Origin of the sequence: Streptomyces sp. NPDC101151 (assembly GCF_044768335.1) — a bacterium.
In the GTDB taxonomy this organism is placed as follows: Bacteria; Actinomycetota; Actinomycetes; order Streptomycetales; family Streptomycetaceae; genus Streptomyces.
The window spans coordinates 1-55,763 of record NZ_JBIWPP010000016.1 but is presented as its reverse complement, the minus strand read 5'-3'; the positions used below and the strand labels follow the sequence as shown (position 1 = coordinate 55,763).

Sequence of the window (55,763 nt, the reverse complement as noted above, 5' to 3'; positions counted from 1 at the left end):
GGAAGCCGTTCTGCGCGAGGACCGAGGTGAAGTCCTTGAACCAGGTGTCGGCCTCAGTGGGCAGTGCCTCCGACACGCCCAGCAGCACCTTGGAGTTGCGGACCTCCTTGCCCAGCGTCGGCAGCGTCGTCTGGGCGAGGGCTGAGCCGATCAGCCAGGCGACGAGCAGCATCGCCACGACGTTGACCAGGGCGCCGCCGGTGGCGTCCAGGGCGCGGGCCGGGGACCAGGTGATGTAGCGGCGCAGCTTGTTGCCGAGGTGGGTGGTCAGCGCCTGGCCGATGGAGGCGCAGACGATGACGACGACCACGGCGACGACGGCGGCGGTGGTGCCGACTTCCGCGTTGTCGGTCACGGCGTCCCAGATGACGGGCAGTGTGTACACGGCGACGAGACCGCCGCCGAGGAACCCGATCACCGACAGGATGCCGACGACGAAGCCCTGGCGGTAGCCGACGACCGCGAACCACACGGCCGCGACCAGCAACAGGATGTCCAGCACGTTCACTGCTTCAGGCCTCGCCTATTCACTCCGGTCCCAGCAGCGCGGCCGGGGGTCCGGGGGCCCGGCCCCCGGAAAAACACAGCACGGACGACACCCTGTCATGACCGCCAGTCGAGCGGGACCTGCTTCTCTCTGTCCCAGGGGCGCTCCCAGCCCGCGAAATGCAGCAGCCGGTCGATCACTCCGGCCGTGAATCCCCAGACCAGGGCCGATTCGACCAGGAATGCCGGGCCCCGGTGACCGCTGGGGTGGACGGTGGTGGCGCGGTTGGCGGGGTCCGTGAGATCCGCCACGGGGACGGTGAAGACCCGGGCCGTCTCGTTCGGATCGACGACGCCGACCGGGCTGGGCTCGCGCCACCAGCCGAGCACGGGCGTGACGACGAAGCTGCTGACCGGGATGTAGAGGGCGGGCAGGACACCGAAGAGCTGGACACCGGCGGGGTCGAGGCCGGTCTCCTCCTCGGCCTCGCGCAGCGCGGCCCGCAACGGCCCCTCTCCCTGCGGATCACCGTCCTCCGGATCGAGGGCACCGCCGGGGAAGGACGGCTGGCCCGCGTGGGAGCGCAGGGAACCGGCCCGCTCCATGAGCAGCAGCTCGGGGCCGCCCTCGCCGTCACCGAACAGGATCAGCACGGCCGACTGCCGACCCGAGCCGTTCTCCGGCGGCAGGAAGCGGCTGAGCTGGAGCGGCTCGACCGTCTCCGCCGCCCGCACCACCGGGTCCAGCCAGCCCGGCAGGCCCTCCTTGCTCAGCGTCACCGGCTCCTTGTCCGTATCGTGTGTGTACGTCATCGCCACCCCCGTCCTGCCGTGTCCAACGCCCGAGCGCACCGAGATCGTTCCGTCATCCGGCCCCCAGCGGCGGCGCCGGCTTGCCGCCGGCGTCGAGATAGGCCTGCGGAGGCTTCAGGCGCTGGCCCGGGAATCCGCCCTTCTCGTACTTCAGGAGCTTCTTCGCCTTCTCCGGGTCGGTCTCGCCCTCGCCGAAGGCCGGGCAGAGCGGGGCGATGGGGCAGGCGCCGCAGGCGGGCTTGCGGGCGTGGCAGATGCGGCGGCCGTGCCAGATGACGTGGTGGGACAGGTCGGTCCAGTCGCCTTTGGGAAACAGCGCGCCGACGGCCGCCTCGATCTTGTCGGGGTCGGTCTCGGCGGTCCACTGCCAGCGCCGCACCAGCCGCTGGAAGTGCGTGTCGACGGTGATCCCGGGCCGTCCGAAGGCGTTGCCGAGGACGACGAAGGCGGTCTTGCGACCGACGCCGGGGAGCTTGACCAGGTCCTCCAGCTTTCCGGGCACCTCGCCGCCGTAGTCCTCGACGAGGGCCTTGGAGAGCCCTATGACCGACCTGGTCTTGGCCCGGAAGAAGCCGCAGGGGCGCAGGATCTCCTCGACGTCCTCCGGGTTGGCGGCCGCCAGGTCCTCGGGAGCGGGGTACCTGGCGAACAGCGCCGGGGTCGTCTGGTTGACCCGCAGGTCGGTGGTCTGGGCGGACAGCACCGTGGCGACCAGCAGCTGGAAGGGGCTCTCGAAGTCCAGCTCGGGGTGGGCGTACGGATACACCTCGGCGAGCTCGCGGTCGATCCGGCGGGCACGGCGGACCAGAGCGGTGCGCGACTCGTTGGCAGCCGGCTTTTTGCGGGGTACCTTTTGACCTGATTTAACGGTTCTACTACTACCGCCGGGGCCTTGTTCGCCCACAGCGGAATCCCGACGTACAACCACCCGCGCAGCCCCCTTGGCCTGTGCTCTCACCGGCGTTTTGGACACCCGGCCAGCCTAAAGCCCGGCACCGACATCCGCCCCGGACCCGGAAGATCAGCCCCCGATTGGACCCCTGCCGCTTACCTTGGGACACCTGTGCGGCATCCTTGTGACAGATCACACTGTTTGGATCGTCCGGCAAGATGGGGAGCACGGTCCCCTGGTACCAAGGGGGAGCAAGATCCCCTGAGCAGGTCGACAAGGAGAGAACTCGTGGACGACGTTCTGCGGCGCAACCCGCTCTTCGCGGCTCTCGACGACGAGCAGTCCGCGGAGCTGCGCGCCTCCATGAGTGAGGTGACCCTCGCACGTGGCGACTCCCTGTTCCACGAGGGCGACCCGGGTGACCGGCTCTACGTCGTCACCGAGGGCAAGGTCAAGCTTCACCGCACCTCGCCCGACGGCCGCGAGAACATGCTGGCCGTGGTCGGCCCCGGCGAGCTCATCGGCGAGCTGTCCCTCTTCGACCCCGGCCCGCGCACGGCGACCGCCACCGCGCTGACCGAGGTCAAGCTGCTGGGCCTGGGCCACGGCGACCTCCAGCCCTGGCTGAACGCCCGCCCCGAGGTGGCGACCGCGCTGCTGCGCGCCGTCGCCCGTCGGCTGCGCAAGACCAACGACGCCATGTCGGACCTGGTCTTCTCCGACGTACCCGGCCGTGTGGCGCGGGCCCTGCTGGACCTCTCCCGCCGTTTCGGCGTGCAGTCCGAGGAGGGCATCCACGTCGTCCACGACCTCACGCAGGAGGAGCTGGCCCAGCTGGTCGGCGCCTCGCGCGAGACGGTGAACAAGGCGCTGGCGGACTTCGCCCAGCGCGGATGGCTCCGCCTGGAGGCGCGAGCCGTGATCCTGCTGGACGTCGAGAGGCTGGCCAAGCGGTCGCGCTGAGGTCCCCGGGGACTGAAGAGCGTCGTGGCCTCGCCGGAAAATACCGGCTGCGGCCCGCCCGGCCAGGCACAGTGAGCGCATGGCCGAACCTCCAGTCCCCCACGGTCTCGACGCGCAGGGCTGCATCGCCCGCGAAGGCTCCCTCGCGCTCGTGCCGCACGCGTTCCGCCCGGTCGTGGTCGCCGCGCGCGACCGACTGCTGGACACTCTCGGGGCGCGGCTGCACAGCGCCTACCTCTACGGGTCGGTCCCGCGCGGTACCGCGCGCGTGGGACGCAGCGATCTGGACCTGCTGGTCGCCCTGCGCGAGGAGCCGGCCGACGCCGACCGGGAGGCGGTCCGTGCCCTCGGCGAGGCGCTCGACAAGGAGTTCGCGCAGATCGACGGCGTGGGCACACTGCTGTACGGCCGGACGCGGCTGCTGAGCGAGCCGGAGACGTACGACCTGGGCTGGTTCCTGGCCTGCCTGTGCACCCCGCTGCTCGGGGACGACCTCGCCGAGTACCTGCCCCGCTACCGCCCGGACTCCCTGCTCGCCCGTGAGACCAACGGCGACCTGGCGCGTCTCCTGCCCCGCTGGCGGGAACGGATCGACGCCGCCGGGGACTCCGAGGAGGCTCTCCGTCCCCTGGTGCGGTTCATGTCCCGGCACCTCGTACGCACCGGCTTCACTCTCGTCATGCCCCGCTGGAGCGGCTGGACCAGCGATCTGCGGGAGATGGCCGAGGTGTTCGGCGCGTACTACCCCCAGCGGGCCGCGCAGCTGCTCAGGGCGGCCGAGTACGGCCACGAGCCCGCCGGCGACGCGGACGTCCTGCGTTCGTACACGGACGACCTCGGTCCCTGGCTCGCCGGGGAGTACGCGCGCGTGCACGGCGTGAAGGCTCCCCGGCCCGACTGAGCCGTACCGGGCCGGACCGCGCCGGGACCAGACCGGACTGGGCCGGGACTAGATGAGCCCGTGCTCGCCGAGATACTCCAGCTGGGCCCGCACCGACAGCTCGGCCGCCGGCCACAGGGAGCGGTTCACATCGGCGTACACATGGGCGACGACCTCGGCGGGGGTGCGGTAGCCGTCCTCGACCGCCGTCTCGACCTGGGCGAGGCGGTGCGCGCGGTGGGCGAGGTAGAACTCGACCGCGCCCTGGGCGTCCTCCAGGACCGGCCCATGGCCCGGCAGCACCGTGTGCACGCCGTCGTCCACGGTCAGCGACCGCAGGCGGCGCAGGGAGTCGAGATAGTCACCCAGGCGGCCGTCCGGGTGCGCCACGACGGTCGTGCCGCGCCCGAGGATGGTGTCGCCGGTCAGCACCGCCTGGTCGGCCGGAAGGTGGAAGCACAGGGAGTCCGCGGTGTGCCCCGGGGTCGGTACGACCCGCAGCTCAAGGCCACCGACAGCGATCACGTCCCCGGCGGCCAGGCCCTCTTCCCCGAGCCGCAGCGCCGGGTCGAGGGCACGCACGCGCGTGCCGCTCAGCTCGGCGAACCGGGCGGCACCCTCGGCGTGGTCGGGGTGGCCGTGGGTGAGCAGGGTGAGGGCGACCCGCTTGCCGGCCCGCTCGGCCGTGTCGACGACGTTGCGCAGGTGGCCGTCGTCCAGAGGGCCCGGGTCGATCACCACCGCCAGGTCGGAGTCGGGCTCGGCCACGATCCAGGTGTTGGTGCCGTCCAGGGTCATCGCGGAGGCGTTGGGCGCCAGCACGTTGACGGCCCGTCGGGTCGCCGGTCCCGACAGAACGCCGCCCCGGGGCTGGCCGGGCAGGGCTGCTGCGTCGGTCATGCGGGGCCTCCACCGGGGCTCGGAGCGGTCGGTATGTGCTTGGTGAACTCGTCGTGCCCCGGCCAGGACAGCACGATCTCGCCGTCCTCCAGACGGGCACGCGCCAGCACCGGGGTCATGTCCCGCGCGGGCGCGTCGGCGAGCGCCTCGGCGGCGGTGCCGTACGGAAGCAGCTGGCGCAGGGTGGCGATGGTGGGCGGCATCATCAGCAGCTCGCCCTTGTCGTACCCGGCGGCGGCCTCCGCGGGGCGGATCCACACCGTGCGGTCGGCCTCCGTGGAGGCGTTGCGGGTGCGCTGGCCCTCGGGGAGTACGGCGGCGAAGAACCAGGTGTCGTAGCGGCGGGCCTCGAACTCCGGGGTGATCCAGCGGGTCCAGGCACCCAGCAGGTCGGAGCGCAGCACCAGGCCGCGGCGGTCCAGGAACTCGGCGAAGGACAGCTCGCGCGCGACCAGGGCCGCACGGTCGGCCTCCCAGTCGTCCCCGGTGGTGTCACCGACGACGGAGTCCGGGTCGGGTCCGGCGAGCAGGACGCCCGCCTCCTCGTACGTCTCGCGGACGGCCGCGCAGACGATCGCCTGGGCGCCGGACTCGTCGACGCCGAGCCGGTTGGCCCACCACGCGCGCGTGGGGCCCGCCCAGCGGACCTGGCGGTCGTCGTCGCGCGGGTCTACGCCGCCACCGGGATATGCGTACGCGCCTCCGGCGAAGGCCATGGAGGCGCGTCTGCGCAGCATGTGGACGACCGGGCCGGCCGTGGTGTCCTTCAGGAGCAGGACCGTGGCCGCGCGCCTGGGGGACACCGGTGTGAGGGTGCCCTCCGCGAGCGCGCGGATGCGGTCGGGCCACTCCGGGGGGTACCACTGCCCATTCGCCATGGCCGGAGGCTATCCCGTATAGGGCGAATGTTCGAGAGGTGCCCGAGGTCAGAGGGGCTGCGGCGAACGGCGAGCCGGGTTACGGCACCAGCTCGACCTGGATCTCGACCTCCACCGGCGCGTCCAGCGGCAGCACCGCGACGCCCACCGCGCTGCGGGCGTGCACGCCCTTGTCGCCGAGGACCTCGCCCAGCAGCTCGCTGGCGCCGTTGAGGACAGCGGGCTGCCCGGTGAAGTCGGAGGCCGAGGCGACGAAGCCGACGACCTTCACCACGCGCTTGATGCGGTCCAGGTCGCCGGTCACGGACTTCACGGCGGCCAGCGCGTTCAGCGCGCAGGTACGGGCCAGATCCTTGGCCTCCTCCGGCGTGACCTCGGCGCCCACCTTGCCGGTGATGGGCAGCTTGCCCTGCACCATCGGCAGCTGGCCGGCGGTGTACACGTACACGCCGGACTGCACGGCCGGCTGGTACGCGGCCAGCGGCGGTACGACCTCCGGCAGGGTCAGGCCCAGTTCGGCCAGCTTGGCCTCGACCGCGCTCACGCCTGCTTCTCCCGCTTCAGGTAGGCCACGAGCTGTTCGGGGTTGTTGGGCCCGGGCACGACCTGGACGAGCTCCCAGCCGTCCTCGCCCCAGGTGTCCAGAATCTGCTTCGTGGCATGGACGAGCAGCGGCACGGTTGCGTATTCCCACTTGGTCATGGGGCCGACTGTAGCCGCTGTTATCCACAGCCTCCCGCGTGCCTGTCGGCCGGACTGGTTAGTCTCGAAGACGTGAGCAGGCTCCAGGTCGTCAGCGGCAAGGGCGGGACCGGAAAGACGACGGTCGCCGCCGCACTCGCGCTGGCCCTCGCGACCGAGGGGAAGCGGACGCTTCTCGTGGAGGTCGAGGGCCGGCAGGGCATCGCACAGCTCTTCGAGACAGAAGCGCTGCCCTATGAGGAGCGGAAGATCGCGGTCGCTCCGGGCGGCGGGGAGGTGTATGCCCTCGCCATCGATCCCGAACTGGCCCTTCTGGACTATCTCCAGATGTTCTACAAGCTCGGCGGCGCCGGCCGGGCCCTGAAGAAGCTCGGCGCGATCGACTTCGCCACCACCGTCGCGCCGGGTCTCAGGGACGTCCTCCTCACCGGCAAGGCGTGCGAGGCGGTGCGCCGCAAGGACAAGTCCGGCAGGTTCGCCTATGACTACGTCGTCATGGACGCCCCGCCCACCGGCCGCATCACCCGCTTCCTCAACGTCAACGACGAGGTCGCCGGGCTCGCGAAGATCGGCCCGATACACAATCAGGCGCAGGCGGTGATGCGGGTGCTGAAGTCGCCCGAGACGGCGGTGCACCTGGTGACGCTGTTGGAGGAGATGCCCGTCCAGGAGACCGCCGACGGCATCGCCGAACTCCGTGCGGCCCGGCTGCCGGTGGGCAGGGTCATCGTGAACATGGTCCGGCCCCAGGCGCTGGACGCGACCGACCTGGAACTCGTACGGACCGTGCCGCGTTCTTCCCTTGCGCGCGCCTTGTCGGCCGCCGGGCTCGGCGGGGCGCGGCGGGGCGGGCACGCCGAGCGGCTGGTGGACCCGCTGCTGGCGCAGGCCGCGGAGTACGCCGAGCGGTACGCGCTGGAGGAGGAGCAGCGCGCGGTCCTCGGCGAGCTGGGCCTGCCGCTGCACGAGCTGCCACTGCTCGCCGAGGGCATGGACCTCGCGGGCCTGTACGAACTAGCCACCGAACTGCGGAAGCAGGGGTTGTCATGAATCCCGACCCGGCCGACGCCCAGGAAGCCGTCCGCCCTCGTCTGTCCCCCACGCGCGTGCTCGAGATCGATCCGCTGCTGGACGACCCGCAGACCCGGATCGTGGTGTGCTGCGGCTCGGGCGGGGTCGGCAAGACGACGACCGCGGCGGCACTGGGCCTGAGGGCGGCCGAGCGGGGCCGCAAGGTGGTCGTCCTCACCATCGACCCGGCCAGGCGGCTCGCCCAGTCGATGGGCATCGACTCCCTGGACAACGTGCCCCGGCGGGTGAAGGGCACCGAGGATCACGCAGGGGCATCGGGCAGCGATTCGGTTGAGGGTGGCGGTGAGCTGCACGCCATGATGCTCGACATGAAGCGCACCTTCGACGAGGTCGTCGAGGCGCACGCGGACCCGGAGCGGGCGGCCGCGATCCTGGCCAACCCGTTCTACCAGTCGCTCTCGGCGGGCTTCGCGGGCACGCAGGAGTACATGGCGATGGAGAAGCTGGGCCAGCTGCGGGCCAGGGACGAGTGGGACCTGATCGTGGTGGACACCCCGCCGTCCCGCTCGGCGCTGGACTTCCTGGACGCGCCCAAGCGGCTCGGCTCCTTCCTGGACGGCCGTCTGATCCGCCTGCTGACCGCCCCGGCGAAGCTCGGTGGCCGCGCGGGGATGGCCTTCCTCAATGTCGGCATGTCGATGATGACCGGCACGCTGGGCAAGCTGCTGGGCGGTCAGCTGCTGAAGGACGTCCAGACCTTCGTGGCCGCGATGGACACCACCTTCGGTGGGTTTCGTACGCGAGCGGACGCCACGTACAAGCTGCTCCAGGCGCCCGGTACGGCGTTCCTGGTGGTGGCGGCCCCGGAGCGGGACGCGCTGCGCGAGGCCGCGTACTTCGTGGAGCGGCTGGCCGCGGAAGACATGCCGCTGGTGGGTCTGGTCCTCAACCGGGTCCACGGCAGCGGCGCCGGCCGGCTGTCGGCCGAGCGGGCGCTCGCCGCCGCGGAAAATCTTGAGGAGCCCCGCATTGTGGATCAGGGGGGCGGGAAAGCTGGACTTCGTAACTCTCCCGACACGTACGACAGTTCAGAATCTCCCGCTTCCGCAACACCGGCTCCGGACGACGGCTCCCCCGCCGCAGACGACGGTTCCCCCGGTGCGGACACGGAGCGCTCCGTGGACCAGTTGACCGCAGGCCTGCTGAGGCTGCACGCCGAGCGTATGCAGCTGCTCTCGCGCGAGCAGCGCACGCGTGACCGCTTCACCGCCCGCCACCCGGAGGTGGCGGTCGTCGAGGTACCCGCACTGCCCGGTGACGTGCACGACCTCACGGGCCTGCGCACCATCGGGGACCGGCTGGCGGAGGGGCGGACGGATCTGTCGTAGCACTCGCCCCGGACGGCGGAGCACTCGTGGCCCCGGCCCGGTACGTGCGCACGCCCGACTGAGCTGCGGCCGTGATTGCGCCGACAGGGTGGCGCGCCGACGGTTCCCCGCTCGGGGCACGCCGGCCCAGCGGGCGGAAACCTCAGAGGCACGCCCCCGCACAGCGGATGTCCCCGCGCGTGTTCCGGCGCTTTCGCCAGCAGGTGTTGGCCCAAGACACACGTCCGACCGCTGCTTCCCATGCCTCATGGCCGGTCGGAGTGGCCCCAGACTATGCCGGGGGCGATGCCCTCAGCTCACCGCCGCGTAGTGCTCGTACACCTCGTCGCTGTCGAGAGGCACGATGCCCGTGCCGCGCTCGTACTCCGAGCGGGCGGTCTCCAGCAGCCTGCGCCAGGAGGTCACGGTGGGCCGCCGGCGCAGCAGTGCGCGGCGCTCGCGCTCCGTCATACCTCCCCACACACCGAACTCCACGCGGTTGTCCAGCGCGTCCGCCAGGCATTCAGTGCGTACCGGGCATCCGGTGCACACCGCCTTGGCCCTGTTCTGCGCTGCTCCCTGAACGAACAGTTCATCCGGATCGGTAGTGCGGCAGGCAGCCTGCGCACTCCAGTCGGTTACCCAGCCCATACCGGCGCCGTCCTCTCCCGAATCGAGGCTCCCCCACGGCGGCAGCGGCATATTCACCGCCGCCAGTTGAGGACGTTACGGAAGGCGGGGACAGCGCAACACCCCCTTCGGGCCCAATCTTGAATGGCCCGAACGGACTATGGGTAAGCGGCAGATCACCCGCGGGAGTGAGCTGACGACATGCGTGATCAACCCGGCAAACCGGGACAGCTATGGTGCGTCACATCGGGCACCAGGTAACACACGAGGCGGATTCGGGCACGTCCCCACCAGAAAATCGGGGTACTTCCGGAACGATTCGGGGTCGCCGGACGTATTGATACGTGGCCGCACTGCTGTGACAGTTGAGAGCAGCTTAGGCCAAGGCCTGAGCGTGTGTCCGGCGAATGAGAAGGTAGGCGTCCCGCTTTGCCGTGCTGTGACGCGCCCCTGCCATCGGCGTGCCCTGATGCCCCCGTACCGGACATCCCGGACGTCACGATCCGGCACCCGAACATCCCGAGAAGCCGTCGCTCCTTCGGAACGCTTATCAGTACGGCTTAGGCTGCCCCCATGCCAAAGAAGCGCTCGGGCGGTGGCCTGTCGGCAACGCAGCAGGCCGCCAAGTTCCTCGGAGTCAGTGTGCTCGCGGGAGCCGTGATGGCCGGCATCGCGCTGCCCGCGGCCGGCGCGCTCGGACTCGCGGCCAAAGGTTCCGTCAAGGGATTCGACGAGATCCCGGCCAACCTCAAGAGCCCCCAGCTCAGCCAGCGCACGACCATACTGGACAGCAAGGGCAACCAGCTCGCGACCGTGTACTCCCGCGACCGCACGGTGGTGGAGCTCAAGGACATCTCGCCGTACATCCAGAAGGCGATCGTCGCGATCGAGGACTCCCGTTTCTACAAGCACGGCGCGATCGACCTCAAGGGCGTGCTGCGCGCCCTGAACAAGAACGCGCAGAGCGGCGGGGTGTCCCAGGGCGCCTCGACGCTCACCCAGCAGCTGGTGAAGAACTACTTCATCGAGGAGGCCGGCGACGACCCGACCAAGGTCGCCGAGGCCACCCAGCAGACCCTCGGCCGCAAGGTCCGCGAGCTGAAGTACGCGATCCAGATCGAGGAGAAGCTCGGCAAGAAGCGGATCCTCGAGAACTACCTGAACATCACGTTCTTCGGCGAGCAGGCCTACGGCGTCGAAGCGGCCTCGCAGCGCTACTTCTCCAAGCACGCCAAGGACCTGAACCTGCAGGAATCGGCGCTGCTGGCCGGCATCGTCCAGTCCCCGAGCCGCTACGACCCGGTGAACGACGAGGCGGAGGCCGCCAAGCGCCGCAACACCGTCCTGCAGCGCATGGCCGAGGTCGGCGACATCTCCCAGGCGGAGGCCGACCAGGCCAAGGAGAAGCCGCTCGGCCTGCACGTCAGCCGGCCGAAGAACGGCTGCATCACGGCCACCAAGGGCGCCGCGTTCTTCTGCAAGTACGTGGAGAAGGTCTTCCTGACCGACCCGACCTTCGGCAAGACCCGTGAGGAGCGCGCCAAGCTCTGGAACCGCGGCGGCCTGACCATCCGTACGACACTGGACCCGCAGGCCCAGGAGTCCGTCCAGGACTCCCTGAAGGAACACGTCTACAAGTCCGACAAGGTCGCCGCGGCCACCACCCTGGTCGAGCCCGGCACCGGCAAGATTCTGGGCATGGGCCAGTCGAAGCCCTTCGGCTACGGCAACGACGAGACCGAGTACAACTTCTCGGTCAACCGCGACATGGGCGGCTCCAACTACGGCTTCCCGACCGGTTCGACCTTCAAGCCGTTCGTGGCCGCGGCCGCGATCGAGGGCGGCAAGCCGGCGACCCAGCAGTACTCGGCGCCGTACAAGATGAACTACCCGAGCCCGGTCCAGCGGTGCAGCACCAACCCCTACGTCAACACCAAGGCCGAGACGGTAGAGAACGAGAACGAGTCGGAGCGCGGCCCGTACCGCATGAAGGAGGCGATGGCCAAGTCCATCAACACCTACTTCGTGCAGCTGATCTCCGACATCGGTCTGTGCCCGGTGGTGAAGATGACCGACGCGCTGCACGTGGTGCAGGGCGACGGCTCGAAGCTCCCGGAGACCCCCTCCATCGCCCTCGGTTCGATCGGCCTCTCGCCGCTGACCATGGCGAGCGCGTACGCGACCTTCGCCTCGCGGGGCATGTACTGCACGCCGGTCGCCATCGAGTCGATCACCCAGAGGGTCGACAACGAGCAGAAGTCGCTCGCGGTCCCCAAGTCGACCTGCTCGCGCGCGATGAGCGAGCGGACCGCCGACACCGTCAACACGCTGCTGCGCGGCGTGGTCGACTCCGGTACCGGCCAGCAGGCGGGCCTGACCGATCGTGAGAGCGCGGGCAAGACGGGTACGACCGACGAGCGCAAGAACGCCTGGTTCGTCGGCTACACGCCCAACCTGGCCGGTGCGGTCTGGGTCGGCAGCGCCAAGCAGAACGTGAAGATGAACCAGATCACCATCGGCGGGGTCTACCACGACCTCGTCTTCGGTGGTCAGGTCCCGGGCCCGATCTGGAAGGACGCCATGGCCGGCGCCCTGGAGGGCAAGGACGCTCCGGGGTTCAACCTGGTCGACATCCCCGACGACAAGGGCGACGACGACCGGGGAAGAGGCAACCGGGGGAACGACGGCGGGAAGAACAGGGACAACACGGGCGGGCTGATCGGCGGACTGATCGGCGGCCTCACTGACGGTGGTACGACCCAGGGCACCACGGGTGACACCACCGGCGGCACCTTCCCCACGCCGACCTTCTCCCTTCCCGGCAACTTCATCCGGGGCCAGACCAACGGAGGGAACAAGGGGAACGACAACGGGGGTACTCGGGGCTAGAGACGGCGGGATCCTCCCAGGATCCCGCCCGTCCTTCACGGACCCTCCCTGATCCTTCCGGCAGGACGACGGCGGGGCCGCACCCACAGATGAGGGGTGCGGCCCCGCCGTCGTAGCCTTACCGGAGAACGTCCGAGCGCGGTCCCGGAGGAGCTGCCTCAGCGCCGAAGGATGTGCCTCAGCGCCGAAGGAGCTGCCACGGCCCTGAAAGAGCCGCCTCAGCCCGGGGAATGAGCCGACTCAGCCCTGCAGGAGCTTCTTCACCGCTGCGGCGACGCGGCCGCCCTCGGCCTGACCGGCCACCTTCGGGTTCACGATCTTCATCACGGCACCCATGGCCCGCGGCCCCTCGGCACCGGCCGCCTTCGCCTCCTCGACAGCCTGCGCCACGATCGAGTTCAGCTCCTCGTCGGACAGCGGCTTGGGCAGGTACGCGGCAAGGAGCTCGCCCTCCGCCTTCTCCCGCTCGGCCGACTCGGCACGACCACCCTGCGCGAAGGCGTCCGCGGCCTCGCGGCGCTTCTTCGCCTCCTTGGTGATCACCTTGAGGACCTCGTCGTCGGAGAGCTCGCGCTTCTCCTTGCCCGCGACCTCCTCCTTGGTGATCGCGGCGAGCGTCAGCCGGAGCGTCGAGGAGCGGAGCTCGTCACGCTCCTTGATCGCGGCGTTGAGGTCGTCGTGCAGCTTCGACTTGAGCGTGGTGGTCATGGGCTCGATTGTCGCAGGTACGACCGCTCGGGCGCCCGCTGATTTAGCGGGCGGCCGGTCTCGGGGCCATGGCGGGGTCTGACACGATGGTCGTATGCGCGCGCGATATGGAGTACCCCTGGGAATCATGGCGGCAGGCGCCGCCGGAGTGGCGTACGCGGCGGGCTTCGAGGTCCGCTCCTTCCGCCTCCGACGAGTGACGGTCCCGGTCCTCCCGCCGGGCATGCGCCCGCTGCGCCTGCTCCAGGTCTCCGACATCCACATGGTCGGCGGACAGCGCAAGAAGCAGCGCTGGCTGCAGGCGCTGGCGGGCCTGCGCCCCGACTTCGTGATCAACACCGGCGACAACCTCTCGGACCCCGAGGGCGTCCCCGAGGTCCTCGACGCGCTCGGCCCGCTGATGGAGTTCCCGGGCGCGTACGTCTTCGGCTCCAACGACTACTACGGCCCCAAACTCCGCAACCCCGCCCGCTACTTGCTGGAGAAGACCAACGGCCGCCACGGCCTGAACGGCAACCCGCCGGCCGTGGGCGTGGTCCACAACCCCTGGGAGGACCTCCGCGACGACTTCGACGCGGCGGGCTGGCTGAACCTGACGAACACGCGGAGCGTACTGAAGATCGAGGGCGTGTCGATCGAACTGACCGGCCTGGACGACCCCCACATCAAGCGCGACCGCTACGCCCAGGTGGCCGGCGGCCCCTCGGGCACGTACGACTTCTCAATGGGCGTCGTCCACGCCCCGTACCTGCGCGTCCTCGACTCCTTCACGGCGGACGGCTACCCCCTGGTCCTGGCCGGCCACACCCACGGCGGCCAGCTGTGCATCCCCTTCTACGGCGCCCTGGTCACCAACTGCGACCTGGACACGGACCGCGTGAAGGGCCTCTCCACGCACACGGCTGAGGGCCGTACGTCCTACCTCCACGTCTCGGCGGGCTGCGGCACCAACCGCTACACCCCGGTACGGTTCGCGTGCCCGCCGGAGGCGACGTTGCTGACGTTGGTGGGGCGGGAGTAGGAAGCGGGGGCTGTGAGGGGTGGGGCGCCTGGGGCTGAGGCGGCAGTAAGCACCGGTGTCAGGGCGGTCCGTCGGCCCACCTGGGGCTGAGGCGGCCACAGGAACCGGTGTCAGCGCGGTCGGCCCACCTGGGGACTGAGGCCGCCGCAGGAACCGGTGTCAGCGCGGTCGGGGTAGCCGGGCGGCCTGCGCCGGCCCCAGGATGGGCATTAACCCGCCCGGACCAACCCGGATCGCCCCATTCACCCCCCTTGCCTAGCGTGAGGGCATGACCGCCCCGATACCCAGGGACATCCCGGACCTGCCCGCGGTCCCGGGCCCGCCCCTCCTGCTGCACGCCCCGGTCCCGGCCACAGCGGTGGTGGCCCCGACCCGCCGCCCCCTGGCAGCGATGTTCCGCGTTCTGATCGCCTTCGCGGCGGCTGCCGGCGTCACCCTGGAGCTCCTCCTGGGCACCCCGGCCCGGACCCTGAGCTACTTCAGTATCCAGACCAACATCCTGCTGACCGTGGTCATGCTCCTGTCGGCATCCAGGGCCTGGCGCGCCCGACGCCCCCTGCCGTCGTCGGTGACCGGCGCCACACTCCTCTACGCACTGGTGACGGCGCTGGTCTACCACCTGCTCCTGTCACACACGACGCCCCCGTTCCTCATGACGGACGCGACGGCACCACCCGTACGCTGGCACGCCCAGTGGGCGACCCTCCAGATCCTCCACACGGTGGTCCCGCTGGCGGCGCTCCTGGACTGGCTCTTCCTCACCCCGGCCGCCCGCCTGCACCTCCGCCAGGCAGCGGCCTGGCTCCTCTACCCCCTGGCCTACCTGGCCTTCTCTTTCATCCGGGCAGCCCTCCTCCCCCCATCCACGCCCGCCCGCTACCTCTACCCGTTCCTGGACGTCGACGCCCACGGTTACCGCAGCACCCTGGCGAACGCCCTCCTCATAGGCCTCGCGACATACGCCCTGGCGGTGCTCCTGATCGCCCTGGACCACGTCCGCCCGACCCCGGTCCGACGCCGCGTCTAAACCGGATTTCGTCTCCAGCCACCGGTGGGCTAAAGTAAACGTCGTCGCCGCGGCAAGCAGCGACATCGGGGTGTGGCGCAGCTTGGCAGCGCGCTTCGTTCGGGACGAAGAGGTCGTGGGTTCAAATCCCGCCACCCCGACAGTGAAACACCAGGTCAGGCCCGGTGCTGAGAAATCAGCACCGGGCCTGCCTCGTTCTCCAGGGGCTCTCTGGAGAAATCCTGGAGAAGATCTTGGAATCTGCCTCCAGACCAACGCCCTGCTAGCGAGCTTTCAGCAGCGCATCCAGAGCAGCCACGGGCGAGCCGAGGCTCATCATTCGGCGCGCGTCTAGCGCTTCCTCCCACATCCCGGTGAGCGCGGTCATGAGCGCCTGCCGCATCCCTGGCGTGATGTGGTCATAGCGCGACTGGACGGAGCCGTCCTCGTGGCCCATGCGTTCGTCCATGAGCTTTGGCGGGGTCCCCACTTCCCTCATCAGGGTCTTGTGAGTGTGGCGCAACCCGTGCGGAGTAAGCCCCGGGGCGATCGGCACCCAGCACACCTCAGCGCGCTTGGAGGCTCCTCGCCCGCGTGCAGGGATGCCAGGCCACGGCTCAGCAACGACAGGCACTGGCCGCTCTTCCTGACTGCCTCGCCCGGGATACCGCCCTGTCGCGGCTGGTCGAAAGAGCCACGTGGCGAAACCGGAGCGCCGCCAGTGAGCAGCCAACTCCCCCGATGCGGCGTTGCGGATGTACCCGAGATCACTGATGGCTTCCAGTACCTTCAGGCGAGTCAGCTCCGCCACAGCATCAGGGCGGTTGAGGACGTTGGAGACGGTGCCGGTCGATACGCCGCAGCGGCGTGCCACGTCGACTAGCTTCGTCCCGGGGCGGCTTACGGACCCGTTGGCGGTTCCATGGCCGCGGAAGACGTAGGCCAGTCCGTGGCATTCGCAAGGCTTCGGTCTCGTCCGGGCGACGTGGCCGGCAAGCAGCGAGGCGAGGAAGCCCGGAGTGTCGATGTTCCGGTAGGAGTCGTCCTTGGGCGGGCAGCGATGCAATTCGCCCGTGTCCAGTTCGTAGAGCTGCCACTCTACGCGGATGGTCTTCGGTCGGACGAACTCGGGTTCAAGACCAACGATTTCGCCCCAGCGCATGCCGGTGTAGCCCTTGACGATGCCGGCAACAAACTCGTCGTCGCGGCCGGACAGCAGCGCCATTCTCTCGGCGAGCAGCAGGATGCCGAGTGCGGTCGTGACCGCCTTCTCCGGGCCACGGTTACGTGAGCGGCCAGCACGTTTCCCTCGTCCACGGCGCTTGGTTGCCGGATTGGAGTCGCGTAGCCCCTCGTCAACAGCGTCGGCAAGGATCAGGTGCAGAGTTGCCCGCCACGTCTTGATGCTGGATGCCGCATAGGGCACCGCGCGTTCATGCTTCTCCCACGCGGCAATGTCGGTGCTCAGGATGTCGGCAACGGCGGAGTCCTCGAATGCGGGGAGCAAATGCTCTTCGATGTGCCGCCGGTAGTTCTGCATGGTGGATGCCGCCAAGTCCTGTGCGGCATACCAGCGGTTGACGTAGGCACCGAAGGTGATCCGCTCACGAGGCGCCTTCTTCGTGCCGGCCAACAGCTTCGCTTCTTCGGCGTCAGCTGCCTTCTTTGCCGCGGCCTTGGTCCGGAAGCGGATGGCATCGCCATCGGCATCGCGGACAGTGGCGTACTTGCCTGGCGCGAGCTTGTACCGGCCGCGCCAGTAGCTGCCGAGACTCTCGGCATAACCCACCTTGTTCTCCTGTGAACGGGTGTGCCGCCCGGCTGAAGAGCCGGGCGGCACACGGAATTAGGCTGCGCTGGAGTGCGGTTGGCCGCCTTGCGCCCTGCGTGGCGTCCTTGCTTGCAGGGAGGTGACGGATGCCGCCGTTGTGGTCGACCTGCGCCGTGGTGCTTGTTTTGCTGGCACAGGAGCGTCATGGCTTTCGGCGGGGCGGCTCTCGAAGATGCGCATGATCTCGGCGAAGTGCTCGGCTGTGAACCGGTAGCTCCCTGCGGGCTTGGTGAAGGGGATGCGTCCCCTGCGAGCTTGTTCCTTCACCCACCACTCCGAGCAGTGCAGGGCCTTGGCGATGTCGCTGGGGAGGTAGACAGGGGGAAGTGCCGGGGGTTCCAGTCGCGGAGCGCTCATGTGGCGGTGACTCCTCACGAGGAAGCGGGATCCGGTGACAGAATTGACAGAACCTCGCCTGCAAGCCGCTGAACTGCGGTTTTAATGCGTTTTGGATCTTTGACAGAACTGAATTAATTGCTGACAGAACCTCGCCGGGGGAGGTTCTGTCACAGGACTCCCGACGGCGCTGCCGGGGGTTCTGTCGAGTTTTGATTCAGTTCTGTCAAAACCGCGATCATGGTCGTTCGTGCAGGTCAACGGCTTGGGTGGGGGGTTGTGTCAGTTCTGTCAGCGGTCTGGGGGTTGTGTCAGGCTCCGCGTGCGATGCGCGGGTGGGTCTCGTAGCGAGGCGAGGGCGGCCGGCCGCCGCGACCGGTGCGCGGAGGCGGCGGTTGCTGGCGGATCCAGCCGTGTTCTTCGAGCAGGGCAAGGGCGGGGTCCAGGTCACCGATGGCGGGGAACTCTGCCCGGCGCAGCATCCGGAATAGCTCGCGCTTGGTGAACTGCGCGGGGTTGCTGGAGACGAGCTGCGCGAGGACGGTCACCGCGGAATCGTGCGCGGGGTCGGCGCTCATGACGCTGAACACGTCCAGGGCGTGCGCGGTGAAGTAGACCCCCAGCTCGGTGGCGGCGGCCATGATGGACGCCTCGATGGGCTTGTGCCACCCGTCCTCGGGGTGGGCGGCGAGGTGTAGGAGTCCGGCGATGCGGGCTACGGCGCCGTCCCGCTTGGACGCCCATTTCACGATCGGTGCGAAACTCCCGTCTGGACCGAGACGCGACTCGGTGACCTTCTGGAAGGCCAGCAGGACCGCGTCGGCTTCGGGGGTGAGCTGGATGAGGGCGGGGTCGGTCCAGTCCGCCAGGGCGAGCGTCAGACCCGCCAGGTGCTTGGCGTAGGTGGCGGCCACCTGCTCGTCCAGCAGGGCGGGGGTCAGGCTGCGGGAGCCGACCAGGGACAGGGGCTTGGAGTAAAGGAACCGGGCGAGGAGCCCGCGCCCGTCAGCCCCGTCGATACGGCTGAGCGCGTCCAGGACTTCCGGCTGCACCGCAAGGCCGATCGTGACCGCCGGGGAGTCGACGTGCTGGGCACTGCGCCCCTGCCGGTTGACCCGGAGCATGTCTCCCGCGTGGCCCTTGAGGAACATCCCCATGTTGGGCTTACCGGTGTAGCGGCCGGCGATGATGTCGAACAGCTCCCCTTCGGCGCTCAGGCAGGAGATGCGCCCGCCCTGCTCGTCCAGGAGAGTCCCGACGTTTTCCGGCGTCACGTCGTCCGCGACGAGTTGCGGTTCGGCGGGAACCCGCATCTTGTCGGCGTCCTGGGCCAGTTGGACGGCTTCGGCGGTCAGGGTGTCGCGATATTCGGGCTCCGCGTTGGCCGCCTTGCCGGCGGCCTTCTCGGCTGCTGACTTGGCCAGCCTCGCCAGGGTCTCCGCCTCCGCCCTCACGGGCCCGGAGAGTTCGATCAGGGCCTTCTCCGCATCGAGCAGCGGTTGAACCATGAGGTCGAATACGGCGGACTTGCGGTTGCCGGGAGGCAAGGCGATGGCGGTGTAGATGTTCACCGGCTCACGCCAGTGACCGCGTACGCACACCTTGACCCGCCCACCGGCGGCGGTAGCGAGAACCGCCAGAGCCAGGCATCCGGCGAGGTCCGCCGGGGTCTGGGTCTCCTCGGCGACACCACGCACCATGCCACCCAACCAGGCGGGCAGGACATCCACGGGGAAGTCCGGGAGCGGCGGACGGGCGCGGAGGGGAACAGGCTCGTCCCAAATCGGCACCAGGGGGCCGGTGGGCGGTTCAAGGTCGGCCGCTAGACCGGCCCACAGATCGTCGCTGCTGTCGACCGGTTGTGCGGTCATGGGTTGATCGCCTCCTTGGGATGCGGGGGGGGTGGGCTCGGTGAAACAGCCGCAGCCGCCCCAGTCCTCGGCGTCTATCTGCTGGCCGGTGATCCGCGAGCGCAGCACGGTCAAGGGCAGGGGAATGGAGACGCCATCGATGCGGTCGCGCAGGATCGCCACGTCTTTGCCCAGGTGGGCGCGCAGTGCGTTCTCCTGGCGTTCCTCATCGGCGTAGCGGGCGGGGTTGGTGGCGTGCAGCAGCGCCCATTGGGCCTGTCCGCCCCGGACACAGGCACCGCCACAGTTGTTGTGCGGGAAGCCCTGCGCATAGAGCCGCGGGGGTTTGAGGCCGCGCGCGGCGGCGCCGCGCAGGAGGTCTTCCTTGTCGAGATACGGTGGCTCACACAGCGGGGCGAGCGCTGTCCACGGCTGATAGGCCGCCTGGATTGCGGGGAGCCGGTGGGTCTCCGACCAGTCGATGCCGACATAGACAGCGCAGGTCGCCGGGTCGGTGTTGGCCTCCAACCACTGCCGGCAGGGGATCTGCTTCAGGTACTGGCTGCACGGGGCGATGCGACTGTTGCCGATGATCCGGCGGTCCCTGAAGACCTCCCACGGGGTGCGACCGTCGGCAATCTTGACTAAGCGGGCCTTGAGGCTAGCCGCGGCATCGTCCAGGAACCGGTACAGGTCCGCATCTTCGACCTTGGTGTCCGCGAACAACAACACGACTTGCTCGGGACCGTGTTCGTCGACGACGCGCTTGGCAGTGGCCCACGAGCCGATCCCGCCACTCATCATCACCACGTGCCGGATCTCCGGCTTCACGACGCCCTCCTTCCTTCTTGGCCGTGGTTCAACAGTCGGCATGCGGTGCGGTGTTCTCCGTGAGCGGTGATCAGTTGCAGGACGGCGGCGCGGCCGATGGCCTGTCGCTCGTAGCCGCAGGTACACCAGGAGCGGGCGGAGGGGGTGACGCTCCAGGACGGCGGCGCGGTGATGTGGAGCCAGGCCACGGGGCGGCGCCCGTCGTCCCTGCACGGGTCAGGGCGAACAGCAATGGGGACGCCTTCGGCGACGCCCTTCGGTTCGCCCACGGCCGCAGCGTCCACAGGCTGTGGAGCGGCGTGCAGCCTGTTCGGGGTGTTGGTAGGGCAATCCAGGGCGGGGGGAGTCGGCGCTGTCATGCCGCCTCCCGTGGTGTGGCATGGGCCATGACCCAGTCCAGGGCGCTGCGGATGGTGGTGCGGCACTCGGCCGGCGGCAGTCCCGTAGCCTCCCCCGCCCCCTGGATTGCCTGCTCCACCACGTGCCGGGGAATGTCGCCCCACGCCACGAACCGGGCCACCTTGCATGCGCTCTCGTGCAGGGTGTTGTTCCGCCCGTTCGGCCCGCCCTCGGTCGCGGCGGCAATGACGGCACACTCGCGTTCCAGGGCGGTCCTGGCGGCGCGGGTGCCGTCGTGGACCCGGACGGGCACCGGAGTGGACCTGTCCGGCTCCACGAGCAACGTGGCGAGCCATGAGGGCAGTTCGGCTACGGGGGCGTCGTGGGCGACTTGGTAGGTGCCGTCGGGGGTGGTGCTGCAGGGGGCGACGACGTATCCGCCCCATGCGCGGGTGTCGATGTGCGGTCCGAGACGGTTCGCGCTGCACTTCAGCCGCATCCCGGTGGGGGCGATGAAGTAGAGGTGTTCACCGCGCGCGGTCCGCACCCGGTAGGTGTCCGGGAGCACCTGCCCGGCGCGCTCGCAGAGCGCTTGCAAGGAAGTCGCGCCGTCAGGCGCTCCTTCTGGCTCTTCTGCCTTGACCGGGTCCAGGTCGATGACGAGCAGCCCGGCCGGGCCGGTCGCGATCCCGACGTTGTAGGGCCGGTGAGCCCACGCGGCATGGATCAGTTCCGGGTCGGTGGTGGCGCGCTCCTCCGGAGTGCGGTGCCTGTCAGCGCACCGCCCAGTGCCGGGGCAGGCGTGTTCGGCGTGCCCCGCCGGGCGCTTACTGCGGGGGTGGAGCGGGATGACGGGCCAACCGCGTTCGGCTGCTGTGAGGGCGGACGCGAGCAGCGGCAGACACTGCAGGTCGGCGCTGGGAATCGTCGGCGGTAAGTCGGGCACTCGCCGGAGCGGTGCGGGTTGGGTCATGCTGGGAGACCTCCACAGGTCATTTGGATGGCAGGTGGACAAGGGCGGCCCCGCGTTCTTTGGCGAGAGGTGGGGGCCGCCCTTGGCGTAGCTAGCGGTCGGCGGGCAGGTACCAGGGCCAGAGCGTCATGCCATCCACCTCGCCCGCGGGGCTGCTGGTGTGGCTGTGGCGCTCTTCGGCGGTGAGGTACAGGCGGACGTTGTGGCCGTCTCGCGCCGGGTGCTGCCGGACGGTGCCCGTCACGAATTGGCGACCAAGAGCGGTCGTAATGCTGTCGGCGTCGGCGGGGTCGCAGACGATGCGGATCGCGAACATGAGAGCTCCTGTCAGCTGTGGAGTTCGTTGCGGGTGCGGGCGATCAGGCCCCGGGTGTGGGTGGTCAGGGAGGTGTTCTCCTGCAGGACCGGGCCGGTGTAGTGGTGGTGGTGTTCGGTGTGGACGGTCTTGAGGGAGCGCAGGGCCGATCCGATGGCGGTGACGACGGCGGCCGCGGCGGCGATGGGCAGGGTGACGAACAGGACGCTGGTGAGGGAGACGGCGGCGAATCCCTGGCAGGCGAGCCAGAATCCGCACCCGCCGCCGACGCACGCGGCGCCGACGCCGATGCCGGCCACGGCGGTGCCGGCGGCCCATGCGGGGATGATCCGGCGGTCCGGCTGGAGAACCGGGGGCGTGCTGCCGTAGGCGGGCAGGGGGCTGGTGTCGCGGTAGGAGGTGGGTTGCTGGGGCAGGGGCCGGTAGGCCTCTTCGATGATCCGCCGGGCTTCGGCGGTTGCTTCGGCGTCGGTCAGGCGAGGGTTGGAGTGGACCGGGCCGGGGGTGTGCTCGGGGTGGGTCATGACACATTCCTCCGGGTGAGGCGCGGGCCCGCGCGAGCGCATGCGTGGGCGGGCCCGCGAATGGGTGTCAGGCGGGTGTCAGGGGTGTCAGACGGGGGGCGTCACGCGTTTCTGACAGCGGGTTTGCCTAGGGTTTTGGGTGTCAGGCGGGCGTGACGGTGTCAGGTGTCAGGCGGCCGTCAGGGCGGGGACGATCCGCCACCTGCCGGTAGCGTTCGTCGGCTCCAGACGGCCGTCCAGAGCGGCTTCCTTCAGCCGCTCCGACACCCACGGGCGGGACAGGTTGTGGCGCTGGCACCAGTCCATGAAGTCCTTCGGCCCGACGATCATCTGCCCGTCGGACTCGAACTCCTCCAGCGCCCGCGCAAACAACTGCCGGGCCTCCTGCGGGGAGGGCTTGCGGCCGCTCTCCTGCCCGAAGATCGGGGTGTCGTCGCCGTCCTCGATAGCGGGGAGTTCGACTTCGGGGTTGATGCCGGCGTCCTCGGGGTCGATCAGCGGGCCACCGTCGTCCATGCCGTCCTCCTCCTGGACCGCGCGCAGCGTCCTGGGCTGCTGGGCACCGACCGCGGCCCGGCCGGTGTAGGCGTTCCCAGCGACGCTGGAGGCGGCGCCGGCGGTGACGGGGTCGGTTGTGGCGCCGTTGCGCTGTGCCCACTGGGCCAGCAGCTCCATGACGGGCACGGCCCGCTGGGTAAACCGCTGCGTGCGGCCCGGGGACGCGTACCGGTCCTCGGGGATGCCGGGTGAGACGACGTAGCAGTAGCCGGGCCGCCGGTTGCCCCACGCTCCAGGGTGCGCGCCCGCGGCCAGGACCTCGTCCGGCAGCACGAACCCCTCGTCCCGGGCATCGCAGCCCAGCGCGATCACGGACGGCAGGGATGCGCGGGTGGAAGTGGACATCTGGTCGTAGGAGGGCCGCTGGAGCGAGACGATCACGGCGATGCCCGCGGAGCGGGCTTCCTGCGCGATGCCGGTGAACGCGTCTTCCCCCATCACGCGCAGGGTGTTGGCGGCTTCCTCGAACCAGGTGACCAGGAACGGCATTCCCGGGCAGCCGCACGGCCGGCCGTCGGGGCGGCAGGTGTGCTCCGGGTCGTTCTGCTGCTCGGCAGCCGCGGGCACCCACTGCCGGTAGCTGTGGACACCCAGCCAGCGCGTGCGCGCCGGGATCGCAACCTCGACCGCGGCCACCATGACCTCAGTCGGTGTTCCACCCTCCACGGCCCAGTCCATGCCGGGCCGCAGCGGCGCGAAGTCCTGGAACGCCTTGGGGTCGGAGAACCACACGATCACGTCCCGGCGAGACAGGATCTCCGTAAGCAGGTTCAGCGCTGCGTCGCCCTTGCCGGAGCCCGTGCCGCCCGCGATCAGTCCGTGTGTGGAGTTCCGACCTGCCTCCGGGTCACCCGGCAGCCACATCACCAGCGGCGAGCCGTCGTCGTAGCGGCCGATCACCAGCGGTTCGGCGATCGAGCCGCCCACATTGGACGGGCCCTCCCACTCCACCACCTCGGCCAGCATGTCTTCCGGCACGATCACCAGCTCACCGCGCCGGGAGGAGCCGGGGTCGGGGTTGTAGCGGACCGCGGAGGTGGGCAGGTCCAGGGCGGATGCGATCCGTCCCAGGCTCTTGGTCACGTCGTCGTTGGTCTGTTCCCCTGCCTCGACCGCGAGCGGCGCGGTGACCCGGTTCGGCTCGACCTTCGCCGCACCGAGCTGGGCCCGGGCCAGTCCGACCTTCTCCAGCAGGCCTTTGTCGGAGCCTTCGCCGCTGGTGGCGTCGGCGCTGTGGCGCAGGACCATGCGGATGTTCCACGACAGGGCGAGTGCCGGCCCGCCCATCAGGTACAGGTCGTCGACGGGCCCGGTAGTCGGGCCGGCGAGGCAGGCGGCGGTCAGCCAGGCGGAGCCTGCAGCCACGGTGATGGCGGAGTGCAGGCGTCGCTGCTGGCTGGTCGACTTGCCCGCCCACCAGGTGGCCCCAGTCAGGGCTACCGAGGCGAGGGTGAGGCCGACACCGGCGGGAGCGCTGTCGGCCCACCGCCAGTGCCCCAGGGCACCTGCCACGCCGGTGCCGATCCAGCCGAGCCACGGGGGAAGGTGGGGCTTGGCCCGGTGCAGCAGGTACTTGCCCACACCTCCGGCATCGGAGCCGCCCTGGAGCTGGGCTTCGAGCAGCTCGGCAAGCTGCCGTTGTGCGTCACGTTCTGCCATGGATCAGCCTCCTTACTGCTGGGCCCAGTTCATGACCGGCTGCTGCGGCCTGCGGGCGCGGTGACGGACACGGTTGATCTCTTCCTTGTATTCCTGCTGGAAGGCCGAGTAGCAGGCCGCCGCGTTCTTCGCCGCATCCCGCAGCGCGTCGGAGGACTTCTGCATCTTGCGGGCCACCTTCGCGGCGCGCAGGCGCGAGCCCAGCGGGCGGCCTTCCGGGTCGGGTACGGCGGCAAGGACGGCCTTGAGGATCTCGGCCCCCATGGACACCTCGAAGGACAGCGTCACCGCAGCCGCCCGCAGGCTGTTGCAGTACTCGCGAAGCTGCGCCGGTGTCGTGAACTCCGGTGCCGGCAACAGCCCCTGGCTGGAGCCGTTACCGCCGTTCCTAGCGGCGGGTACGCCGTTGTTGGTCTTGCTGGCGTTGACGTTGACGGTCAAGCCCGGGGCGAACCAGGTCTTGCTGTTCGCCGTGCTCTTGGCCTGCGAGCCATTGGCTCCCGCGGCGGGGGTGGCCTTCGTGTTCGCCATCAGATGGTTTTCCTTTCGGGTCAGAGCGAGCGGCGGACGAACAGCCATGCGGCCTGCGCGACGAGCCAGCCCACCAGCCAGATCTGCTCCAGCGGCCCGGCCAGCGGTCCGAAGCCGGCGGCGAGCGCCATCCAGCCCAGCGCGAAGGTGGCGGTCACGACGGCGGTGATACGCCAGCGCAGCGTGCTGCCGCCCCGCGGCCGGCGGACCTGCAGGAAGCCCAGCCACGCCACCGGGCCCGCGGCGACGGGAGCCAGCAGGAGACCGGACCACCAGGCGATCGCGTGCAGGATCGCGGTCACGGCCAGGGCCAGCAGGGCGAAGCCAGTCGGAGCGAGGGCATGACGGAAGCGCCACAGCATCCGCCCCACGAACCCGAACGCCTCCCGGGTCAGGGAGGGCTGCTCGGGGACGACGACGATGAACGGCTGCGCGCCGCGGCGGCCACGCTGCCGCGGGATACGGACGGTGTGGACACCCGCGGCCTTGGCGCCGCGGGCACGGGTACGGCTGGACACAGCGAACTCCCAGGGAAGTTGAAGGGGGGCGATCAGGCGGCGCGCTGTTCTTCGGCGGCCAGGCACAGGCCACAGATGCCGTTTGAGGTGGGAATGCAGTAGCCGACGTCGAGTCGGCAGCTCGGGCACGTGCGGCGGGCAAGCATCGCCAGCGCGAGGGCGCCCCACTTGCGGGACGTCATCGGCCGGACCGGCTTGGCCAGCTCCTCGCGGTAGAGGTAGGCGACGCGGGGCATGCCACGCCTGCTGTTGATGATCATGAGCTGAGCAGCAACCGGCTGACCGCCCGGCCGTAAGCCCCGAGCGCGGAGCTGCCGGCGGGTGGCATAGCCGTCAGGGGCCATGCGCCACGGGTAGGTCGGTATGCCGTAGCGGGCCCCGTTCGGGTCGAAGCACTTCGCATACGCGGTCGGCATCAGACCACCGCCTCAGCCAGCGCGTCTGCGTTGGCGGTGTGGCTGGCGTCGCGGAGTTCCTGGTAGCGGGTGGAGACCCAGCCAACCGACCAGCCGCACAACTCGGCAGCCGCCCGCACCGCGAGCCCGGCCCCGAACGCAGCCTGGATGGTCGCGCGCGCCCGCTCCTCGGAGAACTTCTCGATCGCAGGTCCGGCAGCCAGCAGGGCAGCGCGTTCACGCTCGGCCCGCTGATCGCGCTCGGCCCGTTCACGGCGTTCACGCTCAATGCGCTCTTGCCGCTCCCGCTCGCGACGGGCAACCTCTTCCCGCTCGCGGCGTTCATGCTCCAGCCGAAGCTGTTCACGCTCGCGCTCACGGCGTTCACGCTCGGCCTGTTCGGCCCGTTCCCGGGCTTCGGTGCGCTCGCGCTCCTCCCGGTGGGCCCGCTCTTCGCGTTCGGCTTGCTCACGGGCCAGACGGGCTTCGTGCTCACGCTGTTCACGCGCCAGCAGTGCGGCGTGCTCGCGCTCCTCGCGAGCCGTGCGGGCGGCAGCCTCGCGCCGTTCGGCGGCGGCCTGCTCGCGGGCTTCCCGCTCCGCTCGCTGTCGCTCCTCCAGCGCGGTGACCGCGGCAACGATGGCGCGCCGGTAGGCCAGGCCGGTTTCGGCGGTGACGATCAGCAGGAGCGGGGCGACCGCGTGCACGGCTACGCCCACCCAGTCGTTGTGCAGGGCGGAGTCCGCGACGTTCAGGGCCAGGGTCATGCAGCCGGTCATCCAGCGCAGCACGATCGGCCATCGGCCGCCATGCCCCCCGAGCCGGGCCAGCACCGCATCCAGCCGTACGACGATCACAACGGCGGCATCGACGACCAGCGGCAGGATCGGCGCGGTCCAGTCCCACTTCTCCGGGGTGTGGGCGGCGGCGAGGGGGGTGACGGTGAGGATCGAATACAGCATCGCGCCCGCGACGATCAGCCATGTGCCGGCCGACAGGGCGCGCTCGGCTGAACGGATCTGAACGGCGTTCACGCACCCGCCCCCGTCCATGAACGCACCCGGATCGCGGCGAGCAGAGTCACCGCAGAGGCAGGGTCATCGGGGTCGGCGCTGTACTCCGTCCACTCCCACTCGGCGTCCGGTACCGGCTCGAAGCCGAGCACGCTGAGCGCTTCCGCGCGCTCCGTGAACGTCGGCACCGGCACGGCCCGATCGAAGCCGTGCTCCGGCCACGGGGCGGTGGTGTTCAGCAGGACAACGTACAGGCGCCACCGGCCCCTGAACACGGACATCTGCGCCGTGAACGTTTGCACCATCACGCCCCGACCCCCGCGGCCGTGGCCGACAGGTTGGCCAGCTCCACCCGCGCGGCCATCGCCCGGCGGCGGGCCCGGCGCAACCGGCGCTCGTCCAGCTCGGTCGGGGTGCGGTCGAGAGTGGCGATATGCGCATCCAGCAGCTCGATGTCGGCGAGGATGACCGGCATCTCGCACTCGATCGCATCCAGCTCCGCACCGGTCGGCTCACACCACTCCGCGAAGGCGGTAACAGCATCCTGAACAGTGACGATATGGCTCATTGGGTCGTGTTCCTTTCACAGGTGGAACGGCCCGAACAGCGCCCCCGGAGCTGCAACTCCGGGGGCGCACGCCGTTGAAGTCGGAAATCCGGCTCCCCTCAGCACTGCTCGTACGAGACGAGCAGCGGAGGCAACCGGCCGCAGGGAACTGCGGTGGATGGGTGGTCTCTTTCGGGGACGCGACTGCCGGATCAAGGAACAGCTCGCTCGGGCCCCGTTGCAGGCAGAGACCAGACCTTTCGGTCTGCCATCCGGACTGACAAGGGATCGCCTGAAACAGACGACTGTCCGGTGCCCTCGGCCCGCTCTGTCCCGGGCCCCTTGACCTCGACCAGGCGCGTCGAGATCCAGCACCCGGTGATCCGTCGAACCGACCGGCCGGGCACATCCCTAAGGTTCCCTAGGGTTCCATGCGGTGTCAAGCGGTAAGGTAGGGAACCTCAGGGAAGTGACACGAGGGAGCAGGCGATATGGCAGGCCAGGCCGACAATCGGGCGCCGTACGCGAAGATTGCCGCCCACTACACGGAGCTGATTACGTCTGGTCAGCTGGAGCCAGGAACACTCTTGCCGAGCATCAAGAACCTCGCGGAAGAGTGGAAAGTGAGCACCGCTACCGCTGAAAAGGCCCTGCGCAAGCTGCGCAACGAGGGACTTGTGCGGGGGATCCACGGGATCGGGACGGAGGTCCTGGACCAGCCGGCTCCGATGTCTTCGGGTTCCCAGCGTCAGGACCGGGGGCGCCGCACCGGGTCTAGCTGGGGAGCAGGCGAAAGGTCCGACTCACACAAAGCGGCTGTGGTGCCCGCGCCCGCCGAAGTAGCCCAGGCGCTGGACATTCAGCCCGGCTCCGACGTGATCCGCCGAAGCCGGGTCTACCGAGACCGGCACGGCATCGTTGCCCACAGCACGTCATGGATTCCCGCTCGATACGGGAAGCTGATCCCCCAGCTAGCGGCAAGCGAGCGCCTGACCGGAGGTACCTCGCTCCAGCTCATCGCCCAAGCAACCGGCCACCCCATCAGCCACCGCATCGACACAGCCTCAGCCCGACTGCTGACGCCGGAGTACACACAGCTCTTGGAGCTGGACCCCGAACACCCACCGACCGATCCAGTGGTCGTCATGACGGCAAAGTTCGTGGACAGCGAGGGGAACATCGTGGAGTACGGCGTGGACCTTGGCGGCCCTGGCCGGACATGGCGCACGGAATCGGAGGTCACCCCATGACGGTCATGGATGACACGCTCACGAACGTGCTCGAAGACCGCCTAGGGTCACTGCTTGCCGCCCGCAGGGCTGGCACAATCACGCTCGAAGGGGAAGCGGAGATGGCTGCCATCTCCCAGACCATGGCGAGACCGATGCCACCACGTCCACCGTTCTGCGTCCTGATGGCCGGGCTCCCCGGCTCCGGCAAGACCACGCTCTCCCGCTCGCTCACGGATCGCGGGTTCGTCCGTCTGTGCCCAGACGAAGAGATGTACCGCCGGCACGGCGTCTACGGGGTGGACTTTCCCCGAGGCGTCTTTCCCACCCTTGAACGTCCGGTGCTCGAAGACGTGGCAGTCGAGCTCAGGGAGCAGCTCAAGGCCGGCCACGATGTTGTCGTTGACCACGGCTTTTGGACTCCGGAGGATCGGGCCAAGTGGCGAGCCATCGCCACCGACGCCGGAGCCACCCCCGTACTGGTCTATCTCGCGGCCAGTCATGACGAACTCTGGGCAAGGGTCAGCAAGCGGAACGAATTCCACGCGGACGATCCGAATTCGATCTACTTCTCAGAGAGCGACCTCCAGCGGTACCGGAGCCGGTTCATCCCCCCTCAGGCGGACGAACCGCACCTCCTCTACGCGGGTGACGCTGTGGACGTGATCGCGGCCATGGAGGCTTCCCGCCCCTGACTCTCTACGGACCTTGGGCGCAGGTCAGCCCCCGCGATGCTCCGTCTCAGTTCCCACAAAACAGCACTGGGGCAGCTCACCGGGGCCGTTGTGAGCGAGTGAGTTGGCCACTGTGAGCGTCCTAGGTGTGCCGTCTCATGAGGTTGGTGCCACGCCCGCGCGTACACAGGGCCTTATGACGGCACCCACTACGCGCACTGTGTGATGGACCGTCGAGGACGCGCAAGCCGTGCCGACGAGGGCGGGCTCGCTTGTTGTACTGGGTCGATGGACGCAGCCCTAGCCACTCTCGTGGTCGGTATCGCAGGTGTCGGCGGAACCGTGACATCGGGTTACCTGGCCCAACGCGCCGGCCACCGGGCGCTGCGCTGGGAAGGGGAACGCCAGCACCATGACAACCTCCGCAACTGCTACATCGGCGTCAACAGCCGAGCACGCACGTGCCGTTACGCACTGGCCGACTACGTCCAGGCCATGGCGAACCGGAGCTTGACGGACGAGATCCGCGAGAGGGCCGCCACCGCGATGGACGCCCATCGGGTCCAGTACGACGAGGCGCAGATGCTGGTCTCGGACAGTGTCCTTGCTGAGGCGCGCACCGTGAACGACAAGATCAGCGTCCTCTACGGGTTGCTGCGACGCATCGACTGCGGCGTCCCTCAGCCAGACGACACCATCGAGCTGGCCAAGCGTTTGCTGAAGGATCTGTGGCCCCATTTGAGGTCCATGCGGGAGGCCATGCGCGTGGACCTCGGCGTAAGCGGTTCACGCGGCGGGCGAGAGCACGGGAATGAACGAGGCTGAACGGCTGCGAATCACACCCTGACCAGCACCAACAGACCTCGAAAGCGAGTGTGGCGAAAGTCGCCGAAGGTTCCATTCCCTCCGCTACCGCTGAACAAGGGCCCCGTCTCGCGACGGGACCCTTCGTGCTGGGCCCGAACCCTCAGGCAGGTGCTGCTCACGGGGGTGCTCAGGGTGGAATCAGCTGTAACGACGCAGTGGCCAAGGGGCACGCTCGGGTCAGGCAGGGGCGGTCGGGTCGACGGGGGGACAGCTCAAATGCTTGAATCGAACGCATGAGCGAGTTGCCTCCGGATCCCGTGCGCCTGCGCGCGATCCTCGCGCACCTCGAACAGCGGCTCGCCGACAACGACACTGTCGGCATCTACCTGCGGCTTCAGCACGAGGTCGTCAAGCGAGCGCTCGCGGCAGCCGAGCAGCAGGCGCCGGGCAGGCGGCAGCTTCCCTCATCCGCGCGGCCAGCACTCGAAGCACCCACCGGCAGGCAACGGACTGGGTACGTGATCGACCGTCTGCCCACCACCGACCGGACCACAGCCTTCCGGCGTCCACCTCGACAACTGCAGACAGGCCAGCCGGCTCGCCCAGCCAGCAGCCGCCGCCGCAGCCCGCGCCGCTGTGGCCGACGGGCTCGAGGCGTGCCCGTTCTGCCGGCCCGACACTCAACTCGGCCTCTTGGACTAGGCGCTCCGACTCATCCCAGCGGGATAAGACTTTCCCTAGGTCATTCAAGGCCCGCGCACGGCGCTGGCGCGCGCCGCCTCTGCGGCGCGGCCCGCCTCCTGTCTCCGCCCGGCTGACCGCGCCCGGCGGCTGCGGGCATCAGTTCAGGCCTAAGTCCGCACCTGAGCCGTAATAGGTACAGGAAGCGCAGAGAGCACTTTGAATTCCGCCTGCGCTAGCTGGTAAACCGGAAGTCCAGACAACGACGTCACGGTCACAAGGAGCGTAAAGTCCACCGGCGCTGCGCCACGAGTGAGTACGCCACCAGTTCGTGTTAAGTATTCGATGTCCAGCCTGGGAAGCCAGAGGCTACTCGCCTGGAGACGGTCCTGGCCCTGCATCACTGTTTCCCACTTGCCGCCGCGCCGTCTGCTTGCCTCGGAGGCTTTAGGCCCTACTTTCTGGGAGCGAGAGACTGGATTTTTGCTGCGGATCCAACCGTCTTCTTCCAGCTGCGCGGCCCTTTCGGCTTCATCGCGAATGTTCACCTTGACGGGCCGAGAAGAACCCTCCGGGTCACGGAAAGAGTAGACAGCGGCATGCGGCCGGAGTGTGAACTCCAGACCCGACTCCGTATACTCAACCGCCTCAGTAGGATCGGTGGGAGACGCATAGGCAAGCGTCCACCTCACCTTTACCTTCCCCCGCTGCAGCCCCTCGGGGACAGGAAGCTGGAATCCCAATATCTGGTCACGCTCGACCGATGCTTGGTACATGGCAGTCACTTCATTGCTGTCACACCAAAGAGCCGAAGCGTGGTCGCTTATGAGCCTTCCGTGTCCTGAGTTGATGTTGGGATCCGCATGCGACTCTGCGAAGTGGACAGCAAACGCCTTCAACGCTGATGCACTTGCCCGATCACCAAGCTCTTTGCTCAAAACGGCTAGCTCGTGCGATACCACGGGCGCAGCATAGCTCGTCCCGCAGTCGAACGAAATCCTTCCGTCCGACCTCAGCCTAGCGAAAGGCAGTTGGTCGTCACCGCCGAAAGCAACAACACTCGGCTGTATCAATGCCCCAGGGCGTCCCGGGCCCACGGCACTGTATGGGGCCCGAGACCACATAGCCTCTGGATATGGGCGATCGCATGCACCCACGCTCAGGCCATTTACCATGTCTGCGGGCACCATTATGCGATCGTCGCTTGAGTCACCGTTGTTCCCGACCGCGACTACGAAAAGGATATCTCGCTCGTAAGCCAAACTGTCGAGAACAGCCGTCCATCGATGTGGCTCGCCGTCGTCAACCGTAACCTCTGGACCCAGACTGAGGTTCACGATCATGGCGTCTTTTTCAGCGACCTTTTTCTGAATCTGATCCAGAAGCCAGTACAGCTCCGTACCATCATCAGGCGGGCCCGGGATGCAACGGTAATGGGTAGCTCTGACTGACGGCTTCGGCAATCTTTGACCTGGCTGAACGTTCCCGTAGAGAACGGCACCAGTGACAGCGCTACCGTGCTCGATACAGCCATACTGCGGGGATTCACTTGTCAGGTGCACCTGTTGCGCGGAACCTGCAAAATAGTCTCCGCCGTCCTCAATCCCGGCATCGAAGATCAGGACTTCCGGCGCGTTAGGGTCGGCCGCTGGAGGAGCGGGTCGCCCAACTCTGGGAGCCGAGCGAAGAGGCGAGGAGGGTACGGGACGGATACGCGGCATGCGCCGGATAGAGCGCAACGGGTTGAATGCAGCGGCCTGTTCTGCCAGATCCTCGGGAAGGAATACTGGGACGAAGGTCAAACCACCAACGACATCACGGCGAGTGGCTGCAACCTCGCCACCCAAACTCGAAATATATTCTTCAAATTTACGAAAAAGTCGAGCAGTAATCGGATGACGGCCCGAGCCAGGAGTGTCTGGATCCGGGTGAAGAACCGCCTCATAGACTGCACGAGCGTGGCCCGAGTCTTCGACATCCGCAGAAGCGCCGCGAAAAACCTCTTCACGACGAGGTAGGCGTATCTCAGAGAACTGGCGCAGTTCTTCCGCTGCAGCCCTCTCTGCCCGGTTTAGTTCACCACCCTCAAGAATATTCGCCAGCCGACTCAAGCTTGCGTCGTCACCAGCAACAATTAGAGACTTGGTTGGGACATCCGGCGTAGTCCCGCTCCGCAGCGTCAAGTCAGCCGTGGCCGGCCGGGATCCCAAGGCTGTGAGTCCCAAGAGTTTGACGAGACGATCCGGGAAATAGCTATTGGCAAGGAAGTTGGGTAACAGGGTCGCCTCGAAGACCACGTGATCCGCCCGCAGCGCGGAATCAAGCCTAACTGCGGAATCTCGGAGTGATCGCGCCTGAGGCCCAAGGATCTCCCTAGTTTCTTCCACAGAGTACGGATAGAACTTATCGCCTCCACCGGACACGCGGTCAACCATCTCGGACATTTGCTCGCCTCCGACGAGGATTCGCCCGCCCGACTTCTGATTCATTTCCCCCCCAGGATGTTTCTCTGTTACGCCGTCGTCACTTTTCTCGCGCAGCTAGAACGCGGCTTACAGTCGGATGACTCACTCCAAGGATTTGAGCAATCTTCCGCTGTGAATACCCGAGAGAATCATGCGCTACGCGGATCACTCGAGAGCGGACTTCCGTGTCACTTTTTGACTGATTTCGCAGCGAGAACATGGAATAGTTTGCCATGCGTTCAGCAAAAGATGCCAGATTCGCATCCTCAATAATTGCCTCGCGCGCAATGCCATTCACAAGCTTTACGATATCGGAATGCGATGTCCCGTCGGTTGCGAGCGCAAGAAGAGAGGTGTATTCCGCCTCTACGCTTGAGCTCGCGATGACAGGAATTTGCGCCAGGAGAGCCCTCCGTTGCTCGTAGTCTGGCATCGGCAGTTCGATTTTCACATCGAAGCGTCTAGCGATAGCCGGATCCACCAAATCCAGATGATTGGTTGCGGCAATCAAAAAGCTGCCAGCAGGCCAACGGTCGAGCTCCAGCAGCAGGACATTGACCAGTCTCTTCAGTTCGCCAACGTCAGTGTTGTCATCTCGCCTTTTAGCCAGCGCATCAAATTCATCTATAAAGAGAACGCATTCTGTTTCGGCCGCATAGTCGAGGACCGCCCTCAAATTGCGCCCAGTCCGCCCCAGGTAGCTTGACATCACAGATGCCAAGTCCACGACAACCAGGGTCTGCTTCATCTGCTCAGCAATGTAGGAAGCAGTCATGGACTTTCCCACTCCCGGCGGACCGCTCAGGAGGACGCTGCGAGAGGGCTGCAGCCCCACTTCCATTAGGCGCTCACGAAGTGGTCGCTCGGCGACGATCCTGTCGACTTGAGCTCTGCAAGCGTCATCCAGTACAGGCCCAGCGCCGATAGCCATCTCGCCCAGGCGTAGCAACGCTTGATTGGTCTCTGGATCTCGTGGCAGATCAGCAGTGGCCGGCGGTGTCCAGGCGACGTCTGATGCTGCACCCCCACGCAAGGGGGATCGCTCGGGCATCGTTGTGAGCAAGGCCCTCAACTCTGCCCGTAGTGCGACAGCATGACCTGAGCCAGTCGGCGGCTTTCGCATCCACCGTCTACACAGCTCGCGCGCAGCTCGCTCGTCCGCCTCCAAGGCAGCCGACATCAGCTCCAGAAGCGCTCGCTCTGTCTCAGTGAGACCCATCCAGCTGCCATCCTCCGGCTTACTCATGCGCGAAGGTTACCAACTAGTTTCTCCCCCTGACCAGGCCATACACGTCAACTGGTACAGGTGATTCACTCGTAGCGCCTACATGAACCACCCCTGAGCTGGGGTGTTCAGCGGATCCAACGCGCCTTCACCTCGAAGGTCGAATCAGCCTTCACCTTGCCTACTAGGGGAACTCCCCCCTCACCGCTCAGTGATACCCCGAACCGCACCTCCAACTCGTTCGGAGCTGAGTCAGCGAAGCGTTCGCGGATGGCCGCCGATACGTCCTCACAGGTTTGGACGATGGCGTCTCCCACCTGACGAAGGCTCGTCAAAGCCTGTTCGGGGGCGCCTCGCCCTCGGAGGATCTTCGACTGGTCAAAGTTATCGACGGCCAGGGGAGTTACTTCGACCAGGAAGATCGAGTCACCGCCATCGACATTGACCGCTTTATACACTTCCACCCCCATGTGAGCCACACGTGATGCTTCGATGATCTCGTAAATGTGCTTGTGGCAAAGGTGTTAGGCGAATATGCAGTCAAGGCTTGGCCGGTTTCCTCTGTTTGGCTGGAACACATCGTTGCACTAGGCGCGCAGCGGCCTGCATTCAAATTTGGCACCGGAACAGTCAGACTCCCCTTCACCAGGCTCCGCGTACCGGGACTCAGCTGTCATGGGGGGCATCCCGGGTGAGCTGGGCGAGAACCAGCGCACCCTTGGCATGTATCTCTAGGCTCGGTGAGTGTCTAACTGCGTGACAACGTCGACGCACAGCGGCGAACAAGCACGGACGCCTACGGACCATCAGCGCAGCTGAGGGGCACACCCACCCAAGGCAGAGTCCCCACCCGAGTTACTTCGGGATGAAGCGGCTGCGGGTTCAAGGCCGCGGGAGGTGGCCGGTGAGTCGTCTTGGACGACAGTCTCAGTTGCTGCTCACTCCGGGAGCGTTTGCGCTTGTCCGCCGGCGTCCGGGACACCCGCTGACCTGGCAAGAGATGATCCAAGCGGACGTCCACGGACGCTCCCGGACCAAGATCAGACAACTCGTAATGCGTCGTCGGCCGTGCTTCGAATGTGATGCTGGGCTCCAGGCGACATCGTCCAGGACGAGGCTGGCTCTCTCGCCGTCCTCCGTCGTGACGGGGAGGCCGCGGTGCGGCTCGCGCGTGGGTAGAACTCAAAAAGTGCCGTCGCAGAAGGCTTGATGGCGCTGGCGGGCGGTGCGGAGGAGTGCGGCCGTGAGCCGGCGGCGGTCGCTTCCGCGGGTTTTGAGGGCGTGGCAGTTGGGGCAGAGCGCGATCATGATTTCCGGGATATCGGCGCCGCCTCTGCCGAGGTCGTTGACGTGATCGACTTCAAGGATGGGTGCGCCTGCGTCTGTGCGTTCGGTGGAGTGTCCGAGGCAGGTGGGGTTCTCGCACGTACCGCCGCTGCGGATGATGACTGCTTCGCGTGCTGCGGGTGAGCGGAAGTAGCGGTCTACTTCGGTCCGGCGTGATCTCTGTGTGCGGCGCGAGGCCGTTCGGCCGGCGGCCGCGGCGAGTTGGCGGTATCGATCGAGGTCGCTGAGGACCTCTGCGCCTTCTGTTTCATCGAGGGGGGCATTGATCGTGTGGTCGTGTACGAGGCCGTCGTCTTCGGCGAGGGCGTCGAGGACATGCTGAGGCCAGGTGTGGCGTAGGGGCGAGGCGACGGGTGCGAGGACCCAGGCGAACTCCCGTCGCATTTTCCCGTCCTCGCCGCGGCCCCAGCGGCGGTGGCATTCGACGATGACGGCCCAGGATTCGAAGGCCCACTGTCCGCGGTGGGGTTTGTGCCAGTAGCGCAGAGCGCGCTGCTCTGCCTGGTAGAGCAACATGGACTTGTTGCCGCCGCGCATGTGCTGGTCGCCGGAGAGGCCATCGCCGGTGTAGGCGATGAAGTCGGTGCCCTCGATCTGCTTGTCGGCGTAGGGACCTTTGTCGTCTGAGTAGGCCGTCAGGATGCTGTCAGCCAGCGGGGTGATGCCCAAGACACGGTTACCACCGTAGGCGTCAGCGATCGTGTCACGATTGCTGAACGGTTCGCCTACTCGGGGCCGCAGGGACGTGTCGATACGGCCCGCCAGCAACTGTTCTAACCCCACGGTCGCCAGCAGGCCAGGCGGCAGGGGGTTAAAGAAGCGCAACAGCACACTGCCCGCGATCCACGCGGCAACTTCAGCGTCCTGCGAGAGCAGTTTGAAGTCGTCCTCAGGGAGCCCAGCGAGTGGATCCGCCTCGTTCAACGCGGCCAGAGTCGGTCTACGCCCGCCACTTGTGAGCGCCAACCCCTCGATCTCGCCGACCTCCCACAGGCCGTTACCGCGCAGCGCCCAGAACGGATACACGACGCTCTGGGCGCCAGCGGGAGCTCCCGCGTATGTCGTCAGCAGGGGTGCTACGGCGTCGCGCAGGGTAGACCAGTGATGCTCGCCGCGCCCCTGAAGCGCTTGGCCGATGGCCCACAGCAGGAGCAGGGGTCGGTGCAACGCACGGCCAGGGCCCCGGGCTGCGGGGGAGAGGCCGCCCACCCGCTTGGTCAAAGATGCTGCACCGTCCGTCACTTGAACCTCCGCGAGAGACCATCCGTCAGCACTCGATTGGAGCACGAGGCACTGACAACGAGCAGCCTTCGTCGGTCCGCTACGGGGGGCAGGGGAGCTCACGGTGTAAACAGCGACTGTCGTGCTCCTTACCGCGAGGAGCTTGGCCTGCGAGACTACGTGGCGACGCTCTCTCAAAGAGAGTGAAGGAACAGGTAGAGCGTCGAAATAGTCACCTGGAATCGGATCAGTCACAACTCACATTGCCGTCGCTGCTATCCAGCGAGGTGGACCGGTAGATCCAGGATTGAAGAGGAATTCGCTGCGAGCTAGCTTTTGCGGGTAAACATCGCTGCCACCGTAGATACCCCAGCAGCCGCACTGAGTGGAATAACGGCGCTCGGAATCATGTAAGCAAAAACTCCGGCCATGGCACCGAGTATGCCAACACGGAACTCTGGTCGACGGGTTAGACTCTTGAGCTTTTCTCCTGTGCCACCCGGTTTCAACTCCATACCCCTTCTATCACGCTAATGTCACTTAAAGTGATTTCCTTCTTGGGTGGAACGCCAAGCAGATTCAGGCAGTGTAGAGATATCTGACGCCCACTGTGGTCAGGCTTTATGTCGGACCGCATTCTGGATCCGCACACAACTCAGGGGTCTTCAGAGTTGGCCACCCTGGGATGACTGCGACTCCGGCCTTCAGGCCGAATCTGAAGGCGAACTCGTGTTCCGATGAGGGTGCCACTACCAGTGCTTGAGAGTCGGGTGCCTCTACATCTAGCATCGTCCAGCAGTGGCCGCCGGGACTCTCAGCGAAGATGACACATGCGACCTCGGGTGCTGCTTCCTCCTGGAGGAGCATGCTGTGCACATGGCGCGTGGTTTCTTCGGGACAGGCATGGCGTTGGGTCGGACGCCAGGGGATTGGCAATTGATTCACATCCCAGTTGCCACGCCACTTTTCTACCCCAGGCCACCCAACTCGCATGTATACGTATTTATCCCAATGAACTCCAGTGTTGATTTCCAATGGAATAGCCTCAATGAGCAAGCGATGGTAAGAAAGGTCGTTGGTGGCAAGGGTCAGTCGGCGCGTTCGGCCGCGTCCATCGCGCACTGTGCAATGGAGGAATCCCCAACCTGCGGGAGACGGCGCCAGGCTCGCATTGGCGCAGAAACTCTCGTATGACGTCTCCATCTTTCGCGCCGTCTCGGGGCACATCTCGGAGTACTCCCAGGCGTGGACGTCGACCAGTTCGACGCTCAACTGCATGGGGGATGTCGTGTGGTCGGCCGAAGGTACTGGCTCGCGCCATTTGCTGAGGCTTGCCGCCGCGGTAGTCGCAAGTCGGATGCGTCGGCTAGGTGGTTTCTGCTGCATGTCGTGCAGACTTCCGCAAGTTCGAGGGCAGAAGCCAGTGCGGTGTCAACGGTGGAGCGCTAGCGCCTGGCGCGCATCCTTAGCAGCCTTGAACTGGGGAAATGAGACTCGATTCAGTTGGAGCATCGCTCTTCCAGGGTTCACTCGAATGGCGTAATGCGTTACCGTTTCGTGATCTGACTGCCGGCCATGGGAAGCGTCGCTAGGCGGCTTGAGGCAGCCCAACTCAACGGCCGTGGAGAAATCCTGGAGATGATCTTGAGATCGGGGGCACGAAGCACCAACGTAGACCGACACACCCCAACGCCCTGACCTGCGCATTTGCCACGAGCCGCAGCTCGGCGATCTTCCAGGGCCTAATTCGGGACGAAGAGGTCGTGGGTTCAAATCCCGCCACCCCGACGCTGGTCAGAGGGCCTGGTGTGCAAGTTGCACCAGGCCCTCTGTCGTGCCTGGGGGCCAAACAGGGGGCCGAACGGAGTTGATCAGAGGTCTTCGATGTCAGGACTGCGGGTTCGTCCACATCGGGTCCTCATCCGCTGGCCGCCCGAGCGTTCGGACTGAACCGTGCAGGCGTCGACTTGTCTGGTGGCGGACAGCGTGGACGACAGCAGCGCGGGCGTTCTCCACTGGGCGGCGCAGTTCTAGCCACGCGTCCTGTCCCGTCTGGCCACCGCGCATCGCCCAATCGACGCGCCAGAGCGTTTCATCAAGGGCATAGGCCGCGTCTACTACAGGTTTGGTGCACACAAACGAAACCTCGGTCAGCGCCTGGTTCCACGACGCCCAGGCCAGGTCAGGACTCTCAGCCCGGTGTGTACGCGCCAGAGAGTCGTAGAGCAGGGCAAACTCGTCCATCAGGCGCCGGCAGGCAGCCAACTGCGTTTGGTGGGTCCACTGACGATCTCCACTTCGGGCAGTAAGCCAGGCGCCGAGCATGACGCCGATGAGCGCAAAGCCGCTGTTAAGCAATGCTGAGACCACGTGTCCGACACTCCAATCCCCGCTCTCACTGACCGAGGGCATTCCACCCGGACACGAGATCGCGCCGTTCTTGATGCCAATCTCCATGGACGCAACCGCGGAGGAGGCCCGATACAGGGAGCGCCACGGCGAGTGCCGAGCTATGCGCTGGACGGTGAGTGGATCCCGCACCCAGCACTGCGGGCACTGCTGCCCACCTCCTCCCATGGGTAAGGAACAAGCGAAGGCAATCGCAGAGATCCTTTTCGGCCATAAGACCAGCAAGCGGGATTTGGACGACTGAGACCTCACACTCACTTGCGACCATACCGTTCGCCGCACTCAACACCGCGACCACCAGCGCTACTCGACAGCCGTTGTGCAATGCCCGACCTGTGGGGAGCGGCGAGGCGTGGTCGAGGCCGTGCGCGTCGGCCCCACGGAGGACCCCGACGGCGAGGTCCAGCAGGAGCGCTTGGCTGCCGAGCTTCCGGGCAGCTAAGGCGAAACTGGAGCGTCAGCGCAAGGCTCGTTGCAGACGGCCTGAATCTGGTGCGGTAGCGGGTCCAGCACGCGGGCCTCGAGTCTCCGGCGGCGGCGCTCTAGCGATTTGCCAATCGCCTCCGGGCTGGAAGCCAATGAGCAGCGAGGTCAGCGGCCGCAACACCGTTGCCGTCCAAGAGGAGACTCGCGACGGCGGTTTAGCCCTCTGATGGCAGTCATATTCAAGGGGTTCCTGCAGTTGCAGACTGGTAGCAACTCTCAGCGATCGAGGAAAATCTCCTCTTCCTCTTGGTCGCTGCGGAGTCCATCAATTCCAGCCACCCCAACCTACTGACGCTCCAGTATTCTCTCCCGATCTCCCCCTGGAAGAAAGATTTCAGGTTGACCCTTAGCTGGGCATCATTTGCGTCTTTGAGGAGGTAGGACGAGAAATACCACGAGAATATAAGATTGGCAAAGAGTAGCTGGCTCCGCCTTTCTGCTGACACTCCAGGAAATGGCATGCCGCCCCAGGAAGCCTGCAGTGCGGGATCATTCATTGACATAATCACCAGATCTCGGTGGCGCGACCTCATGGCCTCGTCTTGCGCAATTTTGATCTGCCGCGATTGATAGGCGAGCGAAACTGCAACGATGGCGAGGGCGGCGGCCGAGATGGCGACGGAGATTACCGAGGTGATCTGATTCATGTTGTCCGACCCTTCTTGGCGGCCTCTGCCAGGGTGGGCTGCCCACCCGGTCGAACCTTTTAAACAATCGCACTTACGTTCGAAAATGTCGATCTCCCCGGGGTAGCAAGTACAGCAGCGTAGGACGGCACTCCAGCCGACCAGCCTGAACCGACCGTGGCCCCGGTGGCTCTCACCAGCACCCGCAGATGCCGCCCCACCGACCCCAGCCGCCGCCCGGTCACGGTGACCAGCTGCGTCATGCTCGCGGGAGTCCCGAGCAGCACCGGCAACCCGGCCCACGCAGTCCCGATTAGTTGCCTCGACCACGTCGCCCGACCAACCATTGCGGTCCACCGGTCTGTCCGGCGAACTGTCATGAAAGATCCAGGCTAAGTTCAAGGGTCACGCCTTTAGATTCCTTGATTGAGTAAAGAGATCATTAGGTGAGCGATGTTCCTGACGCTTCGCGCGGTCGATTCGCACTGACGGAGCACAGGATTCCGCTTACTTGCTCACGGGGCCAAGGCGTAACCAGTAGTCCATAGTCAATCGTCAAGCTCAAGTCTCGCTCAGACTTGATCGAGTTTCCTTGACGATCACTCAGGCAGTCCGCGATTGTCGTGTCCATGCCGCCCCTGGGGAGGGAGCGAAACGGAGGGAACCATGAGCGCCATAACTCGCGCATGCACAGCCGTCGCGCTGACCGCGTTTCTCGCCATGGGGGCCGGAGGAGTGGGCCCGCTTTCGCCGAAGACGCCCCGCCGGCGGTCAATGCCGACCAGGACGGGAACCCGATCCCTCAGGCACCGGACGACGCCGACGTCGATGCTCCGAAGGCCCCGCAAGGATGCCTGCCCGACCCGGGATTCTCCTTCTCCCATGTGAAGGGCACGTTCGTCAAGGACAAGAGCAAGACCGTCTACGGACAGTCCGGCGTCACGCTCTCGGTGGCCAAGGGCCACACCTGGACCGGCACCATGACATATGCGGCCAAGATTGAGGAGTCAATTCTCGTCGCTTCCGCCGAGGAGACCATCAGCGGCTCGATTTCCTACGCGAAGACCACCACCGTCACCCTTGGCGGGACTTGGAAGGTTCCGGCGAGCCAGCGGGACGGATGGCTCGCCCTTGGCTCGAAGGGATATTCCTTCAACTGGGAGCGGGGTTCCTATAACGGCGGCTGCAAGTGGATCGTCTCGAACCACGGGACCGCCAAGCTCCCGGCACTCTCGCCCTACATCGCCCACTCGTGAGTTGAGGACGATCTGATGAAGCGTTCCCTGCTGGCCGTCGGTCTGTCGGCCCTGGTGCTTGTGTCGGCCTGTTCCGGCAGCACGCACCCCCGGTCGACCGCCACTCACGGGGCGACGACGGGGACCAGCACGCCCCACTCTCCGGTACAGACCCCGACGAGCCCGGACCGCCTTCCCAATCCGATCCAGTCGCCGCTCCCTGTCGGATCAAAGACGCTATACACGGGATCGGGTCACGGTAAGGGCGGTGTCACGCTTCCCGCGTCAGCGGGGAAGGCCTCATCCATCACGGTGATGTGGACATGCGCCGGTCCCTCCAAGTTCGACATCATCGCCACCGGAAGGCCTCTCGCCGGGTCTCAGTGCGGCGACGGGAGCGGCGTTTTCACCGCCGAGATCCCGCACGCCCATATGCACGAACTGGCGTGGAAGTTCTCAGCGGCCGATTCGGTGATCTGGCGGATCGTCGTCACCCAACCACCCGGGAACTAGGAACGAGCGCACCGACGCCTGGCAGAATCCGGCGCATTCCAGCCGAGCTACGCGACACGTTCTCCCCCGGGCCACGCTCGTCAACGAGAAGGTCGCAGTGTCCATGGCGACCAAGCGGGACAAGCTCTAGCTGTATTGACCTGAAGCGTTGTTGACGCGGGTGATGGGTGGGTGGCCGCCGAGTGCGGTGTGGCAGCGGTGGTGGTTGTAGATGTGGAGGAAGTCTGCCAGGGCGGCGGTTCGTTCGTGGTTGCTGGTGTAGGGGCGGATGTAGGCCCATTCGTCGAGCAGGGAGCGGTTGAAGCGTTCGACCTTGCCGTTGGTCTGCGGTCGGTAGATGCGCGTGAGCTTGCCCGTCGCGTCCAGGTCGGCGAGTGCCTGCTTCCAGGCGAAGCTCTTGCGGTAGGGCCGTGCGTTGTCCGTCAGGACGCGTTCGATGCGGTGGATGCCGCAGGTGGCGAAGAAGGCTGCGGCCCGGGTCAGGAAGGCCGCGCAGGTGGCGGCCTTCTCGTCCGGGTGGACTTCGCTGTAGGCGAGGCGGCTGTGGTCGTCGACTGCGGAGTGGACGTAGTCGAAGCCGGTGGTGCGACGGCGGTCGGGGCAGGCGGCACGGCCGTGGACGCGCCGGCCTCCGCCGTCGGGGATGCGGCCGAGTTTCTTGACGTCGACGTGGATCAGTTCGCCGGGCCGGCTGCGTTCGTAGCGGCGGATGACCTGTCCGGTGGGCCGGTCGAGGTAGGCCAGGCGGTTCAGGCCGTGCCGGGCCAGGACCCGGTGCACGGTGGAGGCGGGCAGGCCCAGGATCGGACCGATGCGAGCCGGCCCAGCTTGCGCTCTCGTCGTAGCCGGCAGACCTGGTTCTCGACCGGCGCCGGAGTGCGGTGTGGTGTGGTGTGCGGACGGCTGGGACGATCGTGCAGGCCGGACTCGCCCTCTGTCCGCCAGCGACGCAGCCACTTGTGGGCCGTGGCCCGCGAGATGCCCATCTCGGCGGCGACATGCGCGACGGGACGGCCGGAACGGACACGCTCGATCAGCAGCCGCCTGCCGTGAACGGTCAGCCGGGCATTACGGTGAGACACGAAGACCTCCGTGCGGTGCAGTCCTAGACAGCTCCACCACACCGGAGGTCTTTGCCATGATCAAGCACCCTGGCTGTCAACAACGCTCGTGATCAATACAGGCGGTGATCAGCTGGGATGTATGGACAACCTCTGGAAAAGGACCGTCCCGTTTGACCTGATTCAAGGGGTGTCCTCGGACAACGAAGTTGGTCGTCCTGACAACGAACTCAATGCGAAGCCGACGGCCAAGCTTCGGCGAGCGGCCAGAGCCCAGCTGCCGGCAGGGAAACCGTGCAGGAGCCGCAGCGCGGGCGCGTCCGCCGGGCCCGCCTCCCGGTAGAAGATCTCGTGGCCCGGCGATGGGGGATGAATCGCGGCTCAGTAGTTTGTACGTCGATGAATGACGATGGCAGACCCTGGGACGTGGCTGCTCCTCTCGTGCGGGCCGCCCGGAGCGGCGACGCGCTCGCCATGGACGACCTGCTCGAACTCGTCACGCCTTACGTCACCCGGCTCTGCGCCCCCATCGCCCCGGCCGACACCGCCGACGCCGTGCAGGAGTCGCTGCTCGCCGTCTTCCGGGGGCTGCGCGGACTGCGGGACCCGATGGCGTTCTACGGGTGGGTGCGGGCGGTCACCGTGCGGGAGGCCGTCCGGGTGGCCCGCCGGTCCGCACGGGAGACTCCCGCCGAGCCGGCCGAGATCGCCAGGCTGCGCGATGCGCTCCCGGCGATCGACCGGTCGGAAATCGCTGCCGAGATTCGGGACCTGCTGGCCAGGCTGCCCGTTCAGCAGCGGGCCGTGCTTGTGCTGCGCGAGCTCGAGGGCCTCGACGAACGGACCACGGCCGGGCTGCTCGACATACCCGAGGGCACCGTGAAGTCACGACTGAGCAGGGCCCGTTCCTCCTTCCGGAAGGCGTGGACACGGTGAACGGCACCTCCGACCCGGTTGCCCGGCTGCGGGTCGTGGCCGCAGGGCTGCGCGCTCCGCTGTATGCCGAACGACGCATCGGGCTGCCCTTCGAACAGGTGTGGGCGGTGGTCGCCGACCTGGAGGGCGAGCTGCCTCATCTCCTCTCGTTCGTGCGGGAGTTCCGCGTCCCGGCTGGGGACAGCGCGCGCAAGTCGGCGCGAGCGGTGGATGCGATCGGGTTCCGCGGGACCTTCGACGTGCGGCTCGCCCCCGGCTGGTGTCTGATGCAGTCCCGTCTGGTGACCATGGGCATGGCGGCAGTGCCGGACGGTGACTGCACCCGGTTCGCGGTGTGCGGTGCGATGCGGCCCGCCGTCCTCGGCCCCCTGCAGCGGCTCTACCGGCGGCTGCTCGGGGAACGGCGGGCCCGTGCCTTCTTCCGGGAGGTGGAGCGGCGCGCCGCGCTCCGTCAGTAGGCGCTGCCCCCGGCCGGATCCTCCACAGGCGCTCCCTGGCACAGGTCGCGAATCGACCTGGCCACCAATTCTGGACGTTCTTGAGGGAGTTGGTGCCCCGCGCCCGGTGCGATCCGTACCGTCAGGTTGTCGGCGTACGGGTCGCCGGCGAGCAGTGCCGGAGGGATCACCGGGTCGAGCTCGCCGCCCAGGACCAGCGTCGGCACGGTCAGCCTGCGACGGCGGTGGGTGCCGCGCAGGCCGGCCGGGATGTCGCGCACCACGTACTGCCAGAACAGCGACTGGCCGGCGTGGGCCGAGGCCCGGGTCGCCTCGGCGTACTCGGTCAGCTCGGCCTGAGTCCACAGCCCTGGCCCGGCAGGACCGCGCCGCAGCAGATACCGGGTGAAGGCCGGCCAGTGGCGCAGCACCAGGCGGCCGAGGACCGGGTATTCGATGAGCGCCGTGAACCACATCCGCCACAGGTTGGGCAGGACAGCGCGGTGCGGCGTCCAGGGGTGAGCCATGTTCAGGGCGAGGAAGGCACGGAAGCGCTCCGGGGCCTGCTGGCAGAGCCGGAAGCCCACCCCCGCACCCCAGTTGTGGGCGGCCAGCGTCACCCGGTCCACGCCCAGCGCGTCCAGCACGGCGAGCACATCGGCACCAAGCGCATCGGTGTCGTAACCCCGCCGGGTCTGCTGCGACCAGCCGAATCCGCGCAGATCCAAGCAGATGACCCGGTACGAACCAGCAAGGAGCGGGATCACCTTGTGCCAGGCGTACCAGTGCTGGGGGAAGCCGTGCAGCAGGACCACGGGCTCGCCCCGGCCGGCCTCGGCGATGTGGAAGCGTGCGCCGCGCACGGTGAGGTAGCGGTGCTCGACTCCGTCGAGATGGGGCATCGCGCGATCGCTGAGCAACGTGGTGTTCATGAAGTTCCCTTCGCCGGACGTCCGGACGGATGGTGCTGCGTTTGTCCTGCCAGGAGGCGGCCGGTCCGGCGAAGGTTCCAACGGACTTTGGGAGTTGGCTTCGTTAACGAGAACGAGAACGGGCAGCAGATGTTCACCACCTCGGGAGGCGCCACAGCACACCGGGAATTCGAAACCCGAGTGAGTCGCTTGCCGCAGTCAGAGGCGGCGGCCGGCACTTGCTCGCGCTGCGTTGATACTCCACGACGGTGGCAGGTGCCGTTCCCGCAACGGATGAGAAAGCATGTTGGCCGGCTGCCGGTGAGCTGTGAAGATGCGTCTGCCTCTCAGGCGTAGGACATTTGTTCGTTTTCGTGGCCCGGCGGCCGTTCGGCAGCCAGGAGCCGAACGGCCGCGGAAGAGCTACCCCTCACAAAGCCGTGTCCAGCCGAATCGGCCAGAGCTCCTCGAGCCACCGCATTGCCCTCACCGACCGCGAAGATGTCGTTTTCGCCTCGGCGCCCTTCGTGATCACGGACCGGAGCCGCTTGCGGTGGACCGCCTCGGTCGTGGCCTGACTGCCGTGACCGACCAGAAGCATGACGGTCGAGCAACCGCAGGTCACAGCCCCCCGTGATCGGTCGTCGGCGTACTCGTCGCGCCCACCGCCTACTGCCGAAAGAAACCGGACTTCAGGTCCACGACGATGGCGTCGAGTGGATGCCCGCTGACGATGAACGGTCCACCCCAGGGCGCGCTGAGTGCGAAGAGCAACGCGAGGCTCAGCCCGACCACACTCGCAACGCCCACGACGAGCAAGGACGTTCGCAGGCTGCTGCGGAAGACCAGTGCGCCGGAGTTCACGATCAAGGCCAGCCCGCTGACCACGAGCGTGACGACGTACAGCGCGGGAACGTCGCGTTCGGCGGCGGCGATCCGAGCGCGACGGCTGCTGGTGACAGCGTCCAGGGAGACCACCAGCTCCGTGCCTGTCGGGGTGCCCACCTCGGGCCGGGCCGCCTCGGCGCGCACACTCCGCTCCAGCCGGGCGATCGCGCGAGCGGTGGCCGGGTCGTCGCCGGACGCCGCTGCTGTCCCCACCCATTCCTTGGCACGCGTGGTCCGCAAGTAGTCCAGCAGTGCCGCATGGATCGGCTCCGACCGGACTCGCGGACTCGTCGACGCCCATGCCAGGCGGGAGGCCGCGGCCGCCTCGTCGCTCACCAATCCCTCCGCCGCGCGCAGATAGCCGGCCTCACTGGCCAGTGAGAGTGCCGCAAAGATCGCGAAGGCGGCGCCGAGTGTCGGCATCAGGGGCATGGCGATCTGCGGCACCCGGTCCTGTTCCCCGACCGGTACGAGCGCCCGGACGCAGACCCGCGCCGCGGCCGCGACCAGGACGGCGAGCAGGAGCCCGCCCACCACCAGCGCCGCCGCCGGCAGCGAGGTCAACCAGTTCACCGCATCACCTACAGCGCGTTCCCGCGAGCGCCACACGGCGGCGGCGCATCGGCCCCGCGCCCTGGAGCTTCTCGACGATCACTTTCAATGAACGCTTCATGATCACAGGTCGAGCGCCTTTTGCGCTCGCGACGCCCGGCACGGCAGCTCGCTTCGTCGGCCGAACAGCTTCCTTTTTCCGGGGGCCGGGACGACCGGTCGTCGCCTCACCCGCTCATGGGCCTGGATCCATGCTCCTGCTTCGGATACTCGTCGCCGGTCCGGACGATCGTCCAGGGCGCATCAGGTCGTCGTCCTCGTGTTCGAGAATGTGACAGTGGTGGATGTACGTCGCCGGATACTCGGTGCCGCTTCCCGGAATCGACGCGATCGTACGCGTCGGCGGGGTGAATTCCTGAATGATGATTCTGGTCACGGTCTCCGGATAGGACTTGAACGTGTCCTTGTTGGACTTCACTTCGTCCGGTTCCGGCGGAATCGGTGGACCGGTGAAGTAGTTCTCCAGCACCGGCTGGTTATTGGCCCAGTAACCCCACACGGTTGCCGGCCCCAGATCCCGGTGGAAATTCCACGAGTCAGCGGGACCGGTCGGGGCGGGCACGACGACAGGCGACGCAGGCCGCCGTCAGTGCACCACGGCGTACAGCTCGCCCAGCAGAAAGAAGGCTCCCGCGAACCCGAAGCAGATCCGCATGATCGCAAGGCTCCTCCAGGGCGTTCCGTAACGGGTGCGCCGCCTGACCACCACGTCCGCCCAGTCCCACACCCACACGTCGACACCCCGGTAGCCGCATGCCACCGCCAGGCAGGTGCTGCCCGCGAGCAGCACACACAGCGCGAGCACCCCACGAATGATCAACGCCGTCCCCTTCCCCGACCCGCGACCAGCGGCGCATCGCGGCATTGTGGCAGGAGACGGCACCGGCCGGAGGCGGCCCCCCTCTTCAGGAGCCCGGCTCACACCAGGACGCGGTGCAAGGGCTGCTTGAACCCATGAACAACGCTCAGGCGTTGGGACGCTTGCCGTGGTTGGCCTTCTTCTTCTTGCGGGCGCGTCGCTTGTTCCCTCGCTTCGCCATGGCGCACATCTCCCTGATTAGGCATTTTCTGGGCATTCGCCAGTCTAGATTCGGCCCGGAGCGTCCGCATCAGCGGTGCCGCAGGCGCGGTGCCCACCACATCGTGGCATCACGTGGTGCCATCAGTGACACCACTGAGGGGCCGAGGCTCTGCGTGGCATCGCATTGACGCACCTCACTGTCGGCACGTTTTCACAGGTCAGGACTGTCGGATTAACTTCGCGCCGCCATCATGGCTCGCCGAGGCTTGCGCATGGCGCCACCATGGTGCCACTATGGCGTCATGGACCTCACGCCGTACGTCGACAACCTCCGCCGCGAACTCGCGGTGGCCGCCGAAGCCGGTGGTGAAGAAGCGCGCGAGCTGGCCGAGCGGCTCACCGCTCCCCTGGAGTCGGCGACCCGCCTGACGATGCTCAACGTGCTCTCCGCGGCGATGGACGAGATCACCCGTGACCTCGCCCCGGGCTCGGTCGACGTACGGCTGCGCGGGCTCGACCCCGACTTCGTGGTGACACGGCCGCCACGCGACGAGGTGTACGAGGAGCAGGAGGGCGGACCCGCCGAGCCGCTCAAGGCGCCGGCCCCGGCTGCCGCCGAAGGCGACGACGGCGGCACCGCCCGCGTCAATCTGCGGCTGCCCGCCCACCTCAAGGCGCGCGCCGAGGATGCCGCGAGCCGCGAGGGCCTGTCGGTCAACGCGTGGCTGGTGCGGGCGGTGTCGGCGGCCGTCGACGGCGGCACCTCGTCCCGTACGACGGGAAGCACCCACACCACCCGCGCCACCACCCGCACCGTCGGACAGAGCTTCACGGGCTGGGTTCGCTAGCCGCGCGCTCCGCCCGCCCGAATTCACCCGGAATTTCACCCTGAGAGCCAAGAGGACGGGACAGCCATGCCTTCTTTCGACACGCCCACGACGATCTCCGTCACCGCCCAGGTGGAGTGCGGGTCCATCCGGCTCATCGCCGCCGACCGGCTCGACACCCTCGTCGAGGTACGGCCCCGCGACCCGAAGAAGGACCAGGACGTGCGGGCCGCCGAGCAGACCGAAGTCGCCTACGCGAGCGGCCTGCTGACCGTCAGGACGCCCAAGGGGCGCCGGCTTTTCGGGCCCTCCGGCGTCGTCGATGTGGCGGTCGAACTGCCCACGGGCTCGCAGGTGGAGGTGACCGGCTCCATGGCCCAGGTGCAGGGCGAGGGCCGGCTCGGCGAGGTCAGGGTGAAGACGACGGTGGGTGACGTCCGCCTCGACACCACCGGCCCGCTGACGCTGACCGCGTCGCACGGCTCGATCGCCGTGGACCGGGTCGAGGGCTTGGCCGAGATCACCAGCAGCACCGGCAACGTGCGCGTCGGCGTCATCGACGGTCCCGCCGTCCTGAAGAACGCGAACGGCGCCACGATCGTCGGCGCCGTGACCGGCGAGCTGCGGGTGAAAGGCGCCAACGGCCCCATGGACATCGCGCGCGCCGAGGCGTCGGTCACCGGTACCACGACCAACGGCCCGCTGCGCATCGCCGAAGTCGCCCGTGGCGCTGTCCAGTTGGAGACCTCCAACGGCTCCATCGAGATCGGCGTCCGCCAGGGCACTGCCGCCTGGCTCGACGTCAGCTCCCACCGCGGGCAGGTGCGCAACATGCTCGCCACGTCCGAGGCCCCGGAGCAGACCGAGGACACCGTTCAGGTACGGGCACGGACCAACTGGGGCAACATCGATGTCCTCCGCGCCAAGGCCTGAGCATCCCTCCTCCCCCGCTCCCTGAGCACGCCCCGGGCTCCGGCCTCGTCTCCTACAACCCCACAGCCACTTCAGCCTTCGAACGGGAGGGCTCCATGCCTTCATCTGTCATGCCCACGCCCAGGCAGGGCAGCGGCCAGCAGCCGCCCGCCGCCGTCTCCACCGCCGATCTGCGCAAGTCGTACGGCGACAAGACCGTCCTCGACGGCATCGACCTGCGCATCCCGGCCGGCACCGTGTTCGCGCTGCTCGGGCCGAACGGTGCCGGCAAGACCACCACCGTGCAGATCCTGTCCACGCTCATCTCCGCCGACGGCGGCCGGGCCCAGGTCGCCGGCCACGACGTCGCCACGTCGCCGGACGGCGTGCGCGCCGCGATCGGCGTCACCGGGCAGTTCGCCGCGCTCGACGACCTGCTCACCGCCGAGGAGAACCTGCTTCTCATGGCCGACCTGCTGCGGCTCGGCAAGCGCGAAGGGCGCAAGCGGGCCGAGGCGTTGCTGGAGCGGTTCGGCATCGCGGACGTCGCGCACAAGCGCGCCGCGACCTTCTCCGGCGGTATGCGGCGCCGGCTCGACCTCGCCATGACGCTGGTCGGCGACCCGAAGGTGATCTTCCTCGACGAGCCGACGACCGGGCTCGACCCGCGCAGCCGCCGCACCATGTGGGAGATCGTGCGCTCGCTGGTGGCGGGCGGTGTCACCGTCTTCCTCACCACGCAATACCTGGAGGAGGCCGACCAGTTGGCGGACCGGATCGCCGTCCTCGACGGCGGGCGGATCGTCGCCGAGGGCACCGCCGACCAGCTCAAGGCCCAGATCCCCGGCAGCCATGTGCGGCTGCGGTTCACGGAGCCCGCCGAGTACGAGCGCGCGGCCGCCGCACTCCCCGGCGCGGCCCGCGACGACGAGGAGCTCGCCCTGCGCGTCGCGGGCGACGGCGGTCTCGACGCGCTGCGCGCCCTCCTCGACCGGCTCGACGCCACCGGTGTCCGCGCCGCCGACTTCTCCGTGCACACCCCCGACCTCGACGACGTGTTCCTCGCCCTGACCGGCGACGGCACCCCCGGCACCGCGCTCCACGTGAAGGAGACCCTGCGATGAGCACCCTCACCTACGCCGTGCACGACTCGATGACGATGCTGCGGCGCAACCTCAAGCACGCGCAGCGCTATCCGGCCGTGTCGCTGGGCGCCTCCATGATGCCCATCATGATGCTGCTGCTGTTCGTGTACGCCTTCGGGGACTCGATCGGCGCCGGGATGGGCGGCGGCCGGGACGCGTATCTGGAGTATCTGACGCCCGGCGTCATCATCATGGGGGTGGCCGCCGGTTCGATGTCGACCTCGATCGCGGTCTGCACCGACATGACCGAGGGCATCATCAACCGCTTCCGCACCATGAACATCACGCGCTCCTCGTTCATGACGGGTCATGTCATCGGCAGCGTCATCACGACCATGGTGAGCATGGTGCTCGTCGTGGGGGTCGCACTCGCGATCGGCTTCCGGTCCGACGCGAACCCGCTGGAGTGGCTGGCGGCGGCCGGGCTGCTCGCGGCCATCGCGTTCGCGGTGACCTGGCTGTCCGCGGCGCTCGGCCTGATCTCCAAGACGGTCGAGTCGGCGAGCAACAAGCCGTTGCTCATCCAGTTCCTGCCGTTCCTGGGCTCGGCGTTCGTGCCGGCCGACTCGATGTCGCCGGGCCTGCGCTGGTTCGCCGAGTACCAGCCGTTCACGCCGATGACCGAGACACTGCGCGGCCTGCTCTCCGGCTCGGAGATCGGCAACGACGGCTGGATCTCGCTCGCCTGGTGCGCCGGTATCGCCCTGGTCGGCTACGTCTGGTCACGGTCGCTCTTCAACAGCACCACCACGCGCTGAGCACAGGAACACACGAGGGCGGGGTGCTCACTCACCGGAAGGGAGTGAGCACCCCGCCCTCGCACGTCGCCCGGGCCGCCGGTGTCGCTCAGGCCGCCAGTTGCGTCGTCGTCTCCGCGCGCTCCGCCGTCGCCTTCGCGGCCAGGGTGTTCGCCGCGGTGTTGAAGCGGTCCATGGAGGTCGGGTGGTCCGGGCCGAGGACGTACTCCTTGAGGATGCGGCGGTCGGGGGCCATCGGGTCGGTGTACGGCGCCCGGACCGAGTTCAGGATCTCCGGGAGGCGGATGCACGCCCGGTCGAGGAGGTAGGCGCCGCCGGCGGTGGTGTAGGCGGCCCGGAATTCGGCGTCGGGCAGGTCGTGGGCGTTGGTGAGGACGTAGGGCTTGAGGCCGGCCACGAAGTCGGCGACGACCGAGGAGACGTCGCTGACGAGGATGTCGGCCTGGTTGAAGCACTCGTAGAGGGTGGGCAGTTGCCCGAGGATCACGTTGTGGCGGACCGGGCCCCGGCTCTCCCAGAAGATCCGGTGCCACTCGGCGCGCAGTTCCTGCCACTCGGCCGCCCCCGCGCGGTCGGGCACCCGGGCCTCACGCAGCTGCTCGGCGTCGTCGCCGCCGAGGTGGCCCGCCAGTTCGTCGAGGCGGGTCTGGATCTCCCTCAGCCGGGGCTTCGCCGCGGCGACCGCGGCCTCGGCCTCCGCGGCGCCGCGCTGCTCGTTGTCGGTCCGCAGCAGCTCGCGGATCGTCCTGTCGGCCGCGGCCGCCTCCGCCGAGCGCTTGCCGGTGAGCGGGTGCGGCTTGTAGATGACGCGGACGTTCTCCGCCAGGAGCTTCTCGATCAGCGGCACACCCATCGGGATCAGCGAGGTGTGGCAGTCGTCGTCGCTCCAGCCCTCCCAGGTGGGCGCGTAGAGGACGACGGGGAGCGGGCCGGGCGTGTGCTCGGCGTGCAGGCGGATCGGGGAGAGCTGCGGACGGCCCACCTCGGTGATGGCGCTGTCACTGATCGCGTGCCGTACGCGCTGGTACCGGTCGCGGCCCGCGCGGCCGGCCACCCAGATCTCGTCGTACACCTTGCTGACCCGGTTGCTGCTGGCGAGCTTGTCGCTGTCGCCGTGGCCGATGAAGACGTGCTTGGCCTCGGCGACGCGCAGCATGTGCACGTTCTTGCCGGCGTTGCCCGGGTAGAGGACGACCCGGACGCCGGACAGTTCGAGTTCGGCCAGGTCGTCGGCCTTGGGGACGCAGACCACCGGGATCCAGGTGCGGCTGAGATGGCGGAACGAGGCACGCTCCCGAAGGATGATCACCGGTCGCAGGTCGAGCTGCTCCAGCGTCTCGATCCACATGTTGACCTGGTACATGAAGTCACGGGAGACGGAGGCGAAGCTGAAGTAGAGCGCCACCTCGGGCCGGTATCCGGCCAGTTGGCGGTTGACCTCGGCGAACACCTCGTCCTGGGCGGGCATGCGGCGGACCCTGCGGTACTGGCCGAGCAGCGCGAGGACTCCCGCAAGAGTCACGCCGACGGTGAGCGCGAAGCCGGCGTACGCCGGGCCCCAGGTCCCGGCGGCCAGTGCCGCGAGCAGGCCGGCGTGGGCCGGCAGGTCCAGGTGGAGGAGCTTGCGCAGGAAGCGGCGGTAGAGGAGAGCGGGCGGCTGTTTCGGGACGGTCAGCCCGCTCATGTCGAGGTTGCGCACGACCAGCGGCAGCACCCGTCGCCGGCGGATGGCGTGGTGCACCGCCGTGTACAGCATCATCATCGCGAAGTGGGCGCTGAAGACGGCGAGCGCGGCGACCAGCACCGGGTCCGGCGCGTCCGTCCGGCTGGCCAGCGCGAGCAGCATCACCGTACGGACGGCGAACCGCAGCGGGCGGGTGAGCTGCAGCGTCGCCAGCCTGCGCACGAAGCCCGGAGCCCTGGAGTGCAGCACCTCGTCGGCGAGACAGGTCGCGGCCGACGCCGCCGCGAAGCCCCACAGGGAGGGCAGCAGCGCGCAGACGGGCAGCGCGGCGAAGGCGGCAGCGAGCAGGAGCACGAGGAGCAGGTCGGTCGTCCCGCGCACGCGCAGGACACCACACAACCGACGGATCGTCATGGGCGGATTCCCCTTCCGGGATGGCGTGCACGCTGGGGCAAACGCCGCTGTTCGCCAGTTCGACGTAGGAAGAGGGTGAAGAGTTGTACACCTGATCGAAAGAGAGCATTCACGTTCCGTTTGACCGGGGTACTCCGCCGGATTCCGGCCCCGGACCTGTCGGTACAGTCGCCGCCGGGAAGGGAGAGACGACATGCGACTTCGCTGTGCGGTGCTGGACGACTTCCAGGGTGTGGCCACCGAGTCGGCCGACTGGTCGGTGATCGAGGACCGGGTGGAGGTCGTCGCTCTGCGCGAGCACCTCGACGGCGAGGACGCCCTGGCCGCGGCCCTCGCCGACCACGACATCGTCGTCACCCTGCGCGAACGCGTCGTCTTCTCCCGCTCGCTGATCGAACGCCTCCCGCGGCTGAAGCTGCTCATCGCCTCCGGGATGCGCAACAGCGTCATCGACTACGCCGCAGCCGAGGCGCACGGTGTCACGGTGTGCGGTACGGCGAGTTCGTCGACGCCTCCGGTGGAGCTGACCTGGGCGCTGCTGCTGGGTCTGGCCCGCGGGATCGTCGAGGAGAGCAACGCGCTGCGCTCGGGCGGCCCCTGGCAGTCCACCGTCGGTGCCGATCTGCACGGCCGCCGGCTCGGTCTGCTCGGACTGGGCAAGACCGGCAGCCGGGTGGCACGGGTCGGGCTCGCCTTCGGCATGCGGGTCGACGCCTGGAGCCGGAATCTGACCGAGGAGCGGGCCGCGGAGGTGGGCGTGAACCTCGCCGCTTCCAAGGAGGACCTGCTGGCCGCCGGCGACTTCGTCTCCGTCCACCTGGCCCTCTCGGAGCGGACCCGGGGTCTCGTGGGTGCCGCCGAACTCGCCCTGATGAAGCCGACCGCCTACCTGGTCAACACCTCCCGGGCGGCGATCGTGGACCAGGACGCCCTGCTGGCCGCGCTTGGCGAGGGCCGGATCGCGGGCGCCGGTGTCGACGTCTTCGACACCGAGCCGCTGCCCGCCGGCCACCCGATGCGCACCGCGCCCCGGCTGCTCGCCACGCCCCACCTCGGCTATGTCTCGCGGGCCAACTACACGACGTACTACGGCCAGGCGGTGGAGAACATCCAGGCCTACCTCACGGGATCTCCGGTACGACGCCTGCCCTGAGGTTCCGTCAGCCCGTCACCGGGCGCCGGTAGATCCCCTCGTTCCGGTGCAGATGGTGGAGGTCCACCAGATAGCGCCGGAGCGTCACATGGTCGATCTCGTCGGAGTCCTCGCACCAGGCCCGCAGCCGCTCGTTCACGACGCGTTCCGGGTACTCGGCGCCGGGCTCGAAGGTCTGCTCGGCGATGTGCCGCAGCACCAGCTTCTTACGGGTCCACTGGGCGGGCAGCCGTACCAGCCGCCCGTCCCGGACGAAGGTGTCCAGGACGGCGTCCGGGCCGTCCCCCGCGCGGGGCGCAGGTCGCTCCCGCCGGGCCAGCTCGCGGAACAGGTCGTAGGAGACGGCCAGTTCGCCCGGCGCGCCGTCCGTCACCACTCCCTGTTCGCGCAGCCGGAGCAGGGCCCGGGCCGTGTCCTTCGCGGACAGCCCGGCCGCCTCCGCGACCCGCTCGGGACTGTCCGCGCCCAGCGCCACGGCGGCGAGGGCGCGCAGCCGGCGCTCCTCGGCGAGGAGCCCGATCAGCTGCCGGGCGCGGTCGGTCGTGTCGGTGTCGGTGGTCATGGCCGCAGGTTAGAGGGACGGCCGGACCGGACGCCTCTCATTAAGAACTCCTATCGGAATGACTTCAGGCGTCGCCAGCAGATGAGTGCGCATCCGAGAGTGAGGAACGCTTCGTGGATGTCGTCGCGGATCTCCC

Annotated in this window: 52 protein-coding genes, 1 tRNA gene and 3 pseudogenes (1 of these 56 running past the window's edge); 20 read left to right on the top strand and 36 right to left on the bottom strand. The window is 67.8% G+C overall.

Annotated elements, in window-relative coordinates:
- The 3 genes from ACIRU3_RS26695 to nth form a co-directional block, all read right to left on the bottom strand.
- On the bottom strand, positions 1 to 508 hold the 5' portion of the coding sequence (locus tag ACIRU3_RS26695; protein ID WP_404060923.1) for a MarP family serine protease. It extends 692 nt beyond the left edge of the window; 508 of the gene's 1,200 nt are visible here — the first part of the coding sequence; the start codon lies at positions 506 to 508; its stop codon lies beyond the left edge, outside the window.
- A gap of 95 nt (positions 509 to 603) precedes the next feature.
- Entirely contained in the window at positions 604 to 1,299 is a 696-nt protein-coding gene (locus ACIRU3_RS26690; RefSeq protein ID WP_404060920.1) for an NUDIX hydrolase, read from the bottom strand.
- A gap of 52 nt (positions 1,300 to 1,351) precedes the next feature.
- Positions 1,352 to 2,203 (bottom strand): endonuclease III, encoded by an 852-nt coding sequence (nth, locus tag ACIRU3_RS26685; RefSeq protein ID WP_404060917.1) that lies wholly within the window; start codon positions 2,201 to 2,203, stop codon positions 1,352 to 1,354.
- A 276-nt stretch (positions 2,204 to 2,479) separates the two neighbouring features.
- Here nth and ACIRU3_RS26680 point away from each other — a divergent pair, with 276 nt between their 5' ends.
- Both ACIRU3_RS26680 and ACIRU3_RS26675 read left to right on the top strand, forming a co-directional pair.
- Positions 2,480 to 3,154: a Crp/Fnr family transcriptional regulator gene (locus ACIRU3_RS26680; protein WP_018547939.1), complete on the top strand. Its 675-nt coding sequence runs from the start codon at positions 2,480 to 2,482 to the stop codon at positions 3,152 to 3,154.
- A gap of 79 nt (positions 3,155 to 3,233) precedes the next feature.
- Complete coding sequence (locus ACIRU3_RS26675) at positions 3,234 to 4,055, top strand: nucleotidyltransferase domain-containing protein (RefSeq protein WP_404060913.1); 822 nt, start codon at positions 3,234 to 3,236, stop codon at positions 4,053 to 4,055.
- Between the two features lie 48 nt (positions 4,056 to 4,103).
- Here ACIRU3_RS26675 and ACIRU3_RS26670 read toward each other — a convergent pair whose 3' ends face one another.
- The 4 genes from ACIRU3_RS26670 to ACIRU3_RS26655 all read right to left on the bottom strand — a co-directional run bounded on the left by ACIRU3_RS26670 (position 4,104) and on the right by ACIRU3_RS26655 (position 6,514).
- A complete protein-coding gene (locus ACIRU3_RS26670; protein ID WP_404060910.1) occupies positions 4,104 to 4,934 on the bottom strand; it encodes an MBL fold metallo-hydrolase in 831 nt (276 codons plus the stop codon).
- Positions 4,931 to 5,812, bottom strand: coding sequence for an NUDIX hydrolase (locus ACIRU3_RS26665; RefSeq protein ID WP_404060907.1), 882 nt, complete (start codon positions 5,810 to 5,812; stop codon positions 4,931 to 4,933). The genes ACIRU3_RS26670 and ACIRU3_RS26665 overlap by 4 nt, the downstream gene beginning before the upstream one ends.
- Before the next feature lie 79 nt (positions 5,813 to 5,891).
- On the bottom strand, positions 5,892 to 6,356 hold the full coding sequence (locus tag ACIRU3_RS26660) for a RidA family protein (RefSeq protein WP_404060904.1): 465 nt from the start codon (positions 6,354 to 6,356) through the stop codon (positions 5,892 to 5,894).
- The gene (locus tag ACIRU3_RS26655) at positions 6,353 to 6,514 is read right to left on the bottom strand and encodes a DUF4177 domain-containing protein (protein WP_003975360.1); all 162 of its coding nucleotides are present in this window, start codon (positions 6,512 to 6,514) and stop codon (positions 6,353 to 6,355) included. Before ACIRU3_RS26655 ends, ACIRU3_RS26660 begins: the two co-directional genes overlap by 4 nt.
- 72 nt (positions 6,515 to 6,586) lie before the next feature.
- Between ACIRU3_RS26655 and ACIRU3_RS26650 the strand changes: the two genes are divergently transcribed.
- Together ACIRU3_RS26650 and ACIRU3_RS26645 are read left to right on the top strand one after the other, a co-directional pair.
- Positions 6,587 to 7,564, top strand: a complete 978-nt coding sequence (locus ACIRU3_RS26650; protein WP_404060901.1) for an ArsA family ATPase — start codon at positions 6,587 to 6,589, stop codon at positions 7,562 to 7,564.
- Positions 7,561 to 8,934, top strand: a complete 1,374-nt coding sequence (locus tag ACIRU3_RS26645; protein WP_404060898.1) for an ArsA family ATPase — start codon at positions 7,561 to 7,563, stop codon at positions 8,932 to 8,934. Before ACIRU3_RS26650 ends, ACIRU3_RS26645 begins: the two co-directional genes overlap by 4 nt.
- A gap of 291 nt (positions 8,935 to 9,225) precedes the next feature.
- On the opposite strand, the gene wblA is transcribed toward ACIRU3_RS26645, so the two are convergent.
- The gene (gene wblA / locus ACIRU3_RS26640) at positions 9,226 to 9,564 is read right to left on the bottom strand and encodes a transcriptional regulator WblA (RefSeq protein WP_067046754.1); all 339 of its coding nucleotides are present in this window, start codon (positions 9,562 to 9,564) and stop codon (positions 9,226 to 9,228) included.
- Between the two features lie 552 nt (positions 9,565 to 10,116).
- Between wblA and ACIRU3_RS26635 the strand changes: the two genes are divergently transcribed.
- Positions 10,117 to 12,432, top strand: a complete 2,316-nt coding sequence (locus ACIRU3_RS26635; protein ID WP_404060895.1) for a transglycosylase domain-containing protein — start codon at positions 10,117 to 10,119, stop codon at positions 12,430 to 12,432.
- A gap of 240 nt (positions 12,433 to 12,672) precedes the next feature.
- Here the strand turns inward: ACIRU3_RS26635 and ACIRU3_RS26630 are convergent, their stop codons facing one another.
- Entirely contained in the window at positions 12,673 to 13,140 is a 468-nt protein-coding gene (locus ACIRU3_RS26630; protein WP_404060892.1) for a GatB/YqeY domain-containing protein, read from the bottom strand.
- A gap of 94 nt (positions 13,141 to 13,234) precedes the next feature.
- On the opposite strand from ACIRU3_RS26630, the gene ACIRU3_RS26625 reads away from it, so the two are divergent.
- The 3 genes from ACIRU3_RS26625 (at position 13,235) to ACIRU3_RS26615 (ending at position 15,328) form a co-directional block, all read left to right on the top strand.
- Positions 13,235 to 14,161 (top strand): metallophosphoesterase, encoded by a 927-nt coding sequence (locus ACIRU3_RS26625; RefSeq protein ID WP_404060889.1) that lies wholly within the window; start codon positions 13,235 to 13,237, stop codon positions 14,159 to 14,161.
- A 268-nt stretch (positions 14,162 to 14,429) separates the two neighbouring features.
- A complete protein-coding gene (locus ACIRU3_RS26620; protein WP_404060887.1) occupies positions 14,430 to 15,188 on the top strand; it encodes a Pr6Pr family membrane protein in 759 nt (252 codons plus the stop codon).
- 66 nt (positions 15,189 to 15,254) lie between these two features.
- Positions 15,255 to 15,328: transfer RNA gene (locus tag ACIRU3_RS26615), tRNA-Pro, on the top strand.
- A 122-nt stretch (positions 15,329 to 15,450) separates the two neighbouring features.
- On the opposite strand, the gene ACIRU3_RS26610 is transcribed toward ACIRU3_RS26615, so the two are convergent.
- The 12 genes from ACIRU3_RS26610 to ACIRU3_RS26555 all read right to left on the bottom strand — a co-directional run bounded on the left by ACIRU3_RS26610 (position 15,451) and on the right by ACIRU3_RS26555 (position 27,409).
- On the bottom strand, positions 15,451 to 16,956 hold the full coding sequence (locus ACIRU3_RS26610) for a tyrosine-type recombinase/integrase (RefSeq protein ID WP_404060884.1): 1,506 nt from the start codon (positions 16,954 to 16,956) through the stop codon (positions 15,451 to 15,453).
- 689 nt (positions 16,957 to 17,645) lie between these two features.
- Positions 17,646 to 19,205 carry a YfjI family protein gene (locus tag ACIRU3_RS26605; RefSeq protein ID WP_404061264.1) on the bottom strand — a complete coding sequence of 520 codons (1,560 nt, stop codon included), beginning with the start codon at positions 19,203 to 19,205 and terminating at the stop codon, positions 17,646 to 17,648.
- Between the two features lie 1,165 nt (positions 19,206 to 20,370).
- Complete coding sequence (locus ACIRU3_RS26600) at positions 20,371 to 21,327, bottom strand: bifunctional DNA primase/polymerase (protein ID WP_404060881.1); 957 nt, start codon at positions 21,325 to 21,327, stop codon at positions 20,371 to 20,373.
- 91 nt (positions 21,328 to 21,418) lie between these two features.
- Positions 21,419 to 21,643 carry a hypothetical protein gene (locus tag ACIRU3_RS26595; RefSeq protein WP_404060879.1) on the bottom strand — a complete coding sequence of 75 codons (225 nt, stop codon included), beginning with the start codon at positions 21,641 to 21,643 and terminating at the stop codon, positions 21,419 to 21,421.
- Positions 21,644 to 21,654: 11 nt separating this feature from the next.
- On the bottom strand, positions 21,655 to 22,167 hold the full coding sequence (locus tag ACIRU3_RS26590) for a hypothetical protein (protein WP_404060876.1): 513 nt from the start codon (positions 22,165 to 22,167) through the stop codon (positions 21,655 to 21,657).
- A 168-nt stretch (positions 22,168 to 22,335) separates the two neighbouring features.
- A complete protein-coding gene (gene traB / locus ACIRU3_RS26585; protein WP_404060873.1) occupies positions 22,336 to 24,384 on the bottom strand; it encodes a plasmid transfer protein TraB in 2,049 nt (682 codons plus the stop codon).
- Between the two features lie 12 nt (positions 24,385 to 24,396).
- Complete coding sequence (gene traA / locus ACIRU3_RS26580; RefSeq protein ID WP_404060871.1) at positions 24,397 to 24,915, bottom strand: plasmid transfer protein TraA; 519 nt, start codon at positions 24,913 to 24,915, stop codon at positions 24,397 to 24,399.
- 20 nt (positions 24,916 to 24,935) lie between these two features.
- Positions 24,936 to 25,433, bottom strand: coding sequence for a hypothetical protein (locus tag ACIRU3_RS26575; protein WP_404060870.1), 498 nt, complete (start codon positions 25,431 to 25,433; stop codon positions 24,936 to 24,938).
- Positions 25,434 to 25,465: 32 nt separating this feature from the next.
- Positions 25,466 to 25,849 (bottom strand): RRQRL motif-containing zinc-binding protein, encoded by a 384-nt coding sequence (locus tag ACIRU3_RS26570; RefSeq protein ID WP_404060868.1) that lies wholly within the window; start codon positions 25,847 to 25,849, stop codon positions 25,466 to 25,468.
- Positions 25,849 to 26,862, bottom strand: coding sequence for a DUF2637 domain-containing protein (locus ACIRU3_RS26565; protein ID WP_404060866.1), 1,014 nt, complete (start codon positions 26,860 to 26,862; stop codon positions 25,849 to 25,851). The genes ACIRU3_RS26570 and ACIRU3_RS26565 overlap by 1 nt, the downstream gene beginning before the upstream one ends.
- Complete coding sequence (locus ACIRU3_RS26560) at positions 26,859 to 27,146, bottom strand: DUF6303 family protein (RefSeq protein ID WP_404060864.1); 288 nt, start codon at positions 27,144 to 27,146, stop codon at positions 26,859 to 26,861. Before ACIRU3_RS26560 ends, ACIRU3_RS26565 begins: the two co-directional genes overlap by 4 nt.
- Entirely contained in the window at positions 27,146 to 27,409 is a 264-nt protein-coding gene (locus ACIRU3_RS26555; RefSeq protein ID WP_404060861.1) for a DUF6284 family protein, read from the bottom strand. The genes ACIRU3_RS26560 and ACIRU3_RS26555 overlap by 1 nt, the downstream gene beginning before the upstream one ends.
- Before the next feature lie 470 nt (positions 27,410 to 27,879).
- Here ACIRU3_RS26555 and ACIRU3_RS26550 point away from each other — a divergent pair, with 470 nt between their 5' ends.
- From ACIRU3_RS26550 to ACIRU3_RS26535, 4 genes and pseudogenes are all read left to right on the top strand, one after another.
- Positions 27,880 to 28,638, top strand: coding sequence for a GntR family transcriptional regulator (locus ACIRU3_RS26550; RefSeq protein WP_404060858.1), 759 nt, complete (start codon positions 27,880 to 27,882; stop codon positions 28,636 to 28,638).
- Positions 28,635 to 29,312 (top strand): AAA family ATPase, encoded by a 678-nt coding sequence (locus tag ACIRU3_RS26545; protein ID WP_404060856.1) that lies wholly within the window; start codon positions 28,635 to 28,637, stop codon positions 29,310 to 29,312. Before ACIRU3_RS26550 ends, ACIRU3_RS26545 begins: the two co-directional genes overlap by 4 nt.
- Before the next feature lie 267 nt (positions 29,313 to 29,579).
- Entirely contained in the window at positions 29,580 to 30,116 is a 537-nt protein-coding gene (locus ACIRU3_RS26540; protein WP_404060854.1) for a hypothetical protein, read from the top strand.
- Between the two features lie 537 nt (positions 30,117 to 30,653).
- Positions 30,654 to 30,800, top strand: a pseudogene (locus ACIRU3_RS26535) (DUF6233 domain-containing protein); the annotation flags it as partial.
- Positions 30,801 to 30,949: 149 nt separating this feature from the next.
- On the opposite strand, the gene ACIRU3_RS26530 reads toward ACIRU3_RS26535, so the two are convergent.
- The 7 genes and pseudogenes from ACIRU3_RS26530 to ACIRU3_RS26500 form a co-directional block, all read right to left on the bottom strand.
- On the bottom strand, positions 30,950 to 33,268 hold the full coding sequence (locus ACIRU3_RS26530) for a S8 family peptidase (RefSeq protein ID WP_404060852.1): 2,319 nt from the start codon (positions 33,266 to 33,268) through the stop codon (positions 30,950 to 30,952).
- 34 nt (positions 33,269 to 33,302) lie between these two features.
- Positions 33,303 to 34,085 (bottom strand): AAA family ATPase, encoded by a 783-nt coding sequence (locus ACIRU3_RS26525; RefSeq protein WP_404061261.1) that lies wholly within the window; start codon positions 34,083 to 34,085, stop codon positions 33,303 to 33,305.
- A 512-nt stretch (positions 34,086 to 34,597) separates the two neighbouring features.
- Positions 34,598 to 34,939 carry a CU044_2847 family protein gene (locus ACIRU3_RS26520; protein WP_404060849.1) on the bottom strand — a complete coding sequence of 114 codons (342 nt, stop codon included), beginning with the start codon at positions 34,937 to 34,939 and terminating at the stop codon, positions 34,598 to 34,600.
- Positions 34,940 to 35,651: 712 nt separating this feature from the next.
- On the bottom strand, positions 35,652 to 36,842 hold the full coding sequence (locus ACIRU3_RS26515; protein WP_404060847.1) for an HNH endonuclease: 1,191 nt from the start codon (positions 36,840 to 36,842) through the stop codon (positions 35,652 to 35,654).
- Positions 36,843 to 38,924: 2,082 nt separating this feature from the next.
- Complete coding sequence (locus ACIRU3_RS26510) at positions 38,925 to 39,494, bottom strand: hypothetical protein (RefSeq protein WP_404060844.1); 570 nt, start codon at positions 39,492 to 39,494, stop codon at positions 38,925 to 38,927.
- 617 nt (positions 39,495 to 40,111) lie between these two features.
- Positions 40,112 to 40,579, bottom strand: coding sequence for a DUF6082 family protein (locus ACIRU3_RS26505; RefSeq protein ID WP_404060841.1), 468 nt, complete (start codon positions 40,577 to 40,579; stop codon positions 40,112 to 40,114).
- Between the two features lie 167 nt (positions 40,580 to 40,746).
- Positions 40,747 to 40,875: pseudogene (locus tag ACIRU3_RS26500) on the bottom strand (transcriptional regulator); the annotation flags it as partial.
- Positions 40,876 to 41,244: 369 nt separating this feature from the next.
- Between ACIRU3_RS26500 and ACIRU3_RS26495 the strand changes: the two are divergent.
- Positions 41,245 to 41,814, top strand: coding sequence for a hypothetical protein (locus tag ACIRU3_RS26495; protein ID WP_404060838.1), 570 nt, complete (start codon positions 41,245 to 41,247; stop codon positions 41,812 to 41,814).
- A gap of 618 nt (positions 41,815 to 42,432) precedes the next feature.
- Here the strand turns inward: ACIRU3_RS26495 and ACIRU3_RS26490 are convergent.
- Positions 42,433 to 43,388: pseudogene (locus ACIRU3_RS26490) on the bottom strand (IS481 family transposase).
- 378 nt (positions 43,389 to 43,766) lie between these two features.
- Here ACIRU3_RS26490 and ACIRU3_RS26485 point away from each other — a divergent pair.
- Positions 43,767 to 44,303: an RNA polymerase sigma factor gene (locus tag ACIRU3_RS26485; RefSeq protein WP_400060551.1), complete on the top strand. Its 537-nt coding sequence runs from the start codon at positions 43,767 to 43,769 to the stop codon at positions 44,301 to 44,303.
- Positions 44,300 to 44,761, top strand: coding sequence for a hypothetical protein (locus ACIRU3_RS26480; RefSeq protein WP_404060835.1), 462 nt, complete (start codon positions 44,300 to 44,302; stop codon positions 44,759 to 44,761). The genes ACIRU3_RS26485 and ACIRU3_RS26480 overlap by 4 nt, the downstream gene beginning before the upstream one ends.
- On the opposite strand, the gene ACIRU3_RS26475 is transcribed toward ACIRU3_RS26480, so the two are convergent.
- The 5 genes from ACIRU3_RS26475 to ACIRU3_RS26455 all read right to left on the bottom strand — a co-directional run bounded on the left by ACIRU3_RS26475 (position 44,755) and on the right by ACIRU3_RS26455 (position 48,191).
- Positions 44,755 to 45,672, bottom strand: a complete 918-nt coding sequence (locus ACIRU3_RS26475) for an alpha/beta fold hydrolase (protein ID WP_404060832.1) — start codon at positions 45,670 to 45,672, stop codon at positions 44,755 to 44,757. The two genes, ACIRU3_RS26480 and ACIRU3_RS26475, sit on opposite strands and share 7 nt — an antisense overlap.
- A gap of 648 nt (positions 45,673 to 46,320) precedes the next feature.
- Positions 46,321 to 47,112, bottom strand: coding sequence for a hypothetical protein (locus tag ACIRU3_RS26470; RefSeq protein WP_404060829.1), 792 nt, complete (start codon positions 47,110 to 47,112; stop codon positions 46,321 to 46,323).
- Positions 47,113 to 47,326: 214 nt separating this feature from the next.
- A complete protein-coding gene (locus tag ACIRU3_RS26465) occupies positions 47,327 to 47,713 on the bottom strand; it encodes a hypothetical protein (protein ID WP_404060828.1) in 387 nt (128 codons plus the stop codon).
- Positions 47,714 to 47,737: 24 nt separating this feature from the next.
- Positions 47,738 to 47,971: a hypothetical protein gene (locus ACIRU3_RS26460; protein ID WP_404060825.1), complete on the bottom strand. Its 234-nt coding sequence runs from the start codon at positions 47,969 to 47,971 to the stop codon at positions 47,738 to 47,740.
- A gap of 145 nt (positions 47,972 to 48,116) precedes the next feature.
- Positions 48,117 to 48,191 carry a 50S ribosomal protein bL37 gene (locus ACIRU3_RS26455; protein WP_100661309.1) on the bottom strand — a complete coding sequence of 25 codons (75 nt, stop codon included), beginning with the start codon at positions 48,189 to 48,191 and terminating at the stop codon, positions 48,117 to 48,119.
- Positions 48,192 to 48,474: 283 nt separating this feature from the next.
- Here ACIRU3_RS26455 and ACIRU3_RS26450 point away from each other — a divergent pair, with 283 nt between their 5' ends.
- From ACIRU3_RS26450 to ACIRU3_RS26435, 4 genes are all read left to right on the top strand, one after another.
- Positions 48,475 to 49,020, top strand: coding sequence for a hypothetical protein (locus tag ACIRU3_RS26450; protein ID WP_404060822.1), 546 nt, complete (start codon positions 48,475 to 48,477; stop codon positions 49,018 to 49,020).
- A gap of 66 nt (positions 49,021 to 49,086) precedes the next feature.
- A complete protein-coding gene (locus ACIRU3_RS26445; RefSeq protein ID WP_404060820.1) occupies positions 49,087 to 49,932 on the top strand; it encodes a DUF4097 family beta strand repeat-containing protein in 846 nt (281 codons plus the stop codon).
- Positions 49,933 to 50,042: 110 nt separating this feature from the next.
- The gene (locus ACIRU3_RS26440; protein ID WP_404061258.1) at positions 50,043 to 51,035 is read left to right on the top strand and encodes an ATP-binding cassette domain-containing protein; all 993 of its coding nucleotides are present in this window, start codon (positions 50,043 to 50,045) and stop codon (positions 51,033 to 51,035) included.
- Positions 51,032 to 51,814, top strand: coding sequence for an ABC transporter permease (locus ACIRU3_RS26435; protein ID WP_404060817.1), 783 nt, complete (start codon positions 51,032 to 51,034; stop codon positions 51,812 to 51,814). Before ACIRU3_RS26440 ends, ACIRU3_RS26435 begins: the two co-directional genes overlap by 4 nt.
- Before the next feature lie 88 nt (positions 51,815 to 51,902).
- Here ACIRU3_RS26435 and ACIRU3_RS26430 read toward each other — a convergent pair whose 3' ends face one another.
- Positions 51,903 to 53,912: a hypothetical protein gene (locus ACIRU3_RS26430; RefSeq protein WP_404060814.1), complete on the bottom strand. Its 2,010-nt coding sequence runs from the start codon at positions 53,910 to 53,912 to the stop codon at positions 51,903 to 51,905.
- A 193-nt stretch (positions 53,913 to 54,105) separates the two neighbouring features.
- On the opposite strand from ACIRU3_RS26430, the gene ACIRU3_RS26425 reads away from it, so the two are divergent.
- Positions 54,106 to 55,065 carry a D-2-hydroxyacid dehydrogenase family protein gene (locus ACIRU3_RS26425; protein ID WP_404060811.1) on the top strand — a complete coding sequence of 320 codons (960 nt, stop codon included), beginning with the start codon at positions 54,106 to 54,108 and terminating at the stop codon, positions 55,063 to 55,065.
- A gap of 7 nt (positions 55,066 to 55,072) precedes the next feature.
- On the opposite strand, the gene ACIRU3_RS26420 is transcribed toward ACIRU3_RS26425, so the two are convergent.
- Positions 55,073 to 55,627: a DUF2087 domain-containing protein gene (locus tag ACIRU3_RS26420; protein WP_404060809.1), complete on the bottom strand. Its 555-nt coding sequence runs from the start codon at positions 55,625 to 55,627 to the stop codon at positions 55,073 to 55,075.
- Between the last annotated feature and the right edge of the window lie 136 nt (positions 55,628 to 55,763).

Bases quoted from the DNA above. Each gene is read 5' to 3' on its own strand.
- ACIRU3_RS26690 (WP_404060920.1), bottom strand. From the start codon at position 1,299: ATGACGTACACACACGATACGGACAAGGAGCCGGTGACGCTGAGCAAG.
- ACIRU3_RS26675 (WP_404060913.1), top strand. From the start codon at position 3,234: ATGGCCGAACCTCCAGTCCCCCACGGTCTCGACGCGCAGGGCTGCATC.
- ACIRU3_RS26670 (WP_404060910.1), bottom strand. From the start codon at position 4,934: ATGACCGACGCAGCAGCCCTGCCCGGCCAGCCCCGGGGCGGCGTTCTG.
- ACIRU3_RS26665 (WP_404060907.1), bottom strand. From the start codon at position 5,812: ATGGCGAATGGGCAGTGGTACCCCCCGGAGTGGCCCGACCGCATCCGC.
- ACIRU3_RS26655 (WP_003975360.1), bottom strand. From the start codon at position 6,514: ATGACCAAGTGGGAATACGCAACCGTGCCGCTGCTCGTCCATGCCACG.
- ACIRU3_RS26645 (WP_404060898.1), top strand. From the start codon at position 7,561: ATGAATCCCGACCCGGCCGACGCCCAGGAAGCCGTCCGCCCTCGTCTG.
- wblA (WP_067046754.1), bottom strand. From the start codon at position 9,564: ATGGGCTGGGTAACCGACTGGAGTGCGCAGGCTGCCTGCCGCACTACC.
- ACIRU3_RS26635 (WP_404060895.1), top strand. From the start codon at position 10,117: ATGCCAAAGAAGCGCTCGGGCGGTGGCCTGTCGGCAACGCAGCAGGCC.
- ACIRU3_RS26630 (WP_404060892.1), bottom strand. From the start codon at position 13,140: ATGACCACCACGCTCAAGTCGAAGCTGCACGACGACCTCAACGCCGCG.
- ACIRU3_RS26625 (WP_404060889.1), top strand. From the start codon at position 13,235: ATGCGCGCGCGATATGGAGTACCCCTGGGAATCATGGCGGCAGGCGCC.
- ACIRU3_RS26620 (WP_404060887.1), top strand. From the start codon at position 14,430: ATGACCGCCCCGATACCCAGGGACATCCCGGACCTGCCCGCGGTCCCG.
- ACIRU3_RS26605 (WP_404061264.1), bottom strand. From the start codon at position 19,205: ATGACCGCACAACCGGTCGACAGCAGCGACGATCTGTGGGCCGGTCTA.
- ACIRU3_RS26600 (WP_404060881.1), bottom strand. From the start codon at position 21,327: ATGACCCAACCCGCACCGCTCCGGCGAGTGCCCGACTTACCGCCGACG.
- ACIRU3_RS26595 (WP_404060879.1), bottom strand. From the start codon at position 21,643: ATGTTCGCGATCCGCATCGTCTGCGACCCCGCCGACGCCGACAGCATT.
- ACIRU3_RS26590 (WP_404060876.1), bottom strand. From the start codon at position 22,167: ATGACCCACCCCGAGCACACCCCCGGCCCGGTCCACTCCAACCCTCGC.
- traB (WP_404060873.1), bottom strand. From the start codon at position 24,384: ATGGCAGAACGTGACGCACAACGGCAGCTTGCCGAGCTGCTCGAAGCC.
- traA (WP_404060871.1), bottom strand. From the start codon at position 24,915: ATGGCGAACACGAAGGCCACCCCCGCCGCGGGAGCCAATGGCTCGCAG.
- ACIRU3_RS26570 (WP_404060868.1), bottom strand. From the start codon at position 25,849: ATGCCGACCGCGTATGCGAAGTGCTTCGACCCGAACGGGGCCCGCTAC.
- ACIRU3_RS26560 (WP_404060864.1), bottom strand. From the start codon at position 27,146: ATGGTGCAAACGTTCACGGCGCAGATGTCCGTGTTCAGGGGCCGGTGG.
- ACIRU3_RS26555 (WP_404060861.1), bottom strand. From the start codon at position 27,409: ATGAGCCATATCGTCACTGTTCAGGATGCTGTTACCGCCTTCGCGGAG.
- ACIRU3_RS26550 (WP_404060858.1), top strand. From the start codon at position 27,880: ATGGCAGGCCAGGCCGACAATCGGGCGCCGTACGCGAAGATTGCCGCC.
- ACIRU3_RS26545 (WP_404060856.1), top strand. From the start codon at position 28,635: ATGACGGTCATGGATGACACGCTCACGAACGTGCTCGAAGACCGCCTA.
- ACIRU3_RS26540 (WP_404060854.1), top strand. From the start codon at position 29,580: ATGGACGCAGCCCTAGCCACTCTCGTGGTCGGTATCGCAGGTGTCGGC.
- ACIRU3_RS26530 (WP_404060852.1), bottom strand. From the start codon at position 33,268: ATGAATCAGAAGTCGGGCGGGCGAATCCTCGTCGGAGGCGAGCAAATG.
- ACIRU3_RS26525 (WP_404061261.1), bottom strand. From the start codon at position 34,085: ATGGAAGTGGGGCTGCAGCCCTCTCGCAGCGTCCTCCTGAGCGGTCCG.
- ACIRU3_RS26520 (WP_404060849.1), bottom strand. From the start codon at position 34,939: ATGGGGGTGGAAGTGTATAAAGCGGTCAATGTCGATGGCGGTGACTCG.
- ACIRU3_RS26510 (WP_404060844.1), bottom strand. From the start codon at position 39,494: ATGGAGATTGGCATCAAGAACGGCGCGATCTCGTGTCCGGGTGGAATG.
- ACIRU3_RS26505 (WP_404060841.1), bottom strand. From the start codon at position 40,579: ATGAATCAGATCACCTCGGTAATCTCCGTCGCCATCTCGGCCGCCGCC.
- ACIRU3_RS26495 (WP_404060838.1), top strand. From the start codon at position 41,245: ATGCACAGCCGTCGCGCTGACCGCGTTTCTCGCCATGGGGGCCGGAGG.
- ACIRU3_RS26485 (WP_400060551.1), top strand. From the start codon at position 43,767: ATGAATGACGATGGCAGACCCTGGGACGTGGCTGCTCCTCTCGTGCGG.
- ACIRU3_RS26475 (WP_404060832.1), bottom strand. From the start codon at position 45,672: ATGAACACCACGTTGCTCAGCGATCGCGCGATGCCCCATCTCGACGGA.
- ACIRU3_RS26450 (WP_404060822.1), top strand. From the start codon at position 48,475: ATGGACCTCACGCCGTACGTCGACAACCTCCGCCGCGAACTCGCGGTG.
- ACIRU3_RS26445 (WP_404060820.1), top strand. From the start codon at position 49,087: ATGCCTTCTTTCGACACGCCCACGACGATCTCCGTCACCGCCCAGGTG.
- ACIRU3_RS26440 (WP_404061258.1), top strand. From the start codon at position 50,043: ATGCCCACGCCCAGGCAGGGCAGCGGCCAGCAGCCGCCCGCCGCCGTC.
- ACIRU3_RS26435 (WP_404060817.1), top strand. From the start codon at position 51,032: ATGAGCACCCTCACCTACGCCGTGCACGACTCGATGACGATGCTGCGG.
- ACIRU3_RS26430 (WP_404060814.1), bottom strand. From the start codon at position 53,912: ATGACGATCCGTCGGTTGTGTGGTGTCCTGCGCGTGCGCGGGACGACC.
- ACIRU3_RS26425 (WP_404060811.1), top strand. From the start codon at position 54,106: ATGCGACTTCGCTGTGCGGTGCTGGACGACTTCCAGGGTGTGGCCACC.
- ACIRU3_RS26420 (WP_404060809.1), bottom strand. From the start codon at position 55,627: ATGACCACCGACACCGACACGACCGACCGCGCCCGGCAGCTGATCGGG.